General features: G+C 63.6%; 53 protein-coding genes, 1 other RNA gene and 1 pseudogene. 29 read left to right on the top strand and 26 right to left on the bottom strand.

The features are described 5' to 3' along the window. Positions 1–63: 63 nt before the first annotated feature. The 3 genes from J1N50_RS08755 to J1N50_RS08745 form a co-directional block, all read right to left on the bottom strand. Positions 64–933, bottom strand: coding sequence for a hypothetical protein (locus J1N50_RS08755; protein WP_215352972.1), 870 nt, complete (start codon positions 931–933; stop codon positions 64–66). Positions 934–950: 17 nt separating this feature from the next. Beyond that, the gene (locus J1N50_RS08750) at positions 951–1676 is read right to left on the bottom strand and encodes a PEP-CTERM sorting domain-containing protein (protein ID WP_215352971.1); all 726 of its coding nucleotides are present in this window, start codon (positions 1674–1676) and stop codon (positions 951–953) included. A 127-nt stretch (positions 1677–1803) separates the two neighbouring features. Further along, complete coding sequence (locus J1N50_RS08745) at positions 1804–2676, bottom strand: EpsD family peptidyl-prolyl cis-trans isomerase (RefSeq protein ID WP_215352969.1); 873 nt, start codon at positions 2674–2676, stop codon at positions 1804–1806. 98 nt (positions 2677–2774) lie between these two features. Between J1N50_RS08745 and J1N50_RS08740 the strand changes: the two genes are divergently transcribed. After that, positions 2775–3029, top strand: coding sequence for an XrtV sorting system accessory protein (locus J1N50_RS08740; protein ID WP_058453909.1), 255 nt, complete (start codon positions 2775–2777; stop codon positions 3027–3029). Here J1N50_RS08740 and xrtV read toward each other — a convergent pair. Beyond that, entirely contained in the window at positions 3026–3934 is a 909-nt protein-coding gene (xrtV, locus tag J1N50_RS08735) for an exosortase V (RefSeq protein ID WP_246553264.1), read from the bottom strand. The two genes, J1N50_RS08740 and xrtV, sit on opposite strands and share 4 nt — an antisense overlap. Positions 3935–4214: 280 nt before the next feature. Between xrtV and J1N50_RS08730 the strand changes: the two genes are divergently transcribed. Continuing rightward, a complete protein-coding gene (locus J1N50_RS08730) occupies positions 4215–5567 on the top strand; it encodes an oligosaccharide flippase family protein (protein WP_215352965.1) in 1353 nt (450 codons plus the stop codon). 12 nt (positions 5568–5579) lie between these two features. Here the strand turns inward: J1N50_RS08730 and J1N50_RS08725 are convergent, their stop codons facing one another. The 5 genes from J1N50_RS08725 to J1N50_RS08705 form a co-directional block, all read right to left on the bottom strand. Beyond that, positions 5580–6833 (bottom strand): glycosyltransferase family 4 protein, encoded by a 1254-nt coding sequence (locus J1N50_RS08725; RefSeq protein ID WP_215352963.1) that lies wholly within the window; start codon positions 6831–6833, stop codon positions 5580–5582. 214 nt (positions 6834–7047) lie between these two features. Further along, the gene (locus J1N50_RS08720) at positions 7048–8136 is read right to left on the bottom strand and encodes a glycosyltransferase family 4 protein (protein WP_215352961.1); all 1089 of its coding nucleotides are present in this window, start codon (positions 8134–8136) and stop codon (positions 7048–7050) included. Positions 8137–8140: 4 nt separating this feature from the next. Continuing rightward, entirely contained in the window at positions 8141–9505 is a 1365-nt protein-coding gene (locus J1N50_RS08715; protein ID WP_215352960.1) for a hypothetical protein, read from the bottom strand. A gap of 39 nt (positions 9506–9544) precedes the next feature. Next, a complete protein-coding gene (locus J1N50_RS08710; protein WP_246553263.1) occupies positions 9545–11281 on the bottom strand; it encodes a hypothetical protein in 1737 nt (578 codons plus the stop codon). Positions 11282–11322: 41 nt separating this feature from the next. Beyond that, the gene (locus J1N50_RS08705) at positions 11323–12123 is read right to left on the bottom strand and encodes an exosortase C-terminal domain/associated protein EpsI (protein WP_215352959.1); all 801 of its coding nucleotides are present in this window, start codon (positions 12121–12123) and stop codon (positions 11323–11325) included. Positions 12124–12308: 185 nt separating this feature from the next. On the opposite strand from J1N50_RS08705, the gene J1N50_RS08700 reads away from it, so the two are divergent. From J1N50_RS08700 to J1N50_RS08685, 4 genes are all read left to right on the top strand, one after another. Next, entirely contained in the window at positions 12309–13394 is a 1086-nt protein-coding gene (locus tag J1N50_RS08700) for a glycosyltransferase (RefSeq protein ID WP_215352958.1), read from the top strand. A gap of 1 nt (position 13395) precedes the next feature. Beyond that, positions 13396–14598 (top strand): glycosyltransferase family 2 protein, encoded by a 1203-nt coding sequence (locus J1N50_RS08695; RefSeq protein WP_215352953.1) that lies wholly within the window; start codon positions 13396–13398, stop codon positions 14596–14598. Beyond that, the gene (locus J1N50_RS08690; RefSeq protein WP_246553261.1) at positions 14595–15617 is read left to right on the top strand and encodes a glycosyltransferase family 2 protein; all 1023 of its coding nucleotides are present in this window, start codon (positions 14595–14597) and stop codon (positions 15615–15617) included. The genes J1N50_RS08695 and J1N50_RS08690 overlap by 4 nt, the downstream gene beginning before the upstream one ends. A gap of 105 nt (positions 15618–15722) precedes the next feature. Next, a complete protein-coding gene (locus J1N50_RS08685; RefSeq protein ID WP_215352948.1) occupies positions 15723–16736 on the top strand; it encodes a glycosyltransferase family 2 protein in 1014 nt (337 codons plus the stop codon). Positions 16737–16766: 30 nt separating this feature from the next. Here J1N50_RS08685 and J1N50_RS08680 read toward each other — a convergent pair whose 3' ends face one another. From J1N50_RS08680 to J1N50_RS08665, 4 genes are read right to left on the bottom strand one after another with little or no spacing between them, the layout of a single operon-like run. Continuing rightward, positions 16767–17291, bottom strand: coding sequence for a serine O-acetyltransferase (locus J1N50_RS08680; protein WP_215352946.1), 525 nt, complete (start codon positions 17289–17291; stop codon positions 16767–16769). A gap of 48 nt (positions 17292–17339) precedes the next feature. Next, positions 17340–18098, bottom strand: a complete 759-nt coding sequence (locus J1N50_RS08675) for a WecB/TagA/CpsF family glycosyltransferase (RefSeq protein WP_215352944.1) — start codon at positions 18096–18098, stop codon at positions 17340–17342. Then, entirely contained in the window at positions 18088–19539 is a 1452-nt protein-coding gene (locus tag J1N50_RS08670; RefSeq protein ID WP_215352942.1) for an undecaprenyl-phosphate glucose phosphotransferase, read from the bottom strand. The genes J1N50_RS08675 and J1N50_RS08670 overlap by 11 nt, the downstream gene beginning before the upstream one ends. Next, positions 19524–21110, bottom strand: coding sequence for a tetratricopeptide repeat protein (locus J1N50_RS08665; protein ID WP_215352940.1), 1587 nt, complete (start codon positions 21108–21110; stop codon positions 19524–19526). Before J1N50_RS08665 ends, J1N50_RS08670 begins: the two co-directional genes overlap by 16 nt. 191 nt (positions 21111–21301) lie before the next feature. On the opposite strand from J1N50_RS08665, the gene J1N50_RS08660 reads away from it, so the two are divergent. The 7 genes from J1N50_RS08660 (at position 21302) to J1N50_RS08630 (ending at position 28608) form a co-directional block, all read left to right on the top strand. After that, positions 21302–21943, top strand: coding sequence for a polysaccharide biosynthesis/export family protein (locus J1N50_RS08660; protein WP_343227859.1), 642 nt, complete (start codon positions 21302–21304; stop codon positions 21941–21943). 80 nt (positions 21944–22023) lie between these two features. Continuing rightward, positions 22024–23166, top strand: coding sequence for a hypothetical protein (locus J1N50_RS08655; protein WP_215352938.1), 1143 nt, complete (start codon positions 22024–22026; stop codon positions 23164–23166). Continuing rightward, a complete protein-coding gene (locus tag J1N50_RS08650) occupies positions 23163–24629 on the top strand; it encodes a GumC family protein (protein ID WP_215352937.1) in 1467 nt (488 codons plus the stop codon). Before J1N50_RS08655 ends, J1N50_RS08650 begins: the two co-directional genes overlap by 4 nt. Positions 24630–24637: 8 nt before the next feature. Further along, positions 24638–25423, top strand: coding sequence for a CpsD/CapB family tyrosine-protein kinase (locus J1N50_RS08645; RefSeq protein WP_215352936.1), 786 nt, complete (start codon positions 24638–24640; stop codon positions 25421–25423). 713 nt (positions 25424–26136) lie between these two features. Next, positions 26137–26775 carry a PEPxxWA-CTERM sorting domain-containing protein gene (locus tag J1N50_RS18015; RefSeq protein WP_215352934.1) on the top strand — a complete coding sequence of 213 codons (639 nt, stop codon included), beginning with the start codon at positions 26137–26139 and terminating at the stop codon, positions 26773–26775. A 21-nt stretch (positions 26776–26796) separates the two neighbouring features. Further along, positions 26797–27492 (top strand): PEPxxWA-CTERM sorting domain-containing protein, encoded by a 696-nt coding sequence (locus J1N50_RS08635; RefSeq protein ID WP_246553259.1) that lies wholly within the window; start codon positions 26797–26799, stop codon positions 27490–27492. 99 nt (positions 27493–27591) lie between these two features. Further along, positions 27592–28608, top strand: a complete 1017-nt coding sequence (locus J1N50_RS08630; protein ID WP_246553258.1) for a cell wall hydrolase — start codon at positions 27592–27594, stop codon at positions 28606–28608. Between the two features lie 30 nt (positions 28609–28638). Here the strand turns inward: J1N50_RS08630 and J1N50_RS08625 are convergent, their stop codons facing one another. From J1N50_RS08625 to J1N50_RS08610, 4 genes are all read right to left on the bottom strand, one after another. After that, a complete protein-coding gene (locus tag J1N50_RS08625; RefSeq protein WP_215352933.1) occupies positions 28639–30000 on the bottom strand; it encodes an efflux transporter outer membrane subunit in 1362 nt (453 codons plus the stop codon). Then, positions 29997–31136, bottom strand: coding sequence for an HlyD family secretion protein (locus tag J1N50_RS08620; RefSeq protein WP_215352932.1), 1140 nt, complete (start codon positions 31134–31136; stop codon positions 29997–29999). The genes J1N50_RS08625 and J1N50_RS08620 overlap by 4 nt, the downstream gene beginning before the upstream one ends. Continuing rightward, positions 31133–32815 carry an MFS transporter gene (locus J1N50_RS08615; protein WP_215352931.1) on the bottom strand — a complete coding sequence of 561 codons (1683 nt, stop codon included), beginning with the start codon at positions 32813–32815 and terminating at the stop codon, positions 31133–31135. The genes J1N50_RS08620 and J1N50_RS08615 overlap by 4 nt, the downstream gene beginning before the upstream one ends. Positions 32816–32977: 162 nt before the next feature. After that, positions 32978–33604 (bottom strand): cation efflux transmembrane domain-containing protein, encoded by a 627-nt coding sequence (locus J1N50_RS08610; protein WP_215352929.1) that lies wholly within the window; start codon positions 33602–33604, stop codon positions 32978–32980. Positions 33605–33672: 68 nt separating this feature from the next. Here J1N50_RS08610 and J1N50_RS08605 point away from each other — a divergent pair, with 68 nt between their 5' ends. Then, entirely contained in the window at positions 33673–34083 is a 411-nt protein-coding gene (locus J1N50_RS08605) for a MerR family transcriptional regulator (protein WP_215352927.1), read from the top strand. A 6-nt stretch (positions 34084–34089) separates the two neighbouring features. On the opposite strand, the gene J1N50_RS08600 is transcribed toward J1N50_RS08605, so the two are convergent. Beyond that, a complete protein-coding gene (locus tag J1N50_RS08600) occupies positions 34090–35094 on the bottom strand; it encodes an NADPH:quinone reductase (RefSeq protein ID WP_215352926.1) in 1005 nt (334 codons plus the stop codon). A 116-nt stretch (positions 35095–35210) separates the two neighbouring features. Here J1N50_RS08600 and J1N50_RS08595 point away from each other — a divergent pair, with 116 nt between their 5' ends. Continuing rightward, a complete protein-coding gene (locus tag J1N50_RS08595) occupies positions 35211–35639 on the top strand; it encodes a winged helix-turn-helix transcriptional regulator (RefSeq protein ID WP_215352925.1) in 429 nt (142 codons plus the stop codon). 48 nt (positions 35640–35687) lie between these two features. Here the strand turns inward: J1N50_RS08595 and ssrA are convergent. Both ssrA and mscL read right to left on the bottom strand, forming a co-directional pair. Then, positions 35688–36043: a transfer-messenger RNA gene (gene ssrA, locus J1N50_RS08590) on the bottom strand. Positions 36044–36150: 107 nt separating this feature from the next. Further along, the gene (gene mscL / locus J1N50_RS08585) at positions 36151–36567 is read right to left on the bottom strand and encodes a large conductance mechanosensitive channel protein MscL (RefSeq protein WP_215352924.1); all 417 of its coding nucleotides are present in this window, start codon (positions 36565–36567) and stop codon (positions 36151–36153) included. A 118-nt stretch (positions 36568–36685) separates the two neighbouring features. Between mscL and J1N50_RS08580 the strand changes: the two genes are divergently transcribed. The 5 genes from J1N50_RS08580 to J1N50_RS08560 all read left to right on the top strand — a co-directional run bounded on the left by J1N50_RS08580 (position 36686) and on the right by J1N50_RS08560 (position 39966). Next, positions 36686–37288, top strand: a complete 603-nt coding sequence (locus tag J1N50_RS08580) for a LemA family protein (protein WP_215352921.1) — start codon at positions 36686–36688, stop codon at positions 37286–37288. Between the two features lie 106 nt (positions 37289–37394). Next, a complete protein-coding gene (locus J1N50_RS08575) occupies positions 37395–37799 on the top strand; it encodes a TPM domain-containing protein (RefSeq protein ID WP_246553267.1) in 405 nt (134 codons plus the stop codon). After that, the gene (locus J1N50_RS08570; protein ID WP_215352916.1) at positions 37799–38614 is read left to right on the top strand and encodes a TPM domain-containing protein; all 816 of its coding nucleotides are present in this window, start codon (positions 37799–37801) and stop codon (positions 38612–38614) included. The genes J1N50_RS08575 and J1N50_RS08570 overlap by 1 nt, the downstream gene beginning before the upstream one ends. A 12-nt stretch (positions 38615–38626) precedes the next feature. Next, positions 38627–39307, top strand: coding sequence for a TPM domain-containing protein (locus tag J1N50_RS08565; RefSeq protein WP_215352914.1), 681 nt, complete (start codon positions 38627–38629; stop codon positions 39305–39307). Between the two features lie 116 nt (positions 39308–39423). Further along, positions 39424–39966, top strand: coding sequence for an NUDIX hydrolase (locus tag J1N50_RS08560; protein WP_215352912.1), 543 nt, complete (start codon positions 39424–39426; stop codon positions 39964–39966). Here the strand turns inward: J1N50_RS08560 and J1N50_RS08555 are convergent. The 5 genes and pseudogenes from J1N50_RS08555 to carA all read right to left on the bottom strand — a co-directional run bounded on the left by J1N50_RS08555 (position 39963) and on the right by carA (position 46297). Beyond that, positions 39963–40598 carry a rhomboid family intramembrane serine protease gene (locus tag J1N50_RS08555; RefSeq protein ID WP_215352911.1) on the bottom strand — a complete coding sequence of 212 codons (636 nt, stop codon included), beginning with the start codon at positions 40596–40598 and terminating at the stop codon, positions 39963–39965. The genes J1N50_RS08560 and J1N50_RS08555 overlap by 4 nt on opposite strands. Before the next feature lie 25 nt (positions 40599–40623). Next, a complete protein-coding gene (gene greA, locus J1N50_RS08550; protein ID WP_215352909.1) occupies positions 40624–41100 on the bottom strand; it encodes a transcription elongation factor GreA in 477 nt (158 codons plus the stop codon). A 97-nt stretch (positions 41101–41197) separates the two neighbouring features. Continuing rightward, complete coding sequence (carB, locus tag J1N50_RS08545) at positions 41198–44518, bottom strand: carbamoyl-phosphate synthase large subunit (protein ID WP_215352908.1); 3321 nt, start codon at positions 44516–44518, stop codon at positions 41198–41200. Between the two features lie 319 nt (positions 44519–44837). Further along, positions 44838–45005, bottom strand: a pseudogene (locus J1N50_RS17785) (YegP family protein); the annotation flags it as partial. After that, complete coding sequence (gene carA / locus J1N50_RS08535; RefSeq protein WP_215352906.1) at positions 45005–46297, bottom strand: glutamine-hydrolyzing carbamoyl-phosphate synthase small subunit; 1293 nt, start codon at positions 46295–46297, stop codon at positions 45005–45007. The gene carA and the pseudogene J1N50_RS17785, both read right to left, overlap by 1 nt. A 131-nt stretch (positions 46298–46428) precedes the next feature. Between carA and J1N50_RS08530 the strand changes: the two genes are divergently transcribed. From J1N50_RS08530 to J1N50_RS08490, 9 genes are all read left to right on the top strand, one after another. Continuing rightward, a complete protein-coding gene (locus J1N50_RS08530) occupies positions 46429–46881 on the top strand; it encodes a GatB/YqeY domain-containing protein (RefSeq protein WP_215352886.1) in 453 nt (150 codons plus the stop codon). A 122-nt stretch (positions 46882–47003) separates the two neighbouring features. Then, positions 47004–47417, top strand: coding sequence for a GIY-YIG nuclease family protein (locus tag J1N50_RS08525; RefSeq protein ID WP_215352884.1), 414 nt, complete (start codon positions 47004–47006; stop codon positions 47415–47417). After that, positions 47414–49291 carry a DNA primase gene (dnaG, locus tag J1N50_RS08520; protein ID WP_215352877.1) on the top strand — a complete coding sequence of 626 codons (1878 nt, stop codon included), beginning with the start codon at positions 47414–47416 and terminating at the stop codon, positions 49289–49291. Before J1N50_RS08525 ends, dnaG begins: the two co-directional genes overlap by 4 nt. 37 nt (positions 49292–49328) lie before the next feature. Continuing rightward, complete coding sequence (gene rpoD, locus J1N50_RS08515) at positions 49329–51344, top strand: RNA polymerase sigma factor RpoD (RefSeq protein WP_215352875.1); 2016 nt, start codon at positions 49329–49331, stop codon at positions 51342–51344. 23 nt (positions 51345–51367) lie between these two features. Next, on the top strand, positions 51368–51943 hold the full coding sequence (locus J1N50_RS08510) for a DUF2059 domain-containing protein (RefSeq protein ID WP_215352872.1): 576 nt from the start codon (positions 51368–51370) through the stop codon (positions 51941–51943). Between the two features lie 429 nt (positions 51944–52372). After that, positions 52373–52669, top strand: a complete 297-nt coding sequence (locus J1N50_RS08505) for a PspC domain-containing protein (RefSeq protein ID WP_215352870.1) — start codon at positions 52373–52375, stop codon at positions 52667–52669. A gap of 264 nt (positions 52670–52933) precedes the next feature. Further along, positions 52934–53605, top strand: a complete 672-nt coding sequence (locus J1N50_RS08500) for a DUF6975 family protein (RefSeq protein ID WP_215352868.1) — start codon at positions 52934–52936, stop codon at positions 53603–53605. Positions 53606–53700: 95 nt separating this feature from the next. Beyond that, positions 53701–54546, top strand: a complete 846-nt coding sequence (locus J1N50_RS08495; protein WP_058453951.1) for an AAA family ATPase — start codon at positions 53701–53703, stop codon at positions 54544–54546. Further along, a complete protein-coding gene (locus J1N50_RS08490) occupies positions 54546–54971 on the top strand; it encodes a GFA family protein (protein WP_215352866.1) in 426 nt (141 codons plus the stop codon). The genes J1N50_RS08495 and J1N50_RS08490 overlap by 1 nt, the downstream gene beginning before the upstream one ends. Here the strand turns inward: J1N50_RS08490 and J1N50_RS08485 are convergent. Then, positions 54962–56359, bottom strand: coding sequence for a methyl-accepting chemotaxis protein (locus tag J1N50_RS08485; RefSeq protein WP_215352864.1), 1398 nt, complete (start codon positions 56357–56359; stop codon positions 54962–54964). The two genes, J1N50_RS08490 and J1N50_RS08485, sit on opposite strands and share 10 nt — an antisense overlap. Positions 56360–56665: the final 306 nt, after the last annotated feature.

Raw genomic sequence — 56665 nt, 5'->3', positions numbered from 1 at the left:
TCGGTTTCGCCGCGTGGCTAACGGTGCATTAACCAGAACCTGCCTTCGATAGGAGCGCCCGGGTCAGCCGACCGTTTCTTTGGCCTCTTCGGCTTCCTTTTCGAGGCGTTTTACACGCCGCGACTGCAGCACGCCGAACAGCAGCAGGAAAATCGACAGGATCGTCCATTGGATCACCTGGAGCCAATATCGCACCTTGAGCGAATATTCGTCGCGATAGAGCGTGTAATAGGGATCGCTGATACCCACGCCGAGTGCGTTGAACAGGACGCGGATCGGGCCGGGCAATCCGCCTTCGACCAGGATCCCCGACCAGGACGGGCGTTGGGTCGTCTCGGCCAGCCGTTTCCTGCTCTTCGCTTCAAGCTGCACGAAGAAGGTCGCCGCACCGCTTCCGGCCGGCCGGTACGGCGAAAAGGCCATCCGGTCGTCGGCGATGTACCAATCCTGACCGAAGAAGACGATGGTGCCGAGCTCACCCCCGACCAGCCTCGCCGGACCTTCGACGATCGCCACCGACCCCGCATCGCTCGCGGCAATCGTCTGCGGCCGGCCGTCGGTCCCCGGCAGGGCGAACAGGATATAGGCGATAAAGCCGAGAATGACGCCGAAGGCGACAACCGCAAAGCTGTAGAATATCGCGCGGAGCGTCTTGGCCCGCTTGATCTGGACCTCGAGCGTCGGCTCCACCTCCGGTTCCGGGTCGCGCTTGCGGAGAATGCGCAGGATGAGCCACGCCGGGAAGACGGCCAGGAGGAACAGGAACAGAAAGGTCAGCAGCGGCGCATAGGCGCCGAAATGACCGATCTGCCATTCGGCAAGCCGCGCGAAGAAGCCGCGATATGTGGCTCCTTCCCACAGGAAATAGAGACCGCACAGCGCGATCCATGCTCGAATGGCCAGTTTGCGAAGGGGCGTGGAGCGCGTCGACATGAACGGAGCGCGGAGCCTCAGGCGGTTGCGGCGGGCTGGAAACCAGCGCGGCGACGACGGAGGCGCATCGTCATTCCGACCCCGAACAGGCCGAGGATGAGCGAGAGCCAGGTCGCGGGCTCGGGAACCGCCGGCGGCTGGTTCGGATCGCCGCCGCTGCTGGTCGTACCACCACTACTGCTGGTCGTGCCGCCGCTGCTGGTCGTCGTCCCGCCGCTGCTCGTTCCCCCGCCGCTGCTGCCTCCCGACGAACTGCTCGTCGTACCCGGGGGCGGCGTGCTCGCCGAAAACACATTGTTCGCGATGGGACCGAGCGCAGGCGCCGCCAGTGCGAGAACCGGAGGCCCGGCAGCCGGAGCAGCGGCAAACGCCTCGGTGGCAGCCGTACCGGCCGGGTCCGGGACCGCCGCGGCGCCATCGGACGGCGCCGCGATAACCGGACCGTCCCGGCGGGCAATAGTGGCGAAGTCGCGATCGCGCAGGGCGCGGCGCACCCTGTTGCGCGGCAGGCGCGTGGCCTTCGCGATCGGCACCGCCGCGTCGGGTTCGTCTGCGTAGCTGCCGTCATCCACCTCTTCCGCGGGCGGAATGGCCATCGCCGCCATCGCGCTGGCGCCCGGCCCCGGAATGCCAAGGATCGCGCGGTCTTCAAGACGCGTAAAGCCGATCAGCAGAACACCCAGGATCAGCGCGATGCGCGTCGTCCTGTACCGTGACGGCTTGCTACCCTCACTTGCTTCCATGCTTCGGCAACCCCCACAATGCGATTCGTGTCACCTATTGGTAGCATAGCGGATGCTTTTCAACAAATTAGCTGTCTCGACATGGCACAGTTTCACTGCGCCGCGCCGGGACGGCGCCCGCAAAAAGCTACGATCCGGGAGTGGCCGCCTTTGCCGGGGCCTTGGCCGGGGCCTTGGCCGCGGGCGGCTCGAGCCCCGCCTGATAGGTGATGTTCGCCTTGGCCCGCGCCTCGTCGATGCGCTTCTTGAGGACCGCGCCCAGATTCTCGGCGCGCATGACCTGCGCCGCCATCGGTCCCGCATCCTGATCGCTGACCGGAACGGGCTGCCGGCCGACGATGACGCTGACGATGACCTTGCCCTGCGCCGGGATTATGAAAGGCTCCCCGTCCGGAAGCGCCAGAATCTGCTTCATCACCGCCGCCGGAACGACGCCCGAATCGATGCTGTTCTTACCCTTCTGGTAGGTGATCGCCTTCTGCTTCAGCGTCGCCTCGACGTCCGCGAGCGAGCGCGCCGCCTCCAGATCCTTGAGAATTTTCTGGTCGGCCGGCATATCGAAGCTGATCTGGTCGACCATATAGGCGGTGCGCTGGGCGAACCGTCCCGGATTGTCGGCGATGAATTTCTTCACCGCCGCCGCCTCCGGCACCCGGACGGTGTCGGCGGTCCTTTTGCCGTACATGCTGACGAGCAGTTCTTCCTTCAGGCGGCGTTCGCGAATGATGTAGAGGGGATCGCGGTCGAGCCCGTCTTCCTTGGCGACCTGCGCCATCAACCGGCGGTTGATGATCTGCTGCAGCATCTGCCGCTGCACGGCCTTCTTGTCGCCCGCCGGGGGGTTCGGAAGTTCCGCGATTTCGGCGTTGAGTTCCTGCTGCGTGATCTCCTCGCCATTGACGACGGCGACCACCTGCCCCGTCGGTTCCTTGTCGCATCCGTGGAGGACGATGGCGGCGGCGCAAATATAGGCGAGCCTTGCAGTTATAGCGGTTTTCACTTACGCCCCCCAAAGGTTCTGGCAGTGCAACAGGCAAGATGCCTAAGCTGCTGGCTGCATAGCGATTTACGCGACCGCAATACAATGGGGAAACCGAATTGGAAACTGTCTACGATTGGATCACGGTTGCCATATTCGTCGGGCTGGCGGTGCTCTTTCTCCAGCGCTCCTCCGAAGAGGAGCCGCGCGACAAAATCTATCATTACGCCCCGCCGGCCATCGGGTGCGCGATCGCGAACTATCTGGGCAATGAGGGATATATGGTCGGGTCGGTGGTGCTGATCGTCGGCATCCTCGCCTATATCCACTATATCCTCAAACCCTTCGCGCCGTCCGACAGCAACGCGAACTAATCGCCCGCGGATTTCGCGGCCGCGAAGCGCCAGACCCGCTGCAAAAGCTTGTCGAGCACATAGATCGTCACCAGCGAGATCGCGAAGGTCGTGAGCCCCGCGAAATTGTGCAGGAACCCCTGTGCCGCGGCCTCCCCCCCATAATAGGTGATGAGGATGAGCAGCAACACGCGCATCAGGTTCGAAAAGACCGCGACCGGAATCGCCGCCGCGACCAGCACCGCCATATAGCGCCAGTTCGCCCGGTGGCTCATATAGACGTAGAAGAGCGTCAGGGCCGACAGCGTGATCAGCGAATTCAGCCCCGCACAGGCGGCCGCGACCAGCAGCTGATATTGCCCGATCTGGATCGTGACGCCCGCACTGGCGATCGGATAGCCGAGGAAATACAGCAGCGAGACCGCGCTCTCGCTGATCCATATCTTGAGCGGATTGGTCAGCGCGGCAACCAGGCTGTCGGGAAGCGGCACCGCGAACAGCAGATACAGCAACGGAAACCACAGCCGCTGCAACGCCGCGACGCCGAGAAAGGCATAGAGCAAGGCCACGACGAGCGCATAGAGCGCATAGACCTCCAGCTCGATGACCGCCGCGATACGGAACAGCACGAGCGCCAGCGCGGTGACGAATATGGCGCCCACCGCCTTCCACGCGGCGGGTCTGTGCTGCACCGGACGCGTTTCGGGCAGCATCCGGACAAACAGCCATATCCCCGACGCCAGAACCAGCGGGCCGTGCGAGCCCTGCTCGGTCGACCAGCTTTGCGTGGCGATGAAGCGCCATGTCGGAAACGACACCAGCGCCAGCCCCACAAGGGCCGGCCAGTAACGCCCCGCCCATGCGAATGCGGATTGTTTGACCACAGGGTTACCCGAAGCGTGCAATGTCGACTTTCGCCTTTGCATCGGGCAAGCAGGCCTTCCGCCACGATGGCGGTCGCCGGTCTCTCCCTGGCCCACGCGACTAGCAAAACATCCGATCCCTTCGCAAGCCGGATGATGACGGGTATCCGGGAGTAGACGCCGATTCAGCCCGAACCGCGCCGAAGCGGTTCAAAATGGGGCGAAAGCCGTGCGATTAGCCTTCCCGTAAACGGAGCTTTTTGCTCGACAAGATGCGCGCGAATGCTACCCCGTCGCGGGTGACGCCATTTCATGCAGTCAAACCGGATTGGGCCAGCCGATTGTGGACCTGAAGCACCAGCTGACTTCGCTGAAGTCGATTTTCCTTGGTCAAGGCGACACCACCTCCCTGCGCGGCCGGGCGCTGAATTCGGGTGCGTGGATCGGTGCGGGATTTGCAGTGCAAAAGGTTCTGCAGTTCGGGTCCAACCTGATCCTGACGCGCCTGCTGTTCCCTGAAGCCTTCGGCCTGATGGCGCTCGCGACCGTGTTCCTGGTGGGGCTCGCCATGTTCTCCGATGTCGGCATAAAGCCAGCGATTATCCGGGACCCTCGGGGCGATGATCCCGACTTCCTGAACACGGCATGGTCGATTCAGGTCTTACGCGGCATCATGCTCTTCGCGATCGGGGTCGTGATTTCCTATCCGGTATCTTTGATATACGGCCAGCCCATACTCTTTCCATTGCTCTGCGCCCTCAGCATCACCTCTCTGATAAGCGGCTTCTCTTCGATTTCGCTGGTGACCGCGGAGAGGAAACTCGACTTCCGATCCGTCACATTCGTCCAGATTGCCGGACAGGCGGTGATGATCGGCCTCCTCGTTTCCATCGCCTATTTCTGGCGGTCTGTGTGGGCTCTTGCTGTTGCCAATGTCATCGGAACGCTTGCCACGGTCCTTCTTGGATATGTCCTCCTGCCCCGGCACAGGCATCGCTTCGTGCTGGACAAGGCGCACGCTCTGTCGCTCGTGAGTTTCGGGAAGTGGATATTTCTGTCGACTATCGTTTCTTATCTGGGAGGAGAAGGACTAAGGGCGGTTCAGGCTACGATGATCACCCCTGCGGAATTCGGCGTTCTTGCAATTGCCAACACGATCGCTGCCATTCCTAATGATCTTGCGCTTCGGCTGGCTGGGTCGATCGGACTACCCGTCATGGCAGAGACCTATCGCGAGTCTCCAGCCAAGGCGTTTTCGATATTGCATCAATTCCGCAAGCATTCATTGGCTATATCCATGGCCATGTTCGCGGCAGCAGCTATTCCAGCAAGAGAGCTGATACAATTTCTCTATGATGCCCGCTATCATGACGCTGGCGATTATCTTATTGCTGCATGCTTGGCAAACGCTTTGGCATCAATTGGCTTCGGATATAGCGGTGCGATACTTGCCGTAGGATCATTTCAATCTTATTTTATTTCTATAGTCATAATAACCATTCTCAGAATTGTCGGGGTTTTGATCGGATTTCAGTTCGGCGGAATTATGGGGATGATAATCGGCATCGCAATCGCCAATTTGGTCTCGCTCTTTTACTACTGGTATTTGACCGATCGCTTGGGCTTACGGGATTTTCGACTGGACTTTACCACTCTCTTGGGAATCGCAGCACTGTCCGCCATATCGCTGCGGTAATTATATTGGCTATCAAAGCCGAAGCAGTACTCTTCCCAATTGCGAACCCCACGAGCGATTACGATCGTAAAGCGCCTCACGCACGGTGGATAATCGGTCAGCTAGAGCCGTGATTCGCCCCTCATCTCCCACAAGATCGCGCAGCGCCGAGACGAGGGAGTGCTGGTCGTCTGCCTTGAATACCGCACATCCATCCCCCAAAGCGTCTATCGCCGGGACAACCGAACTCATCAACGTGGGAACGCCATGCGCGGCCGCTTCGAATCCTACGACAGCAAGACCCTCGTTAAATGCGGTCCGCGTAGGGCAGATAAGCAGATCGGCGCCATCGATCGCAAGATGCACGCCCGGACCATCAAGCCTGCCAATAAATGAAATGCGCTGGTCGCCAAGTTGATCCAACCGTGATTCCAGTTTGGTTGCGGCGCTGCCCACCCCAGCAAAAACCAGCCTGATGTCTGGAAACTCAGGTTGCAGCGCCGAAAAAGCGTCCAGAAGCATGAATATGCCCTTCTCGCTTTCGATCCTCCCAAGATACAACAGGTTACGCACTCGGCTGACGCGCTTGACCGGATGGCGCTCCGCCATTTGAGGCAGTTGGGTCAACCCTTGCACTCGTCCGAACGTGAGCGTCGCTATCTGGCGCGCGCACTCCAACGAGGTACATATTGCGTCATCGAGCGACCGCGCTTCCCAAGCAAGGCGTGCTCGCTGGTAGATACCCTTCAGGCCGCCCAAACGCTGACCCATCGGCCAGAATGTATTGTGCGCGCTCAGGACAAGGCGCCGACCTTCTTGCGCAAGTCGGGACCAATAGGCCGATGGAAAGTCGGTCGCGACGAGGACTATATGCGGAGCAAAGGCGTCCACCTCCGCGCACACCGCGTTGCCATATTCGGTCTGCGCCGCAAAAAACTCACTTCGGCTGTTCCAATTGCGGCGATGGACGGTCCGAAAAATGAACGAGGGATCCATCTGCTCGCTGGGGACCGCCGTCTGGGTGAGAATTTGCGTGTCCAGCCCCAGCCGCTTGGCTAATTCAAAGAATTGCGCCGAATAGGTGATGATTGGCACTCGCGGATCGTGCTCGCCGCGAAGCCAGCAATTATAGGTTCCCGCAAGATCGCCCGGCCCGGGAATATAACTCAATCGTACGGGCGCGTCCGCATCGAGCCCGAGACGCTGGCGTATCTTCCGGGGGGCGTCGGGAGGCAAACCTTCGACCGCGAAAAGCCCGTCGGATAACATCGAATATTCCGCCCTCATTCGCTGGACGCCGTTGCGATGCGCCTGAACCGACCATCCCGCATCACCATATTATCCTTTTCAAAAACCCTTGGAGGAACAGGGCATTGCAATAAGCTCGCGCGAGCATGATGGTTGCCAAATATAATTTTGGTTTTGTCATATTTTGATTGCGCTCGATCTGTTCAAATGAACGGCAACCGACGGCGCTGAAGCTCATTTTATCGCGTTCAGCTTAAACGCCGTCAGGCGAGGTTCCGGTTTGCAAATGCGGATCTTCAATGATTTCGGCGAAGAGCTCGATCGAACTCGCTGGAGAATATCGAAGCGAAGTAGCAATAGCTTCCCTCGACAGCGCGCCCCATTTAGCCTTCTGCATGCCGCAATATTCCAGAATTATTTCAGACATCTCGCGGGCATCTGCCGAGCGCAGCAAAGTGCCTCCCCCTTGGGCGAGCAGTTCCGGGGCGGCTCCCGAGGGCATGGCGATAACCGGTGTCCCACTCGCCATCGCCTCCAATATCGGAAGACCGAACCCCTCTTCGCGGCTTGGGAAGAGCCAAGCCGAGCAGCGGCCATATAATGCACCCAGCCGATCCTGCCGTGGTGAAACATGATATTGGACAAATGACGGAAGCGGCATCGCGTCCGTAGGCTCGGCGTGACCAAAAGCTATGCACCGCAGTTCCGGTCTCTTTTCTCGCGCCAGCGAAATCGCCTCGATCGCAATGTCGCTGCCTTTCATGGGGTTGGGAGCGTAAACAAAACCCACAGTGGGACCATCGGGCATTTCGCGCTCACCCGCGAAAAACAGGCTCCGATCGACTCCGTTGGGCACGAATCCCGGTGGGTCGAGGCCGAGCTGGTCCACCAATATCGCTTCTAGCCATCTGGAGACGGTGATTTTCTGCGTCGGCAATCTCAACGCAGCGTCGACCCTATCCTTGTCGCCGTTCCAAATCTCGTAACCCTGAACGAAATGGAATTTTCTGCCGCGATCCTCGGGGAAGTCGGCAATCCACTCGGCAGTTTCCCACCACGTTGCGATGATGACGTCCGCGGGGGGTACATCCGCCGCCCGAACCGGACGCCACCGCTCCAGCATCTTCACCGTCACGCCCGTTCCGTCGAAATGGCTCTTCACATGGCGCGGCTTATGAAACGGAAGGCTGTTCCGAACCCTTTGCAACCGGCCATAAGGCCGCGGCGCCGGAACCACGATCGTGACATCGTGCCCCCGCTGCCTCAGCCCCTCGGCATATTGGGCGATCACGCGAATACCGCCCCCCATGTCGAGCGACGCCACCACGAATGTCACGCGCATCGGATCAGTTTCCCTCTATTGCCGCGGGATTGGGGTCGAGGGCGCGGCGAGGCCTCCCGCCGCTGGACGGTCCGCCGATGGCGAACGCGGCCCCGGCGATCAACCATGTCAGTGGCACGATCGAGGAATTGGGAACGCTGTCCAGCAGGTTGATCGCGAGCAACGCGCAGAGGGCGGCCGATGGAACCGAAATGGACCTGAGCGCCCTGCGCCGCCACAGGAGGCTGACCGCCCCGAGCGACAGCAGGCCGAACATCGACAGATACCCCGCCCAGCCCCACGTGCCGAACGCAATGATCCAGCTGCCGTCGGTGATGCTGTCGTCCTTCCCCGTTTCGGGGTCGTAGATGCGATTCCGGCCCCAGCTGCCCCAGCCGAACATCGGCTTTTGCGCGGCTTTCTGAAGCAGCTGGTCCTCGTTTACCAGCCGCACTCCCAGCGAATCGCCGCGATCGGTGCTGAAGGCGTTGGTCATTTCGGATATCGTCGCGGTCGGGATCAGGCCGGCCGCGCGCACCGCGGGGTAGAGCAGCACCATGCCGCAAAGCGCCGCGCTCAGCAGGGCAAGCCGCCGGGCGCGCAGGAACGCGATCGCCGGGACCATCGCCGCGGCGAGCACGAACGCCCCCAGCGATTTGCACAGCACCAGAATCAGCGCCAGATAGGCTGCGAACAGTCCCGACTGGGCACGGCGCGTTCCGGTCGCATCCTTCCACCGCGCGGCGGCGGCGGCCAGCGCCATGGCACAGAAAATTGCGACCAGCAGGCCGTGGCCCAGGAAGACCACAGGGCGAAAGCCGCCTCCGCGCATCTGTTGCCCGAAGCTGTGCGGAAAAAAGCCGTAGATCAGCCGGTGCAACTGCGGGCTGAGCCGGACCTCGATCAGCATCAGCACCGAATAGGCCAGCGCCGCGATCACCAGCGCAAGGAGGAACTGGCGGCGGCGCTCGTCAGTGTTCAACAAGCCATAGGCGGCCACGAACGGGACGAGCGTGATGATGTTCAAAGCCGCTTGCGATGCGGCGTCGTACAGGGTCATCGGCGGAATGAAGCGTTCGCCGTAGAGGAAGGATTCGGGATTGAAGACCGACGTCGCGAACGGCGAGAAGACGAACAGCGCGGCCAGGCCGACGATCGCGGGATTCCTGAAGGCGCCGAGCCATCGTTCGCGCGCGAACAGCGTGCAGCCGATCAGGATCGAGAGATTGGAGATGCTGGTCTTGTCGAGCGGCGGCACGCCCGAAAACTCGAACGAGGTCTTCACGGGCAGCAGCAGATAGGCGCCGAGAACCGACCAGACGAGCGCCCGGTGCGCCGGGAGCGTCGCAAACAGCAGGATCGCGACGCACGGCCAGACGCCGAGGACCAAATAGGCAAACAGATTTGGAATCGAACGCCCCCCGCGCGGTTATTCAGCGGCCGGCATATGCGGCCGGGGGACGTTGCAGTCCAGCAGCGCCCGCATTTTGGGGCTGTTTTCATTCGGCGTGTCATAGCTCGCCTTGGCGCCCCAGCTTCCCCACCGGGTCCCTTGCCGCCCGACGCTGCTGAAATGGGCCAGCAGGCTGCAACCCAGATCGCGATGCACCCGCATGAGTTCGACATAGAGATCATACATGCGCGGATGCGACTGCGCCGCCGCCAGCGCCGGACCATAGGGCAGCTCCGCCTGCCCCTTGGGCTGGATATGCTGCCCCCCCTCATAAGCGATGTAGGCAAGCCCGTTGCGCTTCGCGAAATCGATCGTCCGGGACAGGCTGTCGCCGGCGCGCAGTTCCGCCAGCGTCGCCGCGACATCGTCGATCACCATATCGGCAGTCAGCGCCGCGCCTAGGCTCGCCCATTTCTCGTAAACCCCGTCGCGAGGCCCGACATAGGCCGCCGGCGACACCGTATCGACGCCGCCGTTTTCGAGGCACCAGCGGATCGTGCGTTGCGACGCGTCGAACCAGGCCGCCTGGACTGCGCCGACCCGCACCAGCCGCTTCGCATCGGCCCCCGCCCATTCGCGCTCCCATATCGCGAACGTCCGCCTGAACAGCGCGCCGATCCGCTCGGGGTGATCCTTACCCTCGGTCTTTGCCGCATCCTTCCAGGGATTTCCGCCCTTCGCTTCGACCAACGCGCCCGCCAGCGGCGAATTCAGCATCCAGCCGGCCTGCAGAAAGCCCCAGTTCCAGACCTCGTTCGAATATTCGAGATAGACCTTCAGCTTCGGGTCGAGCGTCTCATGCACCAGCTTCGCAAATTGCGCGATATAGTCGTCGGTCGCGCGGTGCGGGATGCAAAACCAGGGATCGATCTGAAGCGTGTTGCATAGCTGGATCATCAATTCGATCGCGACGCCGCCCGAAAACCTCCTCTGGAACGGAGTCGGCGCAGGACCGAAACGGGCGTCGGGATCGCCCCGCGTGGCCACCATCGTATAGAATGTCGGCCGTTTCCGGTCGCGCCAATGTTCCTCGATCGAGTTGTTCGTACCCGCCCAATCCATGAACCGCAGGCAATGGAACGGACGGCAGAAATCGAGGAACTCGGGCAGGAAGGGATCGCGCTTCAGGTCGACATTCTCGTCGGCTTCCGCGACCAGCCGGATGTTCCGGACATGATTGCCGCGCCTAGACCGCCTGATGATGATCCCCTCGTAATTCTTCCTGTCATTCCGCATGCTCAATTTCACGCGGCCCGGTCTGCTCGATATGATCCGGGTAGAGGCCGTCGCGTCGATTTCGCCCTCCCCGTCATAAAGCAGAATATAGGTTCCCGGCGGTCGCCAGTTGGGCACAAGGGTCGCGACCGTTTGAGGTTCCGCAAGCCCGGGGCTGCGGACCGGCACCTCGAGCGGGTAACCATCCTCGTCATACTGGAACGCTGCCGGGACATTGGTATTGTCCGGGCCGGCCTTGCTGAGATTCTTCGTGTACCAGGGCCTTGCGCCAAGAAACAGGTTCCGGAAGGGAAAGCCCGGCTCCCAATCCGCGATCTCGGCCAGATTCATGCCGATGGGCAATTTGGGAAAGCTGTCGCCGCGCGGGATCGGAATCGGTTCCTCGCGCGTCGCCGCCCAGAGGCCGCCGAGACCGACCGTAAAGACGCCCGCGCCGGCCGCTGAAGCGAGCATCAACGACCGACGATCAATCCTCATCGGCCGACATCCCGCCAGTTCTCGAGCCGCCGACGCGGCGTTCAAAACAAGACATTGTCCCTGAACTCGCCGGAACAGGCCCGGGCAAAAGCCTGCAGGAATTTTTCGAGCGCGTCGGGCGAATAGCCGGAGGCTCCCTCTATCGTCGAGACGCGGAAAAGCAGTCCGTCGGGAGAAACGCCCCCGACATTCGCCAGCGCCATCGAAAGTCTCTGTTCGGCCCACCCGACGGGAAAATCCCGACCTACGCGGACCCAGTACAGAATCTCCTCCTTCGGGCCGCCGCGATCGGCGATCAGCTTTCGCGCGGCGATACGGCGGCCGTCGAAATCGAGCGACACCGCCTTGGAGGAAACGATCGGGAAACCGGCCGCAGGATAGCAAACTTCGGGCCGATGGACCTGAACGTCATTCTGCTGGACGCTACTATACGCCAGCAACAGCATCATCGTCGGCAGCCCGTCGCCTTCATATATCCGGGTTTCCAGGTTCTGATACAGCTTGTCGCTGAGCGGATCGGGGGCCGCGGTTACCAGTTCGCTGCTCTTCCGGGACTTCCACCCACCCGCGGTTTCGGGAATCATCCTGTTGAAGCGGTCCTTGGCAATGGGCGCTGCCAGAGCCTTCGGCATGTTGAGGTAAGAGAAGGCGGCCGCCCCCGCCAGTCCGAGGCCGATCAGAACCCCTCGCCGGTCGATCGTCCTGCTGTCGGCGCCTTCGCCCGGCGAAAAAATGGTGCGTCTGTTCATATCAGCCCTTTGGATCGGCTGCTCATGTCTAGTCGCCGCGGGACAAACTCGCCAACGAAAAAGTTCCCCTTTATACAAGGGCGCGGCTTGCAAAGCTGCCCGAACAGCCTAGGCGGGAAACAACGCAAGCGTTCGGGGGGCCAAGCTTGAGAATTGCGTATCTGGTAAATCGCTATCCGGCGACAAGCCACAGCTTCATTCGCCGCGAGATAGAGGCAGTCGAGGCCGCGGGCGCTGAGGTGTTTCGCTTCTCGGTCCGCCCCGCGGACCTTGCCGCCTTGCCCGACCCGCGCGACCAGGCGGAAGTCCCGCGGACCGAAACGCTCCTGGCCCCCGGCGGCCTGCGGCTCCTGCTGCGATTGGCGGGCCGATTCCTCCGGTATCCGGGCCGCGGCGTCAGGGCCGCGCGGACAGCCTTTGCGCGGGTGGAATGGAAGGTCGCGCCGATTGTAAGGCGCGTCGCCTATCTGGCCGAAGCTGCCGAACTGGCCGCGCGGATGCGGGCGTTGAAGGTCGATCACCTGCACGCCCATTTCGGGACAAATCCCGCGATGGTGGCGCGGATCGCGAGCAAATGGGGTCGCATCCCCTACAGCTTCACCGTCCACGGCCCCGACGAATTCGATCTCGCCGGCCCGCTCGACCTGGCCGGAAAGGTCGCCGATGCCCGATTTTGCGTGGCGATCAGCAGCTTCGGGCGCAGCCAGTTGATGCGCTGGAGCGCATTCGACGACTGGAGCAAGATCGAGGTGGTCCGGTGCGGCGTGGACGAAATGTTCCTCAATGACGACGCCCCCTCGCCTGTGCCTGCCACGCCGCGCCTGTGCGCGGTCGCACGATTGAGCGCGCAAAAGGGGATACCGCTGCTGATCGAGGCGGCGAAGCGCCTCAGGGACGAAGGCAGGCATTTCGAACTCGTCCTGATCGGCGATGGCGAAATGCGCGACGAGATCGAGCGGATCGTCGGCAGGTCGGACCTTGAAGCCATCGTGCGGATCACCGGATGGGCAAGTGCCAATGAGGTTGTTGCGCATCTGTCGAAGGCCCGCGCCATGGTCCTTCCGAGTTTCGCCGAAGGGCTTCCCGTTGTCATTATGGAAGCTTTGGCGCTCGAACGGCCCGTCGTCGTGACGGCGATCGCCGGCACGCCCGAACTCGTCGACCATGGGTGCGGTTGGCTTATTCCCGCAGGATCGGTCGACGCGCTGGTCGATGCGATGCGTGCGGCGCTCGATGCATCACCCGCCGATCTTGCCGCGATGGGCAAGGTCGGCAGGGAAAGAGTCCTGGCCCTGCACGACGCAAGTTTGAACGGCCGCGCACTTCTCCGCCTGTTCCAGTCCCGTCGAGACGGGGATCGGTGAAATGATAACGCTGTTCGAGTGGATCGTCGTCCTCCCCCCTTTGATCGCCCTCACGATCTTCATTCTCGAGGCGCTCTTCGGACTGGTGCGACTTCGCGAAGCCGCGTCGCCGCCAGGGCAACCGGCAACCGTCCTGTTGATGCCCGCCCACAATGAGGCGCCAACGATCGGGACCATCCTCGACCGGCTGCAGCCCGCCCTCGCCGAAAATATCCGCCTTCTTGTGGTCGCCGACAATTGTGCGGACGACACCGCCGAAGTTGCAAGGTCGTTCGGCCACGAAGTGATCGAACGACACGATACGGCAAAGCGGGGCAAGGGGTTTGCGCTGGCATTCGGACGGGACCACCTGCTGGCCGATCGCTCCGGATGGGTTCCCGAATGCGTGGTTGTTCTTGACGCGGACTGCGAAACCGATGCGGCATCGTTGTCGGATATCGCCCGGACCTGTGTAACGCGTCAGTTGCCGGTGCAGGCCCGCTATGCGTTTCACGAAACGGCTCACGCGTCAGCGAAGGTGCAGATGTCCAACTTCGCATTCTGGATCAAGAATGTCGTCCGCCAACGCGGCGAGACGCGACTGGGCGGACCCGCCGTCCTGACCGGCACGGGAATGGCCTTTCCATGGACACTGTTCAGGGACCTGCCGCTTGCGACCCCCAACATCGTCGAGGATCTGGCGCTCGGCATCCATCTGACGCGGATCCGGCGAGCGCCGGTTTATTTGGACAGCGCATCGATCCACAGCGCGTCGACCGGCGATACCGCGACCCTGAGCCAGCGGACGCGTTGGGAACATGGGTTTCTGGAAACCGCGCGAAAGCACGGCTTTGGCGCAATTCGCGACGGGATACTGACGCGGAACCGAAAGCTGTTGCAGCTCGGCTTCCACCTTCTCGTTCCGCCCCTCGCTCTGCTCCTGCTCGTGTCGCTGGCGGCGCTCGCGGCAACCGGCGGTCTGGCATGGCTCGGCGGCGATTGGTCGGCTTTCGTCGCGCTGGCTGCCGCGATCCTGCTGGCAGCCGGCGCCATCCTGCTCAATTGGGCTGTCGAAGGGCGGCGCTGGCTAAGCGCCCGCGCGATGCTCCAGCTGCCGCTGTACGTGGTATGGAAGCTGCCGGTCTATCTCGGATTCGTGCGCGGCAAGAGCGTCGGCTGGGTCAGGACCGAACGGACCGACGAGGGAACGGAACGGCGGCCTTGACCAAAATCCTGACCATCATCGTCAATTACCGCACCCCCGAACTGGCCGAAAAATGCCTTGAGGCGCTTGCCGGCGAACGCTCTGGCAACGCCGGTCTCTCGGCCATCATGGTCGACGGCAATTCGGGCGACGGATCGGCGGAGCGGCTGGCCGGCTTTCTGGCGCGTTCCGGGTTCGACGGATGGACCGATCTGCTTCCGCTCGATTTCAACGGCGGGTTTGGCTGGGCGAACAATCAGGCGATCCTCAGCCGCGGCACCGATCTTCCCGAATATATCTACCTGCTCAATCCCGACGCCGAGGTCACGCCCGGCGCCGTCGCGTCGCTCGCCACGGTGCTCGATGCGCATCCGCGGGTCGCGGCCGTGGGCAGTCAGCTTATCGAAGCCGACGGCGCCCCCGCCGCCTCGGCCTTTCGCTTCCCCTCCCCCGGCCGCGAGTTCGTCCGCGGATCGCAAACCTTTGCGCTGCACCGGCTGCTGGGCATTCCGCCGATCGTTCTGGCGCCCCGCGAGGCGGGTCCGGTCGGCTGGGTGACCGGCGCCAGCGTGATGCTGCGCCGCGATGCGCTCGCCGAGGCCGGCCTGTTCGACGACGGCTTCTTCCTCTATTTCGAGGAGGTCGAACTGATGCGACGCCTGACCCGCCTCCGCTGGCAGATATGGAGCGAACCGCAAAGCCGCGTCCGGCACATCGGCGGCGCGTCGACCGGCGTCGACGGCAAACAGGCGCGACAGCCGAAACCGGCTTATTGGTTCACGTCGCGCAACCGCTATTTTGCGCGCGCCCACGGTGCGGCCTATGCTTTTCTCGTGAACCTCGCCTGGCTGTGCGGCGTCGCCTTCATCGGCGCCCCGCGCATGTTGCTGTCGCGAACGGCGCGTGCCAACGCACCTGCGGGGGAGATGCGGGGCATCATCAAGGAGGGCATCTGGCCCGCGGCACGGCATCGCCGGGCTTCGGTCGCGAAAATCGGCTCGGCCTGTGGTCGGTTGCCCCGCTGGGCGGAGGACAGCTGACCCATCCGGAATTTCACCCGCGGACTGATCGAAACGCGGCGAATTCACAGAAGACCATCGTTAATCGAGTGAGCGCGTGACAAGAAGATGCCCGATTCCCACCTCATGGATACTGCCCGCATGACGTCGCGAAACAAACTCGGAATTGTGGTGATCGGACGCAACGAGGGCGAACGCCTGAAGGCCTGCCTCGCGAAGCTGCCGAACGGACCCACGACCGTATATGTCGATTCCGGATCGCACGACGGCAGCCTGGAGTTCGCGCGAGGACACGGAGTCGACACGATTTCGCTGACCTCAGACAAGCCGTTCACGGCTGCACGCGGCCGCAACGCCGGCATCTATCGCCTGTTGGAACGGCACCCCGGTCTTGAGTTCATCCAGACCGTCGACGGCGATTGCCTGATCGATGATCACTGGCTTGAAAAGGGCGTCGCCGCGCTGGAGGCGCATCCCACCGCAGGAGTCGTCTTCGGCAGCCTCCGCGAAGTGAACCCCGACGGCAGTCTGTACAATTATCTGTGCGACAGATCGTGGAACGCGCCCATCGGCGAGGCCGAAAGTTGCGGCGGCATCGCGATGCACCGGGTCGCCGCGATCAGGCCAGCGGGCGGCTTTGACGAAAGGCTCATCGCCGGCGAAGAATCCGACCTGTGCCTCAAGATCCGGAAAGACGGCTGGTCCGTGCTGAGCATCGACGCAGAAATGGGCCTTCACGATGCCGCGATACTCGAGTTCGGGCAATGGCGATGCCGGATGCGGAGGACCGGCTATGCCTACGCCGAACATGTCGCACGAAACGGCAAGGCAAGCCTGCCGGGCTGGAAGCGACAGGTGCTCAGATTTTCATTCTGGGGCTTGGCTCTCCCCCTTTTCATCATGATCGCTGCCTTCGCCCTGTTCTTCGCCAACAGGTCGCTGTTGTGGTTGGCGGCACCGCTGTCGCTATACCCTCTCCAATTCTTCAGAATATGGATGCGCGAGAGGAGAAAGAGCCGATATGCGATCCGGATCGCCCTGCTGACGGTGTACGAGAAATTTGCCGAGTTGGCCGGAGCTATTCAGTTTCTGACGAGATCGATCACCCGCAAGCGATCGAAGATCATCGAATATAAATAGAGCCGCGGCCCCGCGATCCGCCGCCGGGCGTCAGCTTGCGCCGTTCTGGGACAAGAGCCGACCCGGATTCCCGACCACGACGCCATAAGCGGGGACATCCTTCAGCACCACCGCATTCGCCCCGATGCGCGCATGGTCGCCGATCGTGACCGGCCCGATGATCTTCGCGCCCGCGCCGATGTCGACGTGGCCGCCGATCGTCGGAATACCGCGGTCGTTCGCCCCGACCGTCACCTGCTGAAAGATCAGGCAATTGCACCCGATCTCGGCTCCGGGGTGGAAGACGATGCCGTTGGGATGCGGGATCAGCAGACAGCCGCCGATCCGGCTGTTGATCGGGATGTCGGCGCCGGTCACGGCCGACCAGAAGCGATGCCGCAGGACCGCCAGCTTGCGTGCGAAAGGCGCCAGGATACCCCGTGCGTTCTGATAGCGCCGGATGCTGGCCAGCAATGCCCGGGACGGATCCCATGCGCCCGCCGCCTTGCGCTCGCGCGACCAGTCGGGATCGGACGCTGATATGGCCGGCCGGGCCTCGGGATCAAGGATCGCCATGGGATATCGCTGTTCCTTCGAATTGCCGCCCGTCGGCGCCATCGGGGTCTAATGCCTGCGCTCGCGCCACGCCAAGGCGAAAATGCGCGGGCCGGTGACCAGGTAACGCCTCCACAGCCGCCGAGGCTCGCTGAGCAGGCGGAACGCCCATTCAAGATGGAGGCGCTGCATCCAGATCGGCGCCCGCCGTTTGCGGTCGACGAGGAATTCGATCGAGGCGCCGATGCACAGTCCGACACCCCGGCAACGCCGGTCGGCCTTGCATTTCGCAGCGACAATCTCGCTTTGCGGTGCGCCGATCGCGAAAAGCGTGAAATCGGCGCGTTCGCGCGCTACGAAATCGACGATCGCGTCGATGGCCCCTTCGTTGCGGAGCACACCCATCGGCGGAAGATGCTGGACGATCTCAAGGTCGGCAAAGCGCGCACCAAGTTCTGCGATCATCGCCTCGTCGCCGCCGACCAGAGCCACCTTTCGACCGGCGAACCATCGGTTGCGAAACAGATAGGCCGTGAGGTCGCTGCCCGTCACGACATCGAGCCCGATCCCGCGGAAGCGCGCCAGAAGCTGCAGAATGCGGCTGTCGCACAGGCGCATCGCCGCCTCGTCATAGGCCGCCTGCAACCGCCCGGTCGTCGCGCTTCGCTGCCTGGGATTTAGCAGCAGGACATGATCGACATTGGGCGTGACGACATAGGAGAAGCGATTGCGGCCCGCGAGCTCGACAAGCTCGCGCGCGACCTGTTCATACGACGATCCGGTAAATTCGATACCGAGAAACCGAACGCCGCCCGCGTCAGTAGGCATTCTTGTCCCAGACCAGCTTGAACAGGGTTTCGATCATGATCCTGAGGTCGAGCAGCGGCGACCAGTTTTCGATATAATAGATATCATATTCGACACGCTTCCGCGCCCGATCGGTGGTCGCGATCTCGCCGCGCAATCCGCGGATCTGCGCCAGGCCGGTGATCCCCGGCTTGACGCGATGCCGCGCCGTATAGCCCCGGACGGCGTCGAAATAATATTTGTCGCCGACGCGCATCATCGTTGCGTGCGGGCGCGGACCGACCAGCGACATATCGCCGCGCAGGACGTTGAAGAGCTGGGGCAGTTCGTCGATGCTGGTGCGGCGGATGATCCGCCCGACCCGGGTGACGCGGGGGTCGTCCTTCCGCGTCCGTGCCGCGCCGCTGACGTCCTGCCGGTCGACATACATCGAGCGGAATTTCAGCACCGAAATCTCGTTGTTGTTGAAGCCGAAGCGCTTTTGCCGAAACAGGATCGGCCCCTTGCTTTCGAGACGGATCGCCAGCGCCGTGAGCAGCAGGAGCGGCGATAACAGGAAAACGGCGATCAAGGCGATGCCGCGGTCCATGATCTCCTTGAGAATGCCGTCGACGTCGCGGACTGGCTGTTGCCAGATCGTGAAGACGGGGATCGAGCCGAGGAAGTTGATCCGATATCCCGCCTTGAGCTCGAGCGCTTCGGTCGGCAGAACGCAGATGTCGATCGACGCGGCGCTCAGCGTCTCGGCGATATAGGCGAGCCGGTCCTGCTTGATCTCGGGCAATGCGAGGATGACCTGATCGAGGTCGCCGGCGCGCGCAAGGTCGAGAAGCGCTTCGAAACCGCCGAGATAGGGCAAGTCCTCGACATCGGTCTTCGTCCGGCTGCGATCGTCGGCGTAGCCGATGATCCGCAAATGCGGCAGGCGCTGGATTTCGAGAAGTTCCAGCACCTTGTCGATCGTCGCCTTGCCCGACGCGTACAGCGCGACCCGTTGGCCGACGACGCCCTTTTCCATCAGGTTCCAGATCAGCTTGCGGAAAACGATGCGGCTCACGAAGAGCGCAATCATGCTGAAGCCGATGAAGTAAAGCGCGAACCCCCGCGAGAATTCGCGCATCATCTCGAGCTGGAAAATCACCAGGCTGGTAAGCGCCGACGCGAGCAGGAAGTCCGCTATGGCACTCCCCCCCACATCCTCGCCCTGCCCTCGGAACACCGTGTAGCCATCGCGCGAGATGCGGATGAGGAAATAGTTGATGCACATGATGATCGCGCCGGTGCTGTGCAGGCGCGCGTCGTAATAATAGCCGATCGTCAGATCATAGACGACAACTGTCAAAAGATAGGCGCAGAAGAAGCAGGCCACATCGTTTGCGACGCCGAGCGACCGCAACACATTGGACGTGAAGCGGATATGGCCGCTGTTACGCCGCGGGACTGGCTTCAGCTTCCCGTGCATACGCCCCCCGTCGTCGCGCAGATTTTTTCGGGGCTGATGCGCGCGAACAGGCCGCGCCGCCGCGGCGTGCCCGGCGGGTCGTCGACAAGGTAGGATTTTCGGGCGCGCCCGAGACCGGCCTCGGCCTTCGCCGCACATAGCGCGTCGCCATATTGCGAACATGTCCGCGAGTAGATGGCCCAGGCGCGAACGGAGGAGGGTTTCGCCATCGCGACATCCTGATCAAGCGTCACCGCCCGCTGCCGGTCGCCGACGCTGAGCAGAAACGCCCGATAGGCGTCGGCGAGCTGAAAGCTCTGCGGCAGAAAATCCATGCCGCGCTCGAAGGTCTGCCGCGCCCGGATGTCCTGCCCCTTGGCGATATAAGCGCGGGCCAGCTCGACATAGCCAAGGTAGTTTTCCGGGGAGTCCGAAACAACGACGTTCGCGTCCTCGATCGCTCGATCGGGGTTCCGTTCCGCAAGGCTTCGGGCTGCCCTCACCAGCAGCGCGTCCTCGTTTCGCGCGTCGGCCGCGAGCACCCTTCTCGCCAGCTGATAGGCATTTTTCTTGTCCCCCTGCGCCAGCATGATCCTGGCCATCAGCGCCTGGCCGTCAAGGACATGCTCGTCGAACAGTCCGGAAATCAGGCGCTTCGCTTTATCGTATTCCCCCGCATCAAGATAGAAGCGCGCCAATATTACCTGCTGGGCGCGCGTTCCGCTCCCCGAAATATATTGGAGTTGCGCGTCGGAAAGCGGTCGGCGATCATATTCCAGCCACAGCTGGACGAGCTTTGCGAGAAACTCCCGATCATTGGGGGACCTGCCCATGGCCTTGACAACCTCGCTCCGCGCGGCCGCGATTTCGCCCGTCTTGTATAGCAGATTGGCATAATCGAGCACATAATCGTCGTTCTGGTCCATCGCCTTCAATAGGTCGGGCAGGATCGCCTTCATTCGCTTCTCGTCACCCTGCAATCGGTAGATCTCGAGCCGGGTGACGTTGAGCGCGGGCGTCGCACTGCCGCTGGCGATCGCGTCGTCGACCGCCTTCAGGGCGTCGTCCGTTTTCCCGTCCAGCGCATCGAGGCGCGCGAGCAGGATGATACCCCCTTCATCCCTGGGATTGAGTGCGAGAATATCCGACGCCATCTTCCGCGCGTCGGCCGGGCGCCCATCGTCGATCGCGATGAAGCCCTTGACCAACATGGCCTGCGTAGCGCCGGGCATGAGCAGCAACAGACGGTCGGCGGCGTCGTCGGCCTCGCGCACCCGTCCCGTCTGCAGGCCGAGCTCGGCGATCGCCTGAAGAATCTCCGGATTGTCGGCTTGCAGGTCGAGCGCCATCGAATAGGCATTGAAGGCGCTGGTCAGCCGCTGCGCCCGCAATTCGATCCGCCCCAGCAGGATATAATAGGCCGCAACGTCGTCGCGCTCGGTAATTGCTTCGCGGATCGATTTGCGCGCCGCCTCGACGTCGCCCGCCGCCAGCTGGCTTTCGGCGTTAGCCGCGTTTTCGGCCGCACGTTGCGCCGAATCGGCACACCCCGACGCGACCGTCAGCCACATGGCGAGCGGCAGCATGCGCATTGCGAGCCGAAAAGTCGGGAGAAGTGCCAAGCCGCTGCCTTATGTTAACATATGAAGCCGGTCGCTGTTACGAACGCTTCTGGATAGGCTATTGATATCGCTGTTGGGTTAATGCGGTTGACTTTTCCCGGCAAGTAGGTCCAATCGATCCAACCGCTTAAGGGCGGTGTATTTCCGTTAGAGGTGATCCCGTGAACAGAGCGACCGCGGTGCTGCTTATAGGCCTGGCGGCCGGTTTTGCCACAACGGCTGCGGCGCAGCCATCGCTGCCCGTCGCGATCCAGTCGGCGCCAGCGCCCGGCGCCTCGCCCGCGTCCTCCCCGCTTCCGGTTTACCGCATCAACCCGGGCGACGAGCTGGAAATCAACGTCTGGCGCGAGGATCAGCTGCAGCGCGTCGTCAAGGTTTTGCCGGACGGGTCGCTGAGCTTTCCGCTTGTCGGATCGATCCAGGGCGCGGGCCGGACCCCGGTGGAGATCGAACGCATCATATCCGCGGCGCTCACCAATAAATATGTCGACGGCAAGGTGCCCGACGTCACCGTTGCGGTGCGCAGCCCGTCGGGTCTGCAATTTTCGGTCATCGGCAAAGTCAAAGGTCCGGGCATCTTCACGCCCGGACGCTATGTCACGCTGCTCGAGGCTTTGAGCTTCGCCGGCGGCGCGGACGAATTCGCAAGCCTCGACAACATTGTCATCGTCCGCAAGTCGGGCGCCGGGCTGGTGTCGATCCCGGCGCGGCTCGGCGGGATCCTGCGCAGCAAGTCGGTGAGCAGCGAAGCGGTGAAGAATATCCCGATCATCGAAAGCGGCGACACGGTCATCGTGCCATGAACGAACAGCCTCTGTTCCGACATCGCGCTCCTGGCTCTGCGCTGCGCCGTGGCGCTTGCACAGCCGCGATCGCAGTCCTGATGGCGACGCCGGCGCATGCCCAGATTGACAGCGAGGTCGTGGTTTCGGCGTCCGCCGGATATGACAGCAATCCGTTCCTGGCGTTCGGCGGCGATCGGGACGTCGCCTCGTTCAGGCTTGAGTTGGCGCCGACGATTTCGCGGTCCGACGAAATCAGCAGCATCCGTGTTTCCGGGCGCGTCGAGCATGTCGAATATGCCCGTCTCTATGATTCGGCGCAAAATCTGTCGGCGAGCGTCGATGCGACCTATCGGATCAACGAACGCCTCGACGTTGCCGCGCGCGTCCAGATCGCCAGCACGATATCGACGACCGACTTCACCCGCCCGGTCGACGCCGGCGGAGATGGCGAGGGTCTTCCGCCGCCGATCGACGACGACATCACCTTGCTGGGCGATCGGCAGCGGCGCAACACCGCGTCGGCGCAAGCCTCGTTGCATTATATAGCAAGCGAGTTCGACGATATCCGCTGGACCGCGCTCGTGCAGACGCAGCGCTATCCCTCGTCGAACAACCTCGAAGATTCCGATTATGCCTCGCAGCAGATCGCCTACACGCGGCGGCTGAACGAGGATATCACGCTCGGCGGGGTGTTGGTGGGCAGCATCAGCAATTTCCGGAACAGCCGCGCCGGCGACGCGAAGATGATTTCGCCGCAACTGTCGTTCGGCATCCGCCTCGCGCCGCGGTTCGAGGTATCGGGCAGCGCCGGCCTCTCCTTCACGCGCACCAAATTGGCGCAGGGAACGAGCAGTTCCACGACCTTCGCCGGCAATCTGAGCCTTTGCTACAAGATGACGCTCGATAATTTCTGTTTGACCGGTTCGCGGCAAGTCCTGCCTTCCGCGATCGGCGGCGTCCGCGAGCAAAGCTCGATCGGCGCGACCTATTCGCGTCGGCTGTCGGAGCGCGACACGATCCAGCTCGGCGGCAGCTATGCGACCGCGTCCAGCCCGTTGACCGGTATCGGCGGCGATTTCAAGAGCATCCGGGGCTATGCGCGTTACGAACGCCAACTCACGGAGAAGCTGAATGTCTTCGCCAGCGCGGGCTATTCGGATTCGTCCGACGATTTCGGCAGCAAACGGTCGAACGTTCAGGGTGTCATCGGCATTTCCTACCGGTTCGGGGGCGTGCGATGAGCGACGATCGCTTCGAGCGGGAGGACGAGGGCGGCAATATCCTCACCCACCTGCCAACGATCATCCGCGAACGCTATCGCTGGCTGCTGATTCCGGCTATCCTCAGCTTGATCGCCGGGATTGCGGCGGCCTTCCTGCTACCCACCGTCTATCGGTCGACGGCGACCCTCCTCGTCGAATCACCACAACTTCCCGAGGATGTCATCGGGACGCAGGACGGCGACATTGTCGACCAGCGGATCGCCAAGATCCGGCAGCAGGTTTTGAGCCGGCCGCGCCTGATCGAGCTGATCCAGAAATATCGCCTCTATTCCGACGAGAGAGCGCGCAAATCGCTTTCCGAAACGATCGAGCAGATGCGAAAGGCTACGACGATCGAGGCCGTCTCCGCCGAACTTCAGCGGTCGGGAGGAAAGTCGTCGACGATCGCCTTTACGCTCAGCTTCGATTACAAGACGGCCGCACAGGCACAGGCCGTTGCGCAGGATATGACCGAGCAGGTGCTGCTGCTCGACGCGACGAAGACATCCGAGCAGGCTGCGAACACGGTGCAGTTTCTGACCGACCAGGCCGCGGCGCTGCAAAGCCAGATCAGCGAGCTCGAAAGCGCAATCGAGACGGTCAAGGCGCAGAACGGCCTGGCGTTGTCGAACAGCGGGGCGCTGATTTTTGGCGGATCCACCGGCGGCTATGATGCCCAGATCATCGCGTTGCAGCGCGACAATGCCCAGCTTGCGGCACAAAAGGAAGCGCGCAAGAGTTCCGCCGACCGCGATCCGATCGTCGCGGCCGCCGAAGCCGAACTCGCCGCGGCGCAGGCGCGCTATTCCGACGACCATCCGGACGTCGCGATCGCCCGGCGGCGTCTTGCGCAGGCCAAAATCCTTGCGGCGAGCAATGCGGCGAAGCTGCCTCCCGACATGATCGACCAGCAGATTGCGTCGAACAACGCGCAAATCGCAGCGCTTCAGGCGGCGAAGGCTCAGGAGGTCGGACGGCTGTCGGCGGCGCAAAGTGCACAGGCGCGCGGCCCGCTCGTCCAGGAACAGATCGCGCAGCAACAGCAGAAGCTCGACGGGCTCAACAAGCAATATGAGAGCGTATCGACGCGGCTGCTCTCGGCGCAGGCGAGCGCCAAGGCGGAAACCGAACAGAAGGGCGAGCGTCTGTCGGTCATCGATCCGCCGGTCGTCCCCGAAGATCCGAACTCTCCCAACCGGCCGCTCCTGATCGCCGGCGGACTGGTCTTCGGCGTCGGCTTCGGACTATTTCTTATCCTGGCGGTCGAGCTCTACCTGCGGCCCATTCGCGACGTCCTTGACATCCGCGCGGTGACGGGAACGATGCCCATGGTCTCCATTCCGACGATCGATCCGGCAAACCAGCCTTCCACCAGCTGGTGGCAGCGGCTTCGATCCTTTATTCCACGCCGCAAGCACGCCTTGCAAGGTTCGGGTGACTAGAGCGGCCGATGAAGAGCTTTCCCAACATTCCGCAAACGCTCGGGGGCACGCCGCTGATAGCGGGTCTTCCGGGGATCGACGAAGTGGCCGATGCCGGCGACGTTGAACTCAGCGAAAAGCTGGTCGGCTTCGAATCGAAGGACCCGCGCTCGCGCTCGTTCAACCTGCTCCGGACCCAATTGATCAAAAAGCTGGCGGAAAGCGGCGGGCGGCTCGTCGGCATCACATCGCCGGCGCCCCATGCCGGCAAGTCTTTCGTCGCCTCCAACCTGGCAGCGTCGATCGGGCAGTTGCCGAACAAGCGAACCTTTCTGGTCGACCTCGACCTGCGGCGCGCGACGATCGCCCGCATCTTCGGTCTCGACGTCTCCGAGGGAGTCACCGAATTCCTTCTCGGCGACGACATCGAACTGCGGCAGATCGGACGGCGCATCGGCGAGAGCAATCTGGTCGTCTATCCGACCCTCGCGGCTCCGGTGAATTCGGCCGAACTGATGGTCAGCGAACGGCTCGACGAGCTGGTGGCGCGCGCCCGCGCGCTTGGCGACGACGCCATCGTCATCTTCGACCTTCCGCCCGTGTTCGCGAACGACGATGCCATTCTCGCCGCAGAGAAGCTCGACGGGGTGCTGCTGGTCGTCGAACAGGGCGTGACGACGAAAAAACAGCTTCAGGGGGCCATGCAACTGATCCATCCGACGCCGTTGCTGGGGACCGTGTTCAATCGCTTCACCGGCGGCAATGGCGATCCCTATGGATATGGCGGCAAATACGACGGCTATTACAATAGCTGAGTAAAGGCAGGCGCAGTCGACGAGCCCGGCGACCGGCGTAGTCGCTGCATCGCCTATTGGTCCCGATTCTCGTACCAACGGCGCCAAAACGGGTCGCCGCCCTTTCGCCCGGCCAGGTTCGTCACGACGAGCCCACCACCCTCGCGCGCCTCGCCAAAGCATCCAAAGGCGCCGGTCGCCCATCGATCTTGCGCGGAATTCCGCCAAACGGACAGGATTTCGCGCTTTACAAAATATAGCAACAACGGCGGGTTACACCTCATGTCCGCGGCGGCACAATTCACGGCGATAATGTTTCACTATGGAACATAGTTTCGACCATCCGGCTCTGATCGCTCAGCCGCCACGTATCAGCCAATTTATTTTCCCTTTAGAATCAAATCCTTATAACGATCCGTCGCTTTCACGCTTGAAAGCGCCAATGGCCGGAATCTGTCCGGGGTCGTTACAGAACATAACAACACGTTGACAAACTTTAGCAAATCACAGTAACCCGAACGCGGAAGCAAGCAGCAGACTTGCTGTGATTATCGCGCAGTTCGGGTCGGAATTTGCGCTGGAAGCGCACTCCATTGGGCTTCCGGCGTCGAGTCCTTTTGGCCTGACGGGCGCGGCTTCGCGTTCAATCGGGACCGGGTGCTGTCGAGGGACGGTGCTGGCCTTCGGGGATCGTCCCCGATGCCTGGGGTCTCGGAAACCAAAGTGGGGGTATAGTGAAGAAATTTCTGCTGGCGGCTGCGGCTGCCCTTGCATCTTTGTCGGCCCCGCAGGCCGCATCGGCATCGACGATCGTCAACGCAGGCTTCGAAGCTGGCCCGGTCGGGCTTGGCGCGCCGACCGGATGGTTTACCCTCAACCCGCTGCGCGTCGCGACCGTATCGTCGTTCGGCGGATATACGGCGCAGGAGGGCTCGCAGTTCGCGGTCATCGCCGCAGGCATTCAGGGCATTCCGACCCTGCTGACGCAGCTCTTTTCGATGACGCAGGGCGAAACGATCAGCTTCATGGTCGCCTTCGCGACCACCGAATCCAACTTCAACGACTTCGGCGGCCTCGGCGTCTTCGATTTCTCGAACCTCTCCGGAACGACCTTGTTCAGCCAGTCGGTCAGTTCGGTCGGCGCCGGCACCGCGGGTCCGTGGACGAAGGTCAGCTTCACCGCGCCCACCAGCGGTTTCTATTCGATCAACGCCACCGTCCAGAACGTCGGCAACAGCCGGAACCCGAGCTACCTGCTGCTCGACGCACCCGGCGTGCCCGAACCCGGGACGTGGATGCTCATGCTTCTCGGCATCGGCGCGGTCGGCTTCTCGATGCGCCGCCGCCGGAACCTTCGCGTCAATTTTGCCTGAAATCGGTTTGGAAGATTGGGGATGACCATGATGAAGAACAGCCTTGCATTGGCGTTTACGCTTACCGCGGTGACCCTGTCGGCAACGACGGCCAACGCCGCAACCACGGTCGACATCAAGACCGGCGTCGGCGCTCCTGGAACGACCGATGCAAATTGGTCGATCGAAACGCCGAGCGCCGAGCTGGTGGCGTCGATCCCGCAGCTGATCCACGCAAACTGGTACAGCGGCGGCGCTCCGGCCGGCCAGAACGGCAACGTCGACGGCGCGCGCTGGATCACGCCGAATGCCGACGGCACGCTGAACCAGCCGGTCGGAACGGTAACTTACTCGACCATCTTCACCCTCAGCCAGATCGCGACCGCGGCGACGCTGACCGGGAATTTCTGGTCGGACAACCGCGTCACCCAGATCCTGCTGAACGGCATCGCGATCTATAACAATGGCAGCAGCGCTTCGCAGTTCGGCGGCGGCACGGGTGTTCCGCTGAACATCAGCACGAACCTCCTCGCCGGCGCGAACACGCTTTCGTTCCTCGTCCAGAACGACTCGGGCACCGGCGGTCCGGGCTCGAACCCGGCGGGCCTCCGCGTCTCGGCGGTCTTCTCGGCGGTCCCGGAACCGGGCACGTGGATGCTGATGCTTCTCGGTTTCGGCGCGGTCGGCTTCTCGATGCGCCGCCGGCAGAAAACGCAGGTCCGGTTCCAGTTCGCCTGAACCCGACCGCGGCCAGCTTCTTGGGCAAAGAAGGGTCGGCCTTGATGGCCGGCCCTTTTTGCGTCAGGCTCGGGTCGAAAGAGAGTGGTTGACGTGCAGATGAAGCAGCGATCCCTGCGACTTCCTGCCCTGCTCGGCGCAAGCGGGCTGCTGATGCTCGCGGCGCTCTATGCCATTTATCTGTCGCTCTCGCTGCCGCACCGGTCGCCGGTCGAGTCCCCGTCCCGGCGCGAAGCGGCCGCCCGCCCGGCGCCCGAGCCCGAAGCTTTCCGTTTCCGCCCGGGCATCGACGCGCAAACCGCCGAACAGATCAACGCGGCGGTGCCCCAATCCGACGAACCGCTGGTTGCGGCGCGCCCGTTCGCGCTGAACCTGCCGTCGACCCAGATGAACACCAGATTGTCGGCGGTCGACTGCCTGACTGCGGCGGTTTATTACGAGGCGGCCTCCGAAACGCTGACCGGCCAGCGCGCGGTCGCGCAGGTCGTCCTCAACCGGATGCGCCACCCCGCTTATCCCAATTCGGTCTGCGGGGTCGTCTTTCAGGGCTCGCAGCGAAAGACCGGTTGCCAGTTCACCTTCACCTGTGACGGTTCGCTGAACCGGCGGCCCTCGGCGAGCGGCTGGGCGCGCGCCCGCGCCGTGGCCGCGGCGGCGCTGTCCGGCTATGTCGAACCCAGCGTCGGCCTGGCGACGCATTATCACACGCTTTGGGTGGTTCCCTACTGGAGCGCCAATCTGACCAAGCTGCGCACCGTCGGATCGCATATCTTCTATCGATGGAGCGGCAGCAGCGGCACGCGCGGCGCGTTCGTCAGCCCCTATGCCAATGCCGAACTGCTTCCGGCGTCGGCGGTCACCAGCCTGTCGGGCTATCTGCTGGAGAACCCCGGCGCGCTCCCGCTCGCCCCGGCGCTCGCGGAAGGCGATGCCGCGACCTCGATTCCTGCGGTCCCGACAGGACTGATCGCACCGCCGAGAGGCGAACTCAGTTCCGCACCCCAGGCCGTCCTCGGCAAGAGAGGCAGCGAGCTGGCGCCGACCGACTCCAGGCTCAAGAGCGACGCGTCCGAGCACCGGCTTCTCGAGGATCAGGCGCCGCGCCTCAATCGCTGAGCGCCGCCGCTTTCCGCGCACGGCGCTGGCTTACGGCTGGGCTGTGCCCCCGCCCAGGGCTTGATAGAGCGCAACATAGGAGGTCAGCCGATCGGCACGCAGCTGGATCAGCGCGAGATCGACCGATAGCAGCGCGCGCTGCGCATCGATTTGCTCCAGATAAGGCGAATAGCCGGCGCGATAGCGGTTCGCCGCGTGGCGGAGCACTTCGGCAACCGCGGCGCGCTGTGCGAGCAAGGCTTGTTCCTGCGCGTCCAGCCGGTCGATCAGCGCAAGCTGGTCCTCGACCTCGCGAAACGCGGTCAGGACCGATTTGCGATAGGCGAAGGCGGCCTGGTCGCGCTGTGCGGTCGCCGCATCGAACTGCCCCTCCAGCCGCCCGCCCGAGAAGATCGGCGCGAGAATGCTGCCGCCGATCGACCAGATGGTGATCGGATCGCCGAGCAGCGAGGAAATCGCCGCGCCGCCCGATGCCGACAGGCGGATCTGCGGCAGGAATTGCGCGCGCGCGGCGCGCAGATTGGCGTCGGTCGCGGCGAGCGAATATTCGGCCTGCGCGATGTCGGGGCGGCGCCGAACCAGTTCGGAGGGAACGACCGCGGGGACAACAGGCGTCGCGAGCGCGTCGAAATTCACGCCGCGGGCGATCGCGTGCGGCGTATCGCCGACGAGCAACGACAGCGCATTTTCTTGCCGCGCAATCGCTGCTTCGATCGTCGGGATCTGCTGTTCGGCGGCGCGGTATTCGGCTTCGGACTGCCGGAGTTCGAGCTCGGACGTATAGCCCGCCTCGGCGCGGTCGCGCGCGATGCGCAGCGCCTCGCCACGCTGGACGAGCGTTGCCTTGAGCACTTTGAGACGGTCGTCGAGCGCGAGCAAGGTGATGTAGCCGCTCGCCGCCGCCGCACTGACCGACAGCGTCGCCGCTTCGTGCGCGGCGGCAAAAGCGGCCGCGCTGGCACGCGCGGCATCGCGCCGCGCCGCGTTGCCGCCGAACAGATCGACCTCATACGCCGCCTGGAATGTCGGCTGTGCCGAGGTGCTTTCGCTCGGCCGGCCGAACGCGTTGACCGTGCGCGCCTCCGACCCCGGTACGCTTGCCGACAGGCTGGGCAGTAGCAGTGAGCGGGCGACGCGTTCCTGCGCGCGCGCCTCGGCCACGCGCGCCGCGGCGATGGCGAGGTCGCTATTGTTCGCGCGCGCCTGTTCGACCAGCGCCGAAAGCTGGGGGTCGCCGAACCGCGCCCACCATTCGCGCTCGACCGCGCCCTCGGCAGGCAGCGACGTGCGCCAGTCGGCGGGCGGCGCAACGACGCTCGCCTCGGGCCGCGGACTGATGGCCGGGGCGCACCCCGCGACCAGCAGCGGCAGCAACAGCGCCGCGCGTCTCACCGGCCGCCGTCCGTATCGACGGTCGCGATCACCGACATGCCGGGCCCGAGCCGCCTGGCGAGCGGCTGTCCGGGATCGATCCGGATGCGCACCGCGATTCGTTGCGGCACCTTCACGAAATTGCCCGATCCGGTGTCGGGCTTGATGATGCTGAACTCGCTCCCCGCCGCCGGAGCGACGCTTTCGACCGTCCCCTTGAGTTCGACCCCGCCGAGCGCGTCGACCCGGAAATGAGCCTTTTGCCCGACCCGGATGCTCGCGGTCTGCCCCTCCTTGAAATTGGCGACAACCCAATGCGTTTCCGGCACCAGATACATGAGCTGGGTACCCGGGTTCACGAGTTGTCCGACGCGGACCGCGACCTCGCTCAACCGGCCGGCGCGCGGCGCGCGGATCACCGTTCGCTCGAGATCGATGTCGGCAAGGCCGCGGGTCGCCTCGGCATTCTGGACGCCGGCTTGCAGGCCGCCGCGCCCGACGGTCACCGACCGCACCTGCTCGAGCGCGATCTGCCGCTGCGCCTGCGCCTGCCGTACCGCGGCTTCGGCCTGACGCAGCGCCGCGAGCGTCTGGTCACGCTCGCGCAGCGACACCGATCCAGCGTCGACGAGTTCGTTGACGCGGCGCATGTCGGCCTGCGCGCGCTGGAGCTGCGCGGCGGCATTGGCCACCGCCGCATCCTGCAGACGCACCTGCGCCTCAGCCGAGCGTTCGCTCTGCTCGCTGTTGCTGAGGCTCGCCTTCTGCGCCGCGATGTTCGCCGCGCCCTGCGCGACGCGTTCGCGATAGATGCGGTCGTCGATCCGCACGAGGATCTGCCCCGCCGCGACGCGTTCGAAATCCTGCACCAGCACCTGCGTCACATAGCCGCCGACCTGCGGCGAGATGATCGTCGTCTGGCCGCGGACATAGGCATTGTCCGTGGTCTGGCTGTCGGGCCGGAACGGCGGCAGACCCCAGGCATAGAGGACCGCCAGCGCGCCGAGCAGGATCAGCCCGCTGAACAGGATGATCTGCGATCGCGAACGGTCGGGCCGCCAGCCTCCGCCGCCCTGAGGCGGCTCGGGCGCCGCTGCCGCTGCCGCGACAGGCGGAGCTTCGTCGGTTGCGGTTGCCGGTGTCTTGTCGTCGGTCATTTTCTTTGCGCCAACATCTGCTGGAGGAGGGAAAGGTCCGCTGCGAGCGGGCTGAAACCACGGCGCCGATCGCGCAGCCAGCGGACCAGCACGATCATGAAGCCTATCGCTGCGCCAAAGCCGATCACGAAGAAAACGTCGTTATAGGCCAGAACCCCGGCCTGCCGCGCCGCTTCCTGAACCACGTTGCGCCCGGCGACCGCCGAGCGCAGCGTCGCGTCCCCGATCGAACCGTTCAGGCCGCTCGACAGATAGGCGAGCGCCTGCGCCAGCGCCGGATCGTCGGTCGCCAACCCCTGCCCCAGCGTCATCAGATGCGCCTTGGCGCGAATGGTGAAGAACGCCGACAAGGCCGCCGTGCCGGCGAGCCCCCCGATGGTTTGCGACAGATTGAACAGCGCCAGGAAGCTGACAATATAGGATGGTCCGCGCGTCAGCGCGCGCAGGAACCCTTCCATCAGCATCGGCCCTATGAAATAGACCGATGCAAAGGCGATCGCCGCCTGCGTCAGATAGAAGTCGGAGGGGCGCGACATCAGCCCTGTCTGCGTATCGGCGAAGGCCGCGACCGAAATGATCCCCAGCGAGATCAGTGTCGACAGGCGAAGGTCGGCGGGATTGAGCCCGATCAGCGGGAAGAACACGCCCAGCAAGGCCGCGAAGGCAGTGATCGCATAGAAGGTCACGAGCTGGTCGTTGACATAGCCGAGCGACGTCAACAGCCCGGTCGCGCCGAAATTCTGCTCCGACAGAACGACGCGAATGAACGCGCCGGCCAACGCCAGCTTCAGCAGGTCGCCGCTCGCCATCCAGCGTGTCTGGAGCATTGGATTTTGGCGATTGTGTTCGATCAGCAACGCCGCGCCGATCAGCACGATCGCAGGCGCCAGCAAGGCGCCCAGCCACGGCGTCGGCCACCAGATGATGCGCCCCTGCACCAGAAAGCTGCACAGCAGGCCAATCCCGACCGCGAGCAGCGGGAAGCTGATCAGATCGAGGACGCCGAAGGCGCGCACCGTCACGCCCTGCGGCAACGGCAGGACGTTCACGAGGCCGACGGTGACGAGCGACAAGCCGAATTGCAGTGCGAACAGGCTGCCGATATCGCCGTCATAGACCAGCAGCGGCGAGATGGCGCGCGCCAGCGGCAAGCCGATTTGAACGACACCGATGCCGAGCACCAGTGCGATCATCCTTTGCGGCCCGGGCAGGCTTTGCATCATGTAAAAGATCGAAAGCGTCACCAGCCCGCTTGCAGCGATGCCCGAAATCGCACGCGAGACGAGTTCGACCTGATAGCCCGCGTCGAACAGCTGCACGAAATTGGCGATCAGCAGGGTGATCATCGTCGCACGAACGAAACGCTGGATTCCGAAATGCTGCCGCACCTTGAACAGCAAGATGCTCATGCAGGCATTGGTCAGGTTATAGGCCACGGTCACCCAACCGGTATCGACCGGCGTCAGGTTCATGTTTCCTTGCAGCACGATCAGATTTGCGAGCAGCAGACCGTTCGTCAGCCCCGCCACCAGGCCGAGGTAGATGCCGATTGCGAAATAGGCGATCCGTCGGCCTTTGGGGTGGTCGGGATTGGCGGGCGATCCCGGGATCAGAGGCTGCTCGTGCGGCTTCAGCACATATTCGTCCTGCGGGGCGGCGGGCGAGGTGGCGTCAGCCATAAAGGCGGCCCGAATCGATCCGGGCTGCACGGGCGCGGCACGTTCCGCCTGTTTGTATGCCAAGATCGCCCTTCATTCTGCACCGCACAATAATCGGGGCGGCGGCATTGGCATAGGGTGGAAAATCGGCGTTTCGAAAATCGGGCCGACTTGCAATTCCGATCACCCGCGCGCGACGCTGGCGAGGTCGCCGCGCGCATGGCGAAAGACGTCAAGACTGCCCCATATCGCGAGCGCCGCCATGATCGCCGCGACGGCAAGGTCGGGCCAGCCCTGCCCCGTCCCGAACACACCGAGCGCCGCCGCCAGGACGGCAAGATTCCCGATCGCATCGTTGCGCGAGCATATCCAGACCGAGCGCATGTTCGCATCGCCTGTCCGGTAACGGTAGAGCATCAGCGCAACAGCGACATTCGACGCGAGGGCAAGCGTGCCGATGATCCCCATCGTCTCCGCCTGGGGCGTCGCACCGTTCAGAAAACCCCACAACGCCGAGCCGAGCACCCACAGGCCGAAGACGAGCATCGTCGCGGCCTTGAGCAGCGCGGCGCGGGCGCGCCATGCCAGCGCCATCCCGGCAACGCCCAGGCTGATCGCATAATTGGCCGCATCGCCGAGGAAATCGAGCGCGTCGGCCTGCAGCGCGCGCGAATCGGCGGCGACGCCCGCGACGATTTCGACCCCGAACATCGCAGCGTTGATGGCCAGCGCGATCCACAGGATCCGCCGCCACTTCGGATTGTTCAGCGCGGTCTTGCCGCTTTTACCTGCGCAACATTGATCGGCCATCGCCGAACCTCCTTACATCTTCGAGTCGGCTCCCCATATGCATCCTGTAGCAACTACAGGGTCAAGCGATGAAAATCGGCGAACTGTCAAAGGCCACCGGCACCAATATCGAAACCATCCGCTATTACGAGCGGATCGGCCTCCTCCCCGCCCCCGCGCGGACCGACGCGAATTACCGCAGCTATGGACCCGACCACCGGTCGCGGCTCAGCTTCGTGCGCCATTCGCGCGAGCTTGGCTTCACGATCGAGGAGATTCGTTCATTGCTCGACCTGTCGGATCATCCCGACCGCGATTGCGGCGAAGCCGACAGGATTGCGTCGACCCATCTCGAACAGGTCGAGGCGAAGATTGCGCAGCTATCCGCATTGCGCGACGAACTTACCCGGATCGTCGGCCGCTGCCGGGGCGGTGCAGCCGCCGACTGCCGGGTGATCGAGGCACTCGGCGATCATGGCCAGTGCGGGGGCGCGCACTAGGTCTGATCAGGGGATCACGACAATTTTGCCTATCGCAGTGCCAGCTTCCTGCGCCCGATGCGCCTCGACGATCCGGTCGAGCGGATAGATTGCGGCGATACTATGATTCAGTTTCCCTGCCACCAGCGCCTCGTTGATCGCCTGCGCGGCCTGATCATGCGCAGCGGCGTCCATGACATAGACGAGCACGAAACGAACCGTCGCGTCGAGCATGACGAGCGGCCAGAACGGCAGTGCGGGTTCCGGCACCGCGTCTGACGCATAGGTCGCGACCACGCCGCGCGGCGCGAGCAGACTCATGATGATATCGAGGTTCGCACCGAAAGCGACTTCGACGAACCGGTCGACGCCGCGCTCCCGCCCCGTGATCTCGCGAACGCGCGCGACGATGTCGTCGGTCTTGCGGTTGACGATGAAGTCGGCGCCCGCCGTCCTCGCCGAATCCGCCTGCTCGTCGCGGCTCACGCTCGCGATTACCGTCGCCCCGCCAAGCTTGGCGAACTGGATCGCATAGCGGCCGACCGCGCCCGCGCCACCCGAGACGAAGACCGTCTTCCCCGCGACCGGACCATCGGCAAAAACGCAACGATGCGCGGTCATCGCGGGCACGCCGAGGCTGGCGCCTTCCTCGAACGAGACATCGTCCGGCAGCACCGAGACCTGTCGCACCGGCAGCGCGACATATTCGGCAGCCGCACCGAATGCCCGGCCGAGCTGCGCTTCGTAGAACCATACGCGCCTGCCGATCCAGTCGCCGTCTTCGGCCGATCCGGCCGCGACGACTTCACCCGCGCCATCCTGATGCGGGATGACCAGCGGATAAGGCATCTCGGTGCGTCCGCGCGCGCCCTGCCGCGCCTTGGTGTCGGAAGGGTTCACGCCCGAGGCGCGCACCCGAATGAGCAATTCGCCCGGCGCAGCGACGGGCACGGGCCGCTCGCCGACGATCAGCACCTCATCGGCGTTTCCCTTCCGCTCGTACCAGGCGGCCTTCATGACGGATTGTTCCACGGCATTATCCTCTTTCGGGTTCGACTCGCTGCGCAACAGGCCATGCCCGTTGTCCGAATCGATATATGCCGTTAGCGACAGATTCATAAGTACGCACAATTTGGACATATACTATCATGAATGTGCCTATTGGGGAAAACCAGGATAAAGCGGCCTCTCCGAAGGCGCGTTCGACCCGCCGCCGCGCCGGGCGGACGGGTTGCAGCGTCGAAGCGACGCTGTCGGTTATCGGCGGGGTGTGGAAGCCGGTGCTGCTGTTCCACCTGCTCGGCGGGCGGCTGCGCTTCAACGCGCTCTGTCGCCTGACGCCGAACGCCACGCAGCGAATGATCACACTGCAGCTTCGCGAACTCGAAGCCGATGGCATCGTCGCACGGATCGTCTATCCCGAGGTGCCGCCGCGCGTCGAATATGAACTGACGCCGCTCGGTCATTCGCTGAAGCCCGTATTGCTGAGCATGCGGTCGTGGGGCGCCGATTTCCAGGCGAGCCTCGAAGAACGCGGCGGCACGGCGCCGTCGTGCAAGGGCGAGGATTCCGTATGATGGCAGGAAGGTGGGACGATTCTGTTGCCCGGCTCGTCCCCAGCCGCTGGTATCCGATTCTGTTGCCCGGTTCGGTCCGAACCGCGTTCTATTTGAATAACCTTAGGCCGTGAGGCTTATCGGTTACGCAGCCAGAGCGAGTGCTTCGTTATCGTTAGCACTTATAGGTTTGAGCCTTGAACGGGTTACTCAGCCCGGAAGAAAACATCGTCTTTGAACACACGTCGATCCTGGTTCGGCCCCGTCAGAAGCCCGTGCATCCCCAGGGAAAGCGCGGGTTTGTGGTGGAGCCGCCGGGTACTGCCCCCGGGTCCGCTGTGTCTATTCCACGACACCATTTATCCTCATAGCCGGCCGAAACCGGCGACCTTCATATAGGCAGCCCGTCGGCGTTTGGAAAGAGCGGCGCCCCGATTTCCCTTCCCGACCGTCATCGCGGCGAAGGCCGGGGTCTCGACGCCGATCGCATACGCAACGATGGACCCCGGCCTTTGCCGCGGTGACCGCTTGATCATTTTTTCCGCAGTTCGTCGCGGATTTCGGTGAGCAGATCGACCTCGCTCGGGCCCGCCGGCGCATCGGGTCCGCGGCGCATCACCTTGTTCACCCATTTGACCAGCAGGAAAATGACGAAAGCGAGAATCAGGAAGTTGATCACCGCGGTTATGAAGGCGCCATAGCCGATCATCGCGACGCCCGCCTTCTTGAGCGCGGCATAGTCGGTCGCGGCGATGCCTTCGGGGATGGCGCCCAGCAGGATGAACTTGCTCGAGAAATCGACGCCGCCGAAAATCCAGCCGACCAGCGGCATGATCAGGTCGGCGGTCAGCGACGTCGTGATCGTGGCAAAGGCGCCGCCGATGATGACGCCGACCGCGAGGTCCATGACATTGCCTTTGGCGATAAATTCCCTGAATTCGCTCAACATGTTGCGGCTCCCCGGATCGTCGATCTAGCGCCCCGAAACTGCCGCGGTGATTGCACAAAGGCAAGCGCGATCCTATTATGTGTGTTGTTGCGGCAAAACGCCGCGCGAGGGAGCATTGATGACCATGACCTATCGTTCCGCCCGCTGGCTGATTGTCCCGGTTGCCGCACTGTCGCTGTCCGCCTGCGGCATCAACAGCGTTCCCACCAAGGAAGAAGCCGCCAAGGCCAAGTGGGCCAATGTCGAAGCCGCGTACCAGCGCCGCGCCGACCTGATCCCCAACCTCGTCGAAACCGCAAAGGGCGCGGCGAAGATCGAGCAATCGACCCTGGAAGGCGTCATCCAGGCGCGCGCGTCGGCGACGCAGGTGAAGCTGACCGCCGATGACCTTGAGGATCCCGCGAAGGTACAGGCCTTCCAGCAGGCGCAGGGCAATGTGTCGAGCGCGCTCGGCCGCTTGCTGGTCACCGTCGAGCAATATCCCGATCTCAAGAGCCAACAGCGTTTTGCCGACCTGATGACCCAGCTCGAAGGGACCGAGAACCGGATCAACATTTCGATTCAGGACTATAATGCCGCGGTGCAGGATTATAACACGACGATCCGCACTTTCCCCGACATCATCGGGGCCAAGATCGTCCATGGCGCAAAGCCGATGACGCCGTACAAGGCGGTCAGCCCGAACGCCAATCAGGCGCCGAAAGTCGACTTCGGTCAATAAGGTGCGCGGCGCCGCTCTTGCCGCTCCGCTTGCGATCCTAGCGACCGCAGGCGGGTGCAAAGCGGCGCCGACGACGGAGCCCGCCTATTGCGTCGCGGTGCCGCAAATGGCCATGCAGGGCCGCGTGACCGATGCGGCAAGCATATTGGCCGAAGAGGAAGAGGTCCGATTGTCCGAACGGCTCGCCCGATATGAAGCGCGAACCAGACACCAGATGGTGCTCGTAACGGTTGGCGACCTGAAGGGCGCGAGCATCGACGATTTCGCGACATGCCTCGGCAACCGGTGGCAGATTGGACGCAAGGATCGGGATGACGGCATTCTGATCCTGATGGCCCCCAAGGAACGCAGGATCAGGGTCGCCACGGGCTATGGCATGGAAAAGCTGCTACCCGACGAAAAGGCGAAGGCGGCGATCGACCTGATGACTCCCTTTTTCAAGAACGACGACTATGGCGACGGCCTGTCTGCGGGAGTCGAGGCCATCGCCGCGCAGACGGGAGATCGATAATGAGGTCGCTTTTGCTCGGTTGGGCGCTGGGGCTGTCACTGCTCGCGTCGCCGGCATCCGCCCAGACATTCCCCAAGCTGACGGCGCGCGTCGTCGACCAGGCCGACATCATCCCGCCCGCCGAGGAAGCGAACCTCAACATCCAGCTCGAGCAGGTCGAGAAGACGACGGGCCACCAGTTCGTTGTCGCGACCGTGAACAGTCTCGAAGGTTATGACGTCGCCGAGTATGGCTATCGCCTCGGCCGCGACTGGGGCATTGGCGACAAGGAGAAGGACGACGGCGTCGTCTTCCTGATTGCCCCCAACGAACGGAAGATGCGGATCGAAGTCGGCCTGGGCCTGGAACCCGTGCTGACAGACGCGCTGTCGGGCCGGATCATCCGCGACGTGGTGACGCCGAAGTTCAAGGACGGCGACCTTCCGGGCGGCATTCAGGACGGCGTCAACGCGATCGCGCAGCAGATCCAGCTGCCGCCCGAGGAGGCCGCGGCGCAGGCTGCCGCCGCCGAAAGGGCGGAGCGCGACCGCGCCGACGACGGCGACATCGGCGGGCTGATCTTCATCGGCTTCATCGTCTTTTTCTTCTTCATCCTGCCGATGCTCTCGGCGTTCGGGCGGCGCGGCAGGAAGCATCGTCGAAACCGCCCATGGGGCGGCGGTCCGATCATCATCTGGGGTGGCGACGACTGGGGCGGAGGCGGGTCTTCGGGAGGCTCCTCCTGGGGCGGCGGCGGGTCGAGCTGGGGCGGTGGCGGCGGCTTTTCGGGCGGCGGCGGCAGCTTCGGCGGCGGCGGCGCCTCGGGCGGCTGGTAGGGGAACGGAGCCATGAAAGTCAGTCACGTCAGCGCCGCCGATCACGACCTCGTCACAGCCGCGGTCGCCGCGGCCGAGGATCAGACGAGCGGCGAGATCGTCACCGTCATTGCGGCGCAATCGAACGATTACGACGATGTCGCACTCGTCTGGGCGAGCGTCATCGCCTTCCTCGCGATGTCGGTGATCGGGCTGTTTCCGGAATTCTACCGGGGGCTTTACGATCGCCTGACCGGCGGTTGGGGACATGAACTTACCGCCAATCAATGGCTCGGGACGGTGATCGCTGTGGGCGTCCTGAAGTGGATCGGGATGTGGCTGATCCTGCTGTGGCGCCCCTTGCGCATCTGGCTGACCCCGCGCGCGATCCTTGCGGGGCGCGTCCGCGCGCGCGCGATCGACCTGTTCAAGGTCGGGACCGAGGCAAAGACGCTCGGGCGGACCGGGGTCCTCCTCTACGTCAGCCTGCGCGAGCATCGCGCCGACATCGTCGCCGACGAGGCGATCGCGGCGAAGGTCGCGCCCGAGGTCTGGGGCGATGCGATGGCCGCGCTGATCGACCTCGTTCGCAAGGGCAAACCCGGCGAAGGCATGGCCGAAGCGGTACGCCAGATGGGCGTCGTGCTCGCCGCGCACTTCCCGCGCGGCAGCGAGAATCCGAACGAACTGCCCGACCGGCTGATCGAGCTTTAAACGTCCTGTCGTTCCGTTCGTGCCGAGCTTGTCGAAGCACCGCTCTTCGCTCTAACGTCGAGACAAAGGACGGCCCTTCGACAAGCTCAGGGCGAACGGATTTGGAAGGAACTGCCTTGCCCCGCCCCTCCCCCGACACCCCCATCGAGACGCGGTGGGAAGGCCGCTTCATCACCGTCAAGCAGCAAGGAACGTGGGAATATGTCTCGCGCTCGCGCGGCATCCACGCCGCAGTGATCCTTGCCATCGACGAAGCTGCGGACGGGCGCCATGTCATATTGGTCGAACAATATCGCGTACCTTTGAAGGTTCGGTGCCTCGAACTGCCTGCAGGCCTCGTCGGCGACGACGTCAGCGGCGAGGCGGCGGAAATTGCGGCCGAGCGCGAGCTTGAGGAGGAAACGGGCTATCGCGCCGCAAGCTGGCGCACGGTTGGCGAATTCTTCAGCTCGCCTGGGATGGTCAGCGAAAGCTTTACGCTGCTCGTCGCGACCGGCCTGACGAAGGTCGGCCAAGGCGGCGGCGTCGATGGCGAGGATATCATCGTCCACCGGGTGCCGCTCGACGGGATCGAGGATTTCGTCGCCGCGAAACGCGCCGAAGGCTGCGGGATCGACGTGCGCGTCGCGATGCTGCTGGCGGGCGGGCTGCTCGCCTAACGCCCCCCGAAGCGCCAGCGCAGCAGCGGACGCGCGAGGAGCAGGCCAGCGAGGAAGCCGCCGACATGCGCCCAGATCGCAACCGCGCCGAAATCGCCGCCGCCGCTGAATCCAAGGAGCAATTGCAACCCGATCCATGCCAGCGCGAGCCACAGCGCCCGCACCCAATGCGCAGGGATCGGCCCGATCGCCTTCGTCTGCGACCGACTGAAGATCAGCGCGAACACCGCAATCAGCGCCGAAATCGCGCCGCTGGCGCCGATCATCGGCACCGACGAGGCGGGATCGGCGAGATATTGCGCAAATGCGCCGACATAGGCGCCGGCGACGAGCAACACTCCCATCGCCTTCGCGCCCAGCGGCGCCTCAAGCTGGCGGCCGATGAACAGCAGCATGATCATGTTGAAGATCAGATGCAGCCACCCCCCGTGTAGGAAGGCCGAGGTGAGCGGGGTCAGCGCGGCGGGCACCATCGTACCGGGCGGCGCCACCAACTCGACCGCGAAGCGCGCGGGAATGAAGCCTGCGCGCATGATCGCATCGAACTGATATCCGGTCACCCGGAGCAGGACGAAGACGACGACGCACGCGAGCGCATAGCCCGTGACCAGCGGCGCATCCTGCGGCTTCATCGCCTTGGCTCCGTTCGCCCCCGTCTCAGACGAACTCGATCTTCGTCACCAGATAATATTTGTCGCCCGACGGCACGGTCACTTCGACCTCGTCGTCGACCTTGCGGCCGATCAGCGCGCGGCCGAGCGGCGAGTTGTAGCTGATCTTGCCCTCCTTCGCGTCCGCCTCGGCCTGGCCGACGATCTGGTAGCGCACCGGCTTGTCATCCTCGTCGGCGAGCGTGACGGTCGCGCCGAAGACGATGCGGTCGCCCGACAGCGTCGTGGGGTCGATGATCTGGGCGCGCGACAGACGATCCTCAAGGTCGCCGATCGACGCCTCGACCTGACCCTGACGTTCCTTCGCGGCGTGATATTCGGCATTTTCCGAAAGGTCGCCATGCGCGCGCGCTTCCTCGATCGCATCGACGATCAGGGGTCGCTCGGCCTTCAGAGCAGCGAGCTGGGCGCTCAGCTTCTCATAGCCTTCCTGCAGCATCGGAACCTTTTCAACGCTTGCCATTATCCTGTTGTCCTTCGTCAATAATCCTGCCTCGGCGGTTGAGCGCCGAGCGGCCGAGCCGCTGTTTCCGTAATGTCGGGGAGGTGGAGCGGTACCCTCAATAATAGTCCTGAAGCGGCTTTACTTCAAGACTATGCGCGCGCAGCGCCCCGATCGCCTGCGTCGCCGCGTCGCTCGCCGCGGCGGTGGTGTAATAGGCGATGTCGGCGGCCAGCGCCGAGGCGCGGATCGATTGCGAATCCTGCAAGCTTTGCCAGCCTTCGGTGGTGTTGAAGATGAGTTGCACATCGCCGTCCTTGATCCGGTCGACGATATGCGGCCGCCCCTCGGCGACCTTGTTGACGCGTTCGACCTCGATGCCCTCCTGCGCGAGATAGTCGGCCGTCCCGCCGGTCGCGATCACCTTCCAGCCCCAGGCGCGGAGCTGCTTCACCGCACCGACGATGCGCGGCTTGTCGCTGGTCTTCACCGACACGAACAGGCGCCCGTCGGTCGGCAGACGATCGCCGGCACCGAGCTGCGCCTTGGCGAAAGCGAGGTTGAAATTGCGATCGATTCCCATGACTTCGCCAGTGGACTTCATTTCCGGCGAGAGAACGGGATCGGTGCCGGGGAAGCGCGCGAAGGGGAAGACCGCTTCCTTCACGGCGACATGCGCGATGTCGCGATTGATCTTCGGCAGATCGGCGAGTTTCTCGCCCGCCATCACGCGCGCGGCGATCTTGGCGATCGGCGAACCGACCGCCTTCGCGACGAAGGGTACCGTGCGGCTGGCACGCGGATTGACCTCGATCAGATAGACCTCGTCGTCCTTGACCGCGAACTGGATGTTCATCAGACCCCGGACGCCCAGCGCGCGCGCCAGTGCGTCGGCCTGCCGCTCGATCTCGGCGACGATCTTGCCCGAGAGGCTGTACGGCGGGATCGAACAGGCGCTGTCGCCCGAATGGACCCCGGCTTCCTCGATATGCTGGAGCACGCCGGCAACGACGACGTCGGTCCCGTCGCAGAGCGCGTCGACATCGACCTCGATCGCGTCACGCAGATAGCGGTCGATCAGCACCGGCGAATCGCCCGACACCTGCACCGCGGTCTCGATATAATGTTCGAGCTGCACCTGATCGTCGACAATCTCCATCGCACGGCCCCCGAGCACATAGGAGGGGCGCGTCAGCACCGGGTAGCCGATGCGCGCCGCGACCGCGACGGCTTCCTCGCGGCTGCGCGCGATGCCGTTTTCGGGCTGCTTCAGGCCGAGTTTGTTGACCAGCGCCGCAAAGCGCTCGCGGTCTTCGGCGAGGTCGATCGCGTCGGGCGAGGTGCCGAGGATCGGGATCCCCGCTTCGGCAAGCGCCTGCGCCAGTTTCAGCGGTGTCTGGCCGCCGAACTGGACGATGACCCCGACCAGCTCGCCCTTCGACATTTCGACGTGCAGGATTTCGAGCACATCCTCAGCGGTCAGCGGCTCGAAATAGAGGCGGTCGGAGGTGTCATAGTCGGTGGACACCGTCTCCGGGTTGCAGTTGACCATGATCGTCTCATAGCCCGCCTCTTCGAGCGCAAAGCACGCGTGGCAGCAGCAATAGTCGAACTCGATCCCCTGTCCGATCCGGTTCGGTCCGCCGCCGAGGATGACGACCTTCTTGCGGTCCGACGGATTGGCCTCATTCTCGGGCTCGCCAAAGGTCGGGGCTTCATAGGTCGAATAAAGATAGGGCGTCTGCGCCTGGAATTCGGCGGCGCAGGTGTCGATCGTCTTGTAAACCGGGCGGACGCCGAGCTTGTGGCGAAGCGCGCGCACCTCGGCCTCGGTCACGCCGCCGGTCATCGCCTTGACGGCTTCGTGGATGAGGCCGCTGCCATGCGCGGTGGCGCGGCGCGTACCGGGGCGCAGGTTCGCCGATTGCAGCGCCAGATAGGCGAGCCGCTTGTCGGAGAAGCCCATGGCCTTGAGCCTCCGCAGCCCTTCGGCATCGCGCGGCAGGCCGTTCGCCATCACCTCGTTCTCGGCCTCGACGATCTCCGCGATGCGTTCGAGGAACCACATGTCATAGCCCGCGATGCGGTTGATCTCGGCGAGAGGCAGCCCCTCGCGGATCGCCTGCGCGGTGTTGAGCAGGCGGTCGGGGGTGCGCTTCGCGAGCTCGCTCTTGAGTTGCTCGTGGCTCGCACCGACCAGCCGGTCGACGAAGTTGAAGCCCGAAAGCCCCGTCTCCAGCCCGCGCAGCGCCTTCTGCATCGATTCATGGATCGTCCGCCCGATCGCCATGACCTCGCCGACCGATTTCATCGCGGTCGACAGCGTCGCCTCGGCGCCCTTGAACTTTTCGAAGGCGAAGCGCGGAATCTTGGTGACGACATAGTCGATCGTCGGTTCGAACGACGCCGGGGTCACCCCGGTGATGTCGTTCATGATCTCGTCGAGCGTGTAGCCGACCGCGAGCTTCGCCGCGACCTTGGCGATCGGGAAGCCCGTCGCCTTCGACGCGAGCGCGCTACTGCGCGACACGCGCGGGTTCATCTCGATCACGATCAGGCGGCCATCCTTCGGATTGACCGCGAACTGCACGTTCGACCCGCCTGTTTCGACGCCGATCTCGCGCAGCACCGCGATGCTCGCGTTGCGCATGATCTGATATTCCTTGTCGGTCAGCGTCAGCGCCGGCGCGACGGTGATGGAATCGCCCGTATGAACGCCCATCGGATCGACATTCTCGATCGAGCAGATGATGATGCAATTGTCGTTGCGGTCGCGCACCACCTCCATCTCATATTCTTTCCAGCCGAGGAGCGATTCCTCGATCAGGACCTCGGTGGTGGGCGAAGCGATCAGGCCGCCGCGGACGATATGCTCGAATTCCTCGCGGTTATAGGCGATGCCGCCGCCGGTGCCGCCGAGCGTGAAGCTGGGGCGGATGATCGAGGGCAGCCCGGTGCGTTCGAGCACCGCGAACGCCTCGTCGAGCGTGTGCGCGACGCCGCTGCGCGCGCTCTCGAGCCCGATCTTGTCCATCGCGTCGCGGAATTTCTGCCGGTCCTCGGCCTTGTCGATCGCCTCGGCATCGGCGCCGATCATCTCGACGCCATATTTCGCGAGCGTGCCGTCGTTGAACAAAGCCAGCGCGGTGTTGAGCGCGGTCTGCCCGCCCATCGTCGGCAGCACCGCATCGGGGCGCTCCTTCGCGATGATCTTCGCGACGATCTCGGGCGTGATCGGCTCCACATAAGTGGCGTCGGCGAGGTCGGGATCGGTCATGATCGTCGCCGGGTTGGAGTTGACGAGGACGATGCGATAGCCCTCCTCCTTCAGCGCCTTGATCGCCTGCGTCCCCGAATAGTCGAACTCGCACGCCTGACCGATAACGATCGGGCCGGCGCCGATGACGAGGATGGATTGGATGTCGGTTCTTTTGGGCATATTACTGAGCCAGACCTATGATAAATTGAATTATATTCAGCGCAGTCAGGAATGCTGTCACCGAAGGATGGTTGAGTAAGTCAACCACCTGTCGCCAAGGTACGTTGGGCGCTTCAAGCAATACGATTACCGCCTCTACACGTTTGCATGCATCAATCTTTGTCTGAGCGTCGGCGTCAGATTGGATGATAGCATTCAAAAGCGACTCAGATTTTCTTCGAATTTTTGCGGCGTTCTCGTTGCCTATCTTCTTACCAAGACCGGTCCAGTCGGTGCTATCTATAAGCTGATCAATTGTAGGCTCGTCTGGGCCAGCGTTATCGCGGATTTCCGATCCGGGTCCATTTCTCTTGATTGCAGAGATTGCTGACCGAGCTGAGTCTATCGAGCTATAGCCTTCCGACCAAAAAATAGTCTCGTCATTGTATTTGAAGTAGGCAACATACTCGCCAGCTTTGTTGCGCTTGATCTCGTAGTAGTGCGTCATCAAAGACCGCCCACGAACTTCTCGAACAGATAGAAGCTGTCTTGCGGCCCCGGGCTCGCCTCGGGGTGGTACTGCACGCTGAACGCGTTCTTCCCCGTGATCGCGATGCCGCAGTTCGATCCGTCGAACAGGCTCTTGTGCGTCTCGACCACGCCCGCGGGCAGCGTCGCGGCATCGACCGCGAAGCCGTGGTTCATGCTGGTGATCTCGACCACGCCGTCGGCGAAGTCGCCGCCGACACGCTGCACCGGATGGTTCGCGCCGCGGTGGCCCTGATGCATCTTCACCGTTTTCGCGCCCGCCGCGATGCCGAGCAGTTGGTGGCCGAGGCAGATGCCGAAAATCGGAATGTTGCGTTCGAGCAGCCCCTTGATCACCGGCACCGCATATTCGCCCGTCGCCGCGGGGTCGCCGGGGCCGTTCGACAGGAACACGCCGGCGGGGCGCAGCGCCATGATCTCGTCGAGGCTGGTCTTCGCGGGCACCACGGTCACGCGCGCGCCGGCTTTCACCAGGTTGCGAAAGATATTGTCCTTCGCGCCATAATCGACCGCGACGACGTGGGGTTTTTCTTCCCCCCTCCCGCTTGCGGGAGGGGGTGAAGGGAGTCGCGTGCATCCCGTCACGGGAGGGCTTGTTCCGTTGGTGGACGGCGCGGACATGCCCTCCCCTAGACCCTCCCGCAAGCGGGAGGGGGACTCATAGCCCGTCCCAAGATGCCAAACCCCGGCATCCCATTCACCCTGCCGCTCGCGCGTCACGGTCTTGGCGAGGTCCATGCCCTCCAGCCCCGGCCAGCCCTGCGCGAGCATCAGCAGCTTGTCGAGGTCGAATTTGCCCTCGGGATGATGCGCGACAACGCCCGTCGGCGCGCCGCCGTCGCGGATGCGGCGGGTCAGCGCGCGCGTGTCGATGCCCGCAAGCCCGATCAGCCCCTGCGCCGCCATCCAGTCGGGCAAGGTCTGGGTGCTGCGAAAGCTGCTCGGCGCGGTCGGCAGTTCGCGCGTGATGCAGCCGATCGCGGCGCGCTTTTCGCGCTCCATATCCTCGGGGTTCGCGCCGACGTTGCCGATGTGCGGAAAGGTGAAGGTGATGATCTGCCCGGCATAGCTCGGGTCGGTCAGGATTTCCTGATAGCCGGTCATCGACGTGTTGAAACAAATCTCGCCCACACCCGCGCCGCTGGCGCCATAACCCACGCCCCACAGGATCGTGCCATCGGCAAGGACAAGAACGCCGGTCGCGCCAGAAGGCTGGCTTTTGGGCGCGGCAGAGGGGTTGGCTGGTGCCATTCAACATGCTCCGGACGGGGGGCTAAACGGCCGACCAAGTAGGCGGCAAAAAAGTGATTCACAAGCTATCGGATTATGAATCTTCCCGCTAAGGGTGCTTCTTTCCCACATTGCAGCGCAAGAGGACCGTCATGATTCGCGACGACATCAAGGCTGCGCAGGTTGCCGCGATGAAAGCCGGCGACAAGGCGCGTCTGGGCACCATCCGGCTGATGCTGGCCAAGATCAAGGACAAGGACATCGAACTGCGCACCGGCGCCGCGCCGGCCGACGACGATGTGCTCGTCACCGACGTGCTGCAGAAGATGGTCAAGCAGCGCCGCGAGTCGATCGCGCTCTACGAACAGGGCGGCCGTCAGGAGCTGGCCGATATCGAGGCGGCCGAAGTTGCGGTGATCGAGGATTTCCTGCCCGCGCAGCTCAGCGATGACGAGGCGACGGCGGCGATCAAGGGCATCGTCGACGAACTGGGCGCGACGAGCCTCAAGGACATGGGCAAGGTCATGGCCGCGGTGAAGGACCGGCTCGGGAGCCAGCTTGATATGAGCAAGGCGAGTGGGTGGGTGAAGGCGGCACTGAGCTGAAAAAATCCCCAGCACGCACTCTCTTATCCGTTCGTGTCGAGCGAAGTCGAGACACCCATCGAGATAGAGCAAGATCGATGGGCATCTCGACTTCGCTCGATGCAAACGGGTAGAGAAGCCGGATGGCTTTCTGGACTTACATCCTGCTTTGTGCCGATGGGCTCTATTACACGGGTCACACGGATAATCTTGAGTATCGGATTGGCCTACATCAGAGCGGCCTGATCGAAGGTTTCACCTCTTCTCGCTTGCCGGTTCAGCTTATGTGGTCGCAGGATTTTGCGACGCGCTACGAAGCGCTGGACGCTGAAATGCGGATTAAGAAATGGTCACGCGCGAAAAAGGAAGCGCTGATCCGCGGAGACTGGCAAGCGGTGCACCATTTCGCAAAACCTCCCAAAGAACGTCCCCCCTCTCCGTTCGCATCGAGCGAAGTCGAGATGCCGACAGGTCGCGCACGAACGATGGGTGTCTCGACTTCGCTCGACACGAACGGCATTGATATGAAGGCTGATCAAGTGAGGGGAGTTAAATGACCCTCACCCCCCAATGGCTCGACGAACTGCGCTCGCGCATCGCGCTGTCGACCCTCATCGGCCGCACCGTAAAGGTCACGCGCGCCGGTCGCGAGTATAAGGCGTGCTGCCCCTTCCATAACGAAAAAACGCCCAGCTTCACGATCAACGACGAAAAGGGCTTTTACCACTGCTTCGGCTGCGGCGCGCATGGCGACGCGATCCGCTGGATGACCGACCAGCGCGGCCTGTCGTTCATGGACGCGGTCAAGGAACTTGCGGGCGAGGCGGGGATGGACGTTCCCGCCCCCGACCCGCGCGCCGCAAAAAAGGCCGAAGAGCAGGCGAGCCTGCGCGACGTCGTGCAGGCCGCGGCCGACTGGTTCGCCGCCCAGCTCGCCAGCAGCAACGGCGCCCCGGCGCGCGACTATCTGGCGAGGCGCGGGATTTCGGAGGCGACGCGCAAAGCCTTCGGCTTCGGCCTCGCCCCCGACAGCCGCAGCGCGCTCAAGGAGGCGCTCAAGACGTTCCCGACCGCGATGCTCGTCGAGGCGGGGATGCTGATCGCGGTCGATGACAAGGAGCCCTACGACCGCTTCCGCGGCCGGCTGATGATCCCGATCCGCGACGCGCGCGGGCGGGTGATCGCGTTCGGCGGCCGCATCCTCGGCGACGGCGAGCCCAAATATCTGAACTCGCCCGACACGCCGCTCTTCGACAAGGGCCGCACGCTCTACAATCTCGACAAGGCGAGCCCCGCGTCGCGCCAGACCAACCGGATTATCGTCGTCGAAGGCTATATGGACGTGATCGCGCTCGCCGAGGCGGGGATCGCCGATGCGGTCGCGCCGCTCGGCACCGCGCTGACCGAGAACCAGCTCGGCATGATCTGGCGGATGGTGCCCGTGCCCGTCCTCTGCTTCGACGGCGACAGCGCGGGGCAAAAGGCGGCGATGCGCGCAGCGATGCGCGCCCTGCCCCTGCTCCGCCCCGGCTTCAGCCTCGCCTTTGCGACGCTCCCGGCGGGACAGGATCCCGACGACATCGTGCGCGCGCGCGGCGCGACCGGCTTCGTCGAAATCCTCGAGGACGCGCAGCCGCTCGTCGAACGTCTGTGGGCACATGAGGTTGCCGCCGGACCGCTTGCCACTCCCGAGGAGCGCGCCGCGCTCAAGACGCGCCTCCTCGCGCACGCCGACGCCATTCAGGACGCCGACGTCCGACACCACTACCGCGAAGCCTTCCGCGAAAAGCTCGACGCGCTTTTCGCGCGCAAGCAGCCCGAACGCGGCCCGCGCGTGCCGTGGGCGCCGCAGCCCCCGCGCGGGGGCCGTCGCTTCCAGCCGGACCCGCGCCTCCAGCCCCCTGCCGACGAAACGCGTGCGCTCAGCCAGTCGGGGATCGCGACGCCCTATGCCGCTGCGCTCATCGGCGGATTGCTGCGCTATCCGGAGGCGATCCGGCGTCACGAGGACGAGCTGTTTCGCCTCTCCATTCCCGATTCCGGCGACGCCGAACTGCTTGCCGCAATGCTTGACATCGCAAATGGCCAAGAAGGGCTTGATTGCGAGGGGTTGCTTGCCATATTGGAGCCAATGAAAGTGTATAATAGGGCGATGACATTGCTCAGAGCCGACGGAATGCACTTCTCATTCAATCGCAGGCTCGAAGGCGAAGAGGTTGACGCAGCACGCGAAATCGCGCTGCGTGATCTTGACGAATATATCGGCGTGCTGGTCACCCAGCCCGAAATCCGCGCCCGGCTTGCCGAGGCGACTGCGGATTTCCAGCGCACGATGGACGATGAAGGCCTGGCGCGTCAGCAAAAACTGCGCGCCATGGATGAGGAACTGACCCGCCGCCTGGCCGCGCTGTCCGACAGCACGGACCAGTGACGACCCTTTGACAGATGCCCCTAGGCAGGAAGAATTAATGGCCACGAAGAACACCGAAGCCGACACCGACGCTCCGCTGATCGACCTCAACGAGGCCGACGTCAAAAAGCTGATCGCGCGGGGGAAGAAGCGCGGATACCTGACCTATGACGAACTGAACGAGGCGCTGCCGCAGGATCAGATGTCGTCCGAGCAGATCGAGGACATCATGTCGGCGATCAGCGACATGGGCATCAACATCGTCGAGAGCGACGAGGATGTGCAGGAAGAGGCCGAGCAGGAGGCCGACGACGATATCGACGTCACCTCGAACTCGGGCTCGCTGACCGCGCCCGCCATCGAGAAGAAGAAGGAAACGGTCGATCGCACCGACGATCCCGTCCGCATGTACCTGCGCGAAATGGGCGCGGTCGAACTGCTTAGCCGCGAGGGCGAAATCGCGATCGCGAAGCGCATCGAGGCGGGCCGCGACACGATGATTCTCGGCCTGTGCGAAAGCCCCCTCACCTTCAACGCGATCATCGAATGGTCGAACGCCCTCAACAACGGCGACATGCAGTTGCGCGAGATCGTCGACCTCGAAGCGATGCTGTCGAAGGATCCCGCGCCCGAAAACCTCGACGAGGAAGGCGCCGAGGACGACGGCGAGATCAGCGAAAAGACCGCCGGCGTCTCGTTCAAGGACGAGGACGAGGTCGAGGAAGAACCCTCGGCCGATGAAGACGACGAGGACGGCGAAGGCTCGTCGGGCAAGCGCGAGACCTTCGAGGAGGACGACGAGGACAACACGCTGAGCCTCGCGGCGATGGAGGAACTGCTCAAGCCCGACGCGCTCGAGAAGTTCGCCAACATCACCAAGAGCTTCAAGGCGTTCCAGAAGCTGCAGGAAGCGCGCCTCGAATCGCTTTCGGGCGGCGAGGAATTCCCGTCGGCTTCGGAGAAGAAGTATCACAAACTGCGCGAGGAACTCACCGCGCAGGTCGAGAGCGTGCAGTTCCACGGCACCAAGATCGAGTATCTGGTCGACCAGCTCTACAGCTACAACCGCCGCCTAACCGCGCTGGGCGGCCAGATGCTGCGCCTCGCCGAGCGCCACAAGGTGCCGCGCAAGGCGTTCCTCGACAATTATGTCGGGCGCGAGCTTGAAGAGAACTGGCTCGAGGAAGTCGGCGGGATCGACAAGAAATGGGCCGCCTTCGCCGAGAATGAAGCCGGCGCCGTCGACCGCATCCGCGTCGAGATCAGCGAAATCGCGCAAGCCGCGGGCATGAGCCTGACCGAATTCCGCCGCGTCGTGAACATGGTCCAGAAGGGCGAGCGCGAAGCGCGCATCGCCAAGAAGGAAATGGTCGAAGCGAACCTGCGCCTCGTGATCTCGATTGCGAAGAAGTACACGAACCGCGGCCTGCAGTTCCTCGACCTCATCCAGGAAGGCAACATCGGCCTGATGAAGGCGGTCGACAAGTTCGAGTATCGCCGCGGCTACAAGTTCTCGACCTATGCGACCTGGTGGATCCGGCAGGCGATCACCCGCTCGATCGCCGACCAGGCGCGGACGATCCGCATCCCGGTCCACATGATCGAGACGATCAACAAGCTGGTGCGGTGCAGCCGCCAGTTCCTCCACGAAAGCGGCCGCGAACCGACGCCGGAGGAAATGGCCGAGCGCCTGTCGATGCCGCTCGAGAAGGTGCGCAAGGTGATGAAGATCGCCAAGGAACCTATCAGCCTCGAAACGCCGATCGGCGACGAGGAAGACAGCCACCTCGGCGATTTCATCGAGGACAAGAATGCGGTGATCCCGGTCGATGCCGCGGTACAGTCGAACCTCAAGGAAACGGTGACCCGCGTCCTTGCGTCGCTGACGCCGCGCGAGGAACGCGTGCTGCGCATGCGCTTTGGCATCGGGATGAACACCGATCATACGCTGGAAGAGGTCGGGCAACAGTTCAGCGTGACCCGCGAACGCATCCGCCAGATCGAGGCCAAGGCGCTCCGCAAGCTGAAGCACCCGAGCCGCAGCCGCAAAATGCGCAGCTTCCTCGACCAGTAGGCAGGGCGATGCGGGGTACGGCCATGCGCAAGAAAACGGTCCTGCTGGCGGCATTATTGCTGGCCGCTGTGGAATCCGGCGCGGTGGCTCCGGCGGCCGCCCAGCCGAACGAGCGGCCTGCGGACGAGGTGGGAGCGAAGCGGGCCGTTGCCGCCCGCATCGTCGCGCTCGCGTTTCCTCAGGAAAAGCGCATGGAAATGTTCGGCGGGATGATCGATGCGATGAGCTCGCAGATGGCAATCCCCCCCGAAAAGATCGGCGACGCGGAAATACGTGCGATCACCGACAAGTATCTCGGCATCATGCGCAGCGACATCATGGCCGACCTTCGCGCGAATTCGGACGGCCTGTTCGAGGCGATCGCGGTGGCCTATGCCCACGGTTTCTCGCTACAGGAATTGCAGGATATCGAACGCTTCGTCGCGACGCCCAGCGGCGCCGCCTATGTCCAGCGGTCGCCCAAGCTACTCGTCGATCCGGCGGTAGCCGAATGGAACACCGCCTATTTCCAGCGGATTATGGGCATTGTCGACGCCCGCAAGGACGCGATGATCGAGGAATTGTCGGCCCTTAAGCGAACGCGATCCGGCTCCGAATAACGCCGGGGCTTGGACAGGCAATCGACTTGCCACTTCGCCACGAATCAAACCTCAAGGACACCGACGGCCGAGCCGCCGTATAACCTGCACCGTCATTGGCAGGCATTTCGGCTTGTCATCCAGCGTGTTGGCGGAATGCTGCGCCGCACAATTTTTTTGCGTCACCTTCTTCAAATCTTCATCTTCGCGCCCCAGATAACGCGCGTCGACACGGTATGGCTGCCTTCATGACCGGTTCAGGTGCGACCCATCAAATGGCAACGCTTCCCATTCGATGGGAATCGATTCAGAATAAGTCGCGACCTGCCTGTCCGATCAGGAACGGAAAAAGCCCAGAAATTTGGGGAACTGCACAATTTGGCACGGCCTTTGCGATGATTGACGCATCGGCAAGGGGCGATGCCCGCAGCCAAAGGGAAAGACAGAAAAATGCAGAACGAAACCACCAATCTCTTCCGCCGCCGCGATACCTTCTTCGGTATCTGCGAGGCCGTGGGCCAGGATTTCGGCTTCAACCCGCTGTACCTGCGTCTGGCGTTCATCGCGCCGCTCTTCTTCTTCCCGGTCCAGACTTTTGCAGCATATTTCGCGCTCGGCGGCATCGTGCTGATGTCGCGCCTGCTCTTCCCGAACAAGGCGACGGCGGTCGAAGCGCCGGCGCTGACCGCGGCTGAACCCGCCGCAGCCAGGGAAGAAAAGACCGAGGAATTCGCTCTCGCGGCATGACGGGACGCGGACCGGGCCTCCCCCTCTCCCGCCCCGTCCGCACCCGCAACGCATGGCGTCCATGTGCGCCATAGCAGCAGGGACCGGCAAGCCTCCCCCGTGCTTGCCGGTCCCTTTGCGTGCGCCCTGTCCCCATCCGGCACAGCCCGTCATACAATTGAAAGCTGGCTTATAAACGGGACGTTTACGACGTTCGCGTAAGGCTCTCGTCTTGCAATCACGCGTGTCGGACGGCGATCCGGCGCCACAGGCAAGGATCAAGCGTTGAGCCAGTCGACCCAGCCCAAGCTGAACACGCGCGGCGTCGCCGAACTGCTCGATAATCTGGTCGCCAGCGAGGGCACCGGTGCGCATCCGCACATCAAGTCCGGCGCGCTGTCGAGCGACCCGCAGGCGATGCGCAATCTTGCCGATGCCGTCCATTTCATCGGGCTGCTCCACGGCCGTTACCCCGGCGTTGTGGACAGCGCCGCGCGCAAGGCGGTCGATCCCGCGTCGCGCAAATGGATGGAGGAAGCCGCGCAGGCCTTCGCCCAGGAGCGCGCCTTCCTGTCGAAAATAGCCGCCGCCGCCGGCCCGGTTCCGAGCACGCAGGGTCAGGCGCAATGCGAAGCCGCGGTCGCGGCGCAGCGCCGCGCGCTCGACATGCTCGCCGAATCGGACCGTCAGGGCTGCGCCATCGGCGCCGCGATCGCGCTGACGCTCGACTGGCGCACGATCCGCGTCCTGCTCGACATCAGCGCCCAGCGGCTCGAGATGACGGTGCCGCGCTGTACGCTCCCCGATCTTCGCGACACCGCGCGCGTCGCGGCGCAGGTCGCCGAAACCCCCGCGGTCGAGCGGGCGGTGGCGTTCGGCGCGCAGCAGCTGATCGCCCAGCATAGCGGTCTATGGGATCTGCTCGCCGCGCGCGCCGCCAGCCGCGCCCATAGCTGACCAACACCTCCCTCTGCCGAGGGAGGGGAGATTCGCTTGCGCCCCCTGCGCCGCTGTGCCATTTCGCTTGACGTTCACGTTAAGGGAAAGAGCCGATGCGTTTCGAAGGTACCAGCGCCTATATCGCCACCGACGACCTGAAGGTCGCGGTCAACGCCGCGACGATGCTGCGCCGCCCGTTGCTCGTGAAGGGCGAACCCGGCACCGGCAAGACCGTGCTGGCCGAGGAAATCGCCAAGGCCTTCGACGCGCCGCTGATCACCTGGAACATAAAGTCGACCACGAAGGCCCAGCAGGGCCTGTACGAGTATGATGCGGTTGCGCGCCTGCGCGACGGCCAGCTCGGCGAAGAGCGCGTCCACGACATCCGAAACTATATCAAGAAGGGCAAGCTGTGGGAGGCGTTCACCTCGCCCAAACTGCCCGTCCTCTTGATCGACGAGATCGACAAGGCCGACATCGAATTCCCGAACGACCTGCTCCAGGAACTCGATCGCATGGCCTTCCATGTGTACGAGACCGACGAGACGATCAGCGCCAAGGAACGCCCGATCGTCGTCATCACCTCGAACAACGAGAAGGAGTTGCCCGACGCTTTCCTGCGCCGCTGCTTCTTCCACTATATCAAATTCCCCGACCGCGACACGATGGCCGACATCGTCGAGGTCCACTTTCCCGGCATCCAGAAGACGCTGGTCAGCCGCGCGATGGATATCTTCTATGACGTGCGCGACGTGCCGGGCCTGAAGAAGAAGCCCTCGACCAGCGAACTGATCGACTGGCTCAAACTGCTCCTTGCCGAAGACATGCCGCTCGAGGTGCTGCAGAACCGCGACGTCGGCAAGGCGATCCCGCCGCTCCACGGCGCGCTGCTCAAGAACGAACAGGATGTGATGCTGTTCGAAAAGCTCGCCTTCATGGCGCGGCGCCAAGGCGCCTGATGGTCTATACCGGCCGCTGCGCGTGCGGTGCGGTCGAAGTCCGCATCGACGGCGAACCGCTCGCGGTACGCCAGTGCTGGTGCCAGCACTGCCAGAAGATCGCGGCGGGCGGGCCCACGCACAATGCGGTCTTCCCGACCGATGCCATCATGACCGACGGCATCACGGCGTCCGACAGCTATGTCGCCGACAGCGGCAACACCCTCACCCGCTCGCATTGCGCCGCGTGCGGAACGCCGATGTTCAGCGCGTCGTCGGCGCGGCCGCAGATGCGCGTCGTGCGCTTGGGCGTGCTCGACCAGCCGCACGGTCTCAAACCGACCGCGGCGATCTGGACAAGCGAGGCGCCCGACTGGGCGATCCTCGATCCGGCGATGGAACAATTTCCGGCGCAACCGCCCGCGCCGCCGGCCCCTCAGAGCTGATACGCAACCTCGACGTCGCCCCAGCGGCGGCCGTTGATGATCGCGGGCATATAGACGTTGCGCACGGTCAGATAATTGATGCCGTCGCCTTCCTGGCGATAGACCGTCATGAAGAAGGGCGCCGTGCTGCGTTTCGCCGCCGCATCGGTCTCGTCATAAAGGATACGGCCGTTGCGGCAGTGCGCCGTATCGTGCTCCAGATCGCCCGTCGGCGCGCGCGAGCATTCGGTGATGTGCGTCGGCAGGAAGCCGTTCATGTCCCCCGCCGACGACATCTTGATCTCGGGATGCTCGGCGACGATGCGGTCGAACAGCGGGCGCCAATTGGCATCCGCCCAGTCGCACAGCGTGGTGCGAAAGCGTTCGGGGTTCGAATTCGGCACGCGCACATAATTGGTATCGAACAACTGCTCCATCGACAGCTCGCCGCGCTCGATCGCACGTTCGGCAAGCCCGACGAATTCGTCGCGAACCTTCGCCGCGAGCGCGACGATCGCCGAATCCTGGGGGCTGACCCCGGCCGAAATCACCGCGTTGAACATGCGGTTGGAGACATGCTCCATCGACAGGATCGAATCGCGCGTGCCGTCGAGCGTCGCGCTGTTGTCGCGCACCGAGGCGACGACGCGGTCCAGCGCCTCGCGAACCTTGGCGCCATTGGCATGGACCATGGCCGAGCTTTGCGCGATCCGGTCGCTCTGATCGTCGAGCAACGCGACAAGGTGGGTCGCGTCGTGGAGCGCCTCGGTGATCGTCTCGAACTGCGCCTCGGCGCGGCTCGACTGCTCGACCCCCGACTGGATTTCGGTGACGAGCCCGCTCGCTTCGGCCGCAAGGCTGCCGATGCTACGGCGAATCTCGTCGGTCGCGCCGCGCGTATTCTGCGCCAGCTTCTTCACCTCGGCCGCGACCACCGCGAAGGTGCGCCCCGCATCGCCGGCGCGCTCGGCCTCGATCGCGGCGTTGAGCGCCAGCATGTTCGTGGTCTTGGCAATCTGTTCGATCGACTGGCTGACCTGCTGCACCTGCTCCATCACCGCCGCAAAATTGGTGACGTGGGTGCCGAGCCGCGCGACAAGGTCGATGACCGAGCGAAATTCGCTGACCGCCGCGTTGACGCGTTCGGCGCCGGTGTCGAGCTGTTCGCACGCGCGTGCCGAGAGCAATTTAGCCTCGTCGGTCGAATCGGCGATCTGGCGCTGGTCGTTTTCCAGGCTGACGACGAATTCCTCGAGCCGGCCGAGTTCGGAGATCTGCCGGTCCATCTGGTCGGTCGCGCGCTTGATGCGACCTGCCGCGTCGCTGCACCCGACGGCAAGCTCGCCGCAGTCGCTGGCGACCGACTGGTCGAGCAATTGCGCGGCCGGATTGATCGGATCGAATTTCATTGCGCACCCACGTCCCTGAATGATCGCAAAGCTATGCCGAACATTGGTTAACACGGGGTCAAGACGCTTTCCCGACGGCGGCGCGATATGGCAAAGTTCAGGAAAGTTCAGCCTTGTGCGTCGCCCGTTTCGGATCGGGGGATTGCCGAACGCCTCTCGCCCGCCTTGCCGCGTTGATCCACCACATGAAAGAGCCGGATGAAGGCTGGCACGGCCGGACAATGTAGGAAAGGCCTTTATTTGCGTCTGCTTTGGGGTGGTTAGCGGACGTATCAACAACGTCGCCCCCGCGCAGGCGGGGGCCGC

Source organism: Sphingopyxis soli (genome assembly GCF_018682675.1).
In the GTDB taxonomy this organism is placed as follows: Bacteria; Pseudomonadota; Alphaproteobacteria; order Sphingomonadales; family Sphingomonadaceae; genus Sphingopyxis; species Sphingopyxis soli.
The sequence above is the reverse complement of the archived record's forward strand: the minus strand, read 5'-3'. Positions and strand labels throughout refer to the sequence as shown.

What these genes read in the sequence shown, in the direction of transcription:
- J1N50_RS08685 (WP_215352948.1), top strand. Translation starts at nt 15,723, where the DNA reads ATGGATACTGCCCGCATGACGTCGCGAAACAAACTCGGAATTGTGGTG.
- carB (WP_215352908.1), bottom strand. Translation starts at nt 44,518, where the DNA reads ATGCCCAAAAGAACCGACATCCAATCCATCCTCGTCATCGGCGCCGGC.
- rpoD (WP_215352875.1), top strand. Translation starts at nt 49,329, where the DNA reads ATGGCCACGAAGAACACCGAAGCCGACACCGACGCTCCGCTGATCGAC.
- J1N50_RS08725 (WP_215352963.1), bottom strand. Translation starts at nt 6,833, where the DNA reads ATGAGGGCGGAATATTCGATGTTATCCGACGGGCTTTTCGCGGTCGAA.
- mscL (WP_215352924.1), bottom strand. Translation starts at nt 36,567, where the DNA reads ATGTTGAGCGAATTCAGGGAATTTATCGCCAAAGGCAATGTCATGGAC.
- J1N50_RS08510 (WP_215352872.1), top strand. Translation starts at nt 51,368, where the DNA reads ATGCGCAAGAAAACGGTCCTGCTGGCGGCATTATTGCTGGCCGCTGTG.
- J1N50_RS08665 (WP_215352940.1), bottom strand. Translation starts at nt 21,110, where the DNA reads ATGCGCATGCTGCCGCTCGCCATGTGGCTGACGGTCGCGTCGGGGTGT.
- J1N50_RS08525 (WP_215352884.1), top strand. Translation starts at nt 47,004, where the DNA reads ATGGCTTTCTGGACTTACATCCTGCTTTGTGCCGATGGGCTCTATTAC.
- J1N50_RS08755 (WP_215352972.1), bottom strand. Translation starts at nt 933, where the DNA reads ATGTCGACGCGCTCCACGCCCCTTCGCAAACTGGCCATTCGAGCATGG.
- J1N50_RS08505 (WP_215352870.1), top strand. Translation starts at nt 52,373, where the DNA reads ATGCAGAACGAAACCACCAATCTCTTCCGCCGCCGCGATACCTTCTTC.
- J1N50_RS08555 (WP_215352911.1), bottom strand. Translation starts at nt 40,598, where the DNA reads ATGAAGCCGCAGGATGCGCCGCTGGTCACGGGCTATGCGCTCGCGTGC.
- carA (WP_215352906.1), bottom strand. Translation starts at nt 46,297, where the DNA reads ATGGCACCAGCCAACCCCTCTGCCGCGCCCAAAAGCCAGCCTTCTGGC.
- J1N50_RS08495 (WP_058453951.1), top strand. Translation starts at nt 53,701, where the DNA reads ATGCGTTTCGAAGGTACCAGCGCCTATATCGCCACCGACGACCTGAAG.
- J1N50_RS08650 (WP_215352937.1), top strand. Translation starts at nt 23,163, where the DNA reads ATGAGCGACGATCGCTTCGAGCGGGAGGACGAGGGCGGCAATATCCTC.
- J1N50_RS08530 (WP_215352886.1), top strand. Translation starts at nt 46,429, where the DNA reads ATGATTCGCGACGACATCAAGGCTGCGCAGGTTGCCGCGATGAAAGCC.
- J1N50_RS08750 (WP_215352971.1), bottom strand. Translation starts at nt 1,676, where the DNA reads ATGGAAGCAAGTGAGGGTAGCAAGCCGTCACGGTACAGGACGACGCGC.
- J1N50_RS08595 (WP_215352925.1), top strand. Translation starts at nt 35,211, where the DNA reads ATGAATGTGCCTATTGGGGAAAACCAGGATAAAGCGGCCTCTCCGAAG.
- J1N50_RS08655 (WP_215352938.1), top strand. Translation starts at nt 22,024, where the DNA reads ATGGCGACGCCGGCGCATGCCCAGATTGACAGCGAGGTCGTGGTTTCG.
- J1N50_RS08645 (WP_215352936.1), top strand. Translation starts at nt 24,638, where the DNA reads ATGAAGAGCTTTCCCAACATTCCGCAAACGCTCGGGGGCACGCCGCTG.
- J1N50_RS08575 (WP_246553267.1), top strand. Translation starts at nt 37,395, where the DNA reads ATGGCCATGCAGGGCCGCGTGACCGATGCGGCAAGCATATTGGCCGAA.
- greA (WP_215352909.1), bottom strand. Translation starts at nt 41,100, where the DNA reads ATGGCAAGCGTTGAAAAGGTTCCGATGCTGCAGGAAGGCTATGAGAAG.
- J1N50_RS08675 (WP_215352944.1), bottom strand. Translation starts at nt 18,098, where the DNA reads ATGCCTACTGACGCGGGCGGCGTTCGGTTTCTCGGTATCGAATTTACC.
- xrtV (WP_246553264.1), bottom strand. Translation starts at nt 3,934, where the DNA reads ATGCAAAGGCGAAAGTCGACATTGCACGCTTCGGGTAACCCTGTGGTC.
- J1N50_RS08695 (WP_215352953.1), top strand. Translation starts at nt 13,396, where the DNA reads ATGATAACGCTGTTCGAGTGGATCGTCGTCCTCCCCCCTTTGATCGCC.
- J1N50_RS08610 (WP_215352929.1), bottom strand. Translation starts at nt 33,604, where the DNA reads ATGGCCGATCAATGTTGCGCAGGTAAAAGCGGCAAGACCGCGCTGAAC.
- J1N50_RS08635 (WP_246553259.1), top strand. Translation starts at nt 26,797, where the DNA reads ATGACCATGATGAAGAACAGCCTTGCATTGGCGTTTACGCTTACCGCG.
- J1N50_RS08570 (WP_215352916.1), top strand. Translation starts at nt 37,799, where the DNA reads ATGAGGTCGCTTTTGCTCGGTTGGGCGCTGGGGCTGTCACTGCTCGCG.
- J1N50_RS08605 (WP_215352927.1), top strand. Translation starts at nt 33,673, where the DNA reads ATGAAAATCGGCGAACTGTCAAAGGCCACCGGCACCAATATCGAAACC.
- J1N50_RS08710 (WP_246553263.1), bottom strand. Translation starts at nt 11,281, where the DNA reads ATGAGGATTGATCGTCGGTCGTTGATGCTCGCTTCAGCGGCCGGCGCG.
- J1N50_RS08580 (WP_215352921.1), top strand. Translation starts at nt 36,686, where the DNA reads ATGACCATGACCTATCGTTCCGCCCGCTGGCTGATTGTCCCGGTTGCC.
- dnaG (WP_215352877.1), top strand. Translation starts at nt 47,414, where the DNA reads ATGACCCTCACCCCCCAATGGCTCGACGAACTGCGCTCGCGCATCGCG.
- J1N50_RS08680 (WP_215352946.1), bottom strand. Translation starts at nt 17,291, where the DNA reads ATGGCGATCCTTGATCCCGAGGCCCGGCCGGCCATATCAGCGTCCGAT.
- J1N50_RS08720 (WP_215352961.1), bottom strand. Translation starts at nt 8,136, where the DNA reads ATGCGCGTGACATTCGTGGTGGCGTCGCTCGACATGGGGGGCGGTATT.
- J1N50_RS08485 (WP_215352864.1), bottom strand. Translation starts at nt 56,359, where the DNA reads ATGAAATTCGATCCGATCAATCCGGCCGCGCAATTGCTCGACCAGTCG.
- J1N50_RS08630 (WP_246553258.1), top strand. Translation starts at nt 27,592, where the DNA reads ATGAAGCAGCGATCCCTGCGACTTCCTGCCCTGCTCGGCGCAAGCGGG.
- J1N50_RS08565 (WP_215352914.1), top strand. Translation starts at nt 38,627, where the DNA reads ATGAAAGTCAGTCACGTCAGCGCCGCCGATCACGACCTCGTCACAGCC.
- J1N50_RS08615 (WP_215352931.1), bottom strand. Translation starts at nt 32,815, where the DNA reads ATGGCTGACGCCACCTCGCCCGCCGCCCCGCAGGACGAATATGTGCTG.
- J1N50_RS08670 (WP_215352942.1), bottom strand. Translation starts at nt 19,539, where the DNA reads ATGCACGGGAAGCTGAAGCCAGTCCCGCGGCGTAACAGCGGCCATATC.
- J1N50_RS08620 (WP_215352932.1), bottom strand. Translation starts at nt 31,136, where the DNA reads ATGACCGACGACAAGACACCGGCAACCGCAACCGACGAAGCTCCGCCT.
- J1N50_RS08490 (WP_215352866.1), top strand. Translation starts at nt 54,546, where the DNA reads ATGGTCTATACCGGCCGCTGCGCGTGCGGTGCGGTCGAAGTCCGCATC.